Here is a 56,861-nt window from a genome sequence, read left to right on the forward strand (position 1 = left end):
AGGCGCATGGAGGCGATTTCGTACAGGGCATCTTCCATGGCACCGTCGCTCAGGTTGTACCAATGCTGCATGCAGTGAATACGCAGCATGGTCTCCAGCGGATAGGGCCGTCGGCCATTGCCCGCCTTGGGATAAAACGGCTCGATGACAGCGGTCATATTCTGCCATGGCAGAATCTGCTCCATGCGGGAGAGGAAAATCTCTTTTCGGGTCTGACGGCGCTTAGTGCTGAATTCACTATCGGCGAAGGTGAGTTGATGGCTCATGATGTCCCTCTGGGATGCGCTCCGGATGAATATGATGATCTCATATCAGGAACTTGTTCGCACCTTCCCTAGCTCATTCAGGCTCTGGCTGATATTTACCTGAAAGCGGCTACGACGGTTATTGGTATTGCGATAAGCATAAAAACTGTCGTCATCAATATCGTTAGTTCGGTTATTTAACGTTTCCGTAAACGTATAAAAATTACGGGTAGAGTAACGATAACTCGCAAGCGTAAGATTGGTGTTGGTCGTATCGATATTCTTCGCATACTGGGCACGATAAGACATCCCCTGCCAGACGTTATCAGCCACTTCGCTTCTGGCCGTTGTGGCATCAAACGAAAACGCGCCAAAATCATGAAGATCAATACCAAAACCTAATGCCGCGGAACGATAAAAATCACTGCCCAACACGCCGCTATACACGGTAAAACCATAAGGCAACCCATAGATAAGTTGCGCTTCGACCAGATTAGGATCCTCTGATGTATCATTATTTTGGTAATGCCCGGCGGCAACGCTATATTGCAATGCCCCCTGTCGCTGCATGATAGGTAAAGAAGACGACGTCTGAACGAAGCTACGCTCACTCCCATCAGCCTCCGTGATTGTTATATCGAAATCACTGCCGGAAGATACCTGCGGTATATCCGTAATTTCAAACGCCCCTGCGCTGACATAGGTTTGATAGAGAGTGTAGCCATTTTGCTTAATGGTCACCTTAGCATCGCTTTTCGCAATCCCCCGGATCACCGGCGCAAACCCTTGTTGGCTATAGGGCAGCATAGCGGTATCTGTTTGCAGACGAATACCACGAATCGGAAGGCTGTCAAAAATATCTCCCGCAGTAGAGCTATCGCCGAGCGTAAGTTGGCTACGCAGGCGCTTTATATCCCGCTGAATATACGTCGAAATGTTTTCCCAACCATCTCCGCTTTGGTAATTTCCATTGTTTCGTATGCGCCACGGCCCTACATTCAGTCCACTGTTTAAACTCAGGTAATTTTGTGTCGACGAGCCCTGAGAGCTGTAGTGTGTTTTAGAGCCGCTATAGTAATAACCCAACAGGGCAGCAGGTATCCCATCATCCCAATTATCAGGGTCGATATACCCCTGCACTTCCTGATTAACAGCAACTTGCGGAACACGAATATCCAGCCGTTGTTGCTGAGTGGAGAAAGTCCAGGAAGCCTCTTCAATGTAACGTCCGATATCATCAACCGTGGCGTCATCAGACATCGTTTTCATCAATGGCATTTTGCTGACATTGACGCCATAGGCGGCCAGTTCTGATTTTTTTAACACGGGAATGAGTGCGGTATGGGCTTCATTAAGCACATACGTCACATTCTTTTTTTCAACAAAATGATTATTAAAATAAACAGAACTGAGGTAGACGCCTGGTGCAAGCGCATTATCGTCTAAAAAAGTACGGATCGCCTCTGCGCTGTCTATTGGGGAATCAAAACGTAGCGCATCAATATTAAACTCATCATCAGCAACTTGTGATTCAGCGATACAAAACGGACTACACAACATCAATGCGGCGGCAATAGCTGATAATTTCAATGAGAGAATTTCATGATAATTATTGATAGGCCGCATATTGTGGATATCCTTATCCGCCGAATTTAAAGTGACTTTTCCTGTTCGGAAGTGGCATTACCGTAGTCGTCAATTGCGCTCCACCGAACAGACTTAGCGTTCCCACCCGGTAGGGAATAGATCATTTTTGAATAGGGTGAAATCATCATAGACACAGCAGAAAGCGTATCTTTCGGCGGCTTTACCTCTTTGCCGTCAACGGTCATATTATGCAAAGAAATATAGTATGCCGTCGGGTTATCCACAGCCAAACGTCCACCTGAAACCGAAAATATCAGGCTTTTGTATGCTTCTTGCGCGTCGTTTTTATTTAATCCCTTTGGTCGCCATATCAGCTTAATACGACTGCGGGTAGCCAATTGTAGCTTACTTTGTTGTACTAACACTTTAGGCGTCGCTTCGATAGACTTGATATTAGCCCAAAAAATTTGTTCACGATCTTTTGTCAGGATGCCATTTTTATCGACTGAGATAAAATGCAGGATATTTGTCTGTCCGCCAATAAGTTTAAATAACGGAGGAGTAATAATAAGAGGAGGCTTACTTTTATCATTCTTATCGAAGTTATCAACCCATGCCTGAACAAGCTGATTTCCATTACCCGTATTTTTTACCGTTGCCTGAACTTCATCTACATCTCCAGGATAAATAATACGCGTATTGCTAATTTGCACCCCCGCCGAAGCAGCGTTTTGAAAAAGAATGAATATTGCTGAAAACAGCAAACCAGAAATGTTGAGATTCATCATTCATCCCTTATGGCTAAATCTCGAAAAGAATTACAGGACATACCCTGATTATCCTATGGCATATCCTGTCTGGACTTACATCACTCCCACTCTACATCCCTTATGGATAGTAAATGGTATAGGTTGTGGTTGCGGCAAACTCGCCGCCTTTGATACTCGCCGGATCAACGGTTGCCACAACTTTTGATGTGAAGTTAAACGTCAGGTCATTTTCTTCGCTTGCCCCGGTCGTTTGAGCAAAAGCAGAGTTCGCTTCGTCGTTAAAAACGACTTTATCATTGCTGGCATCAGCGCCATAAACCACAATACCAACACCGGTATCAACGCCGCCAGTAAGCGCTTTCAGCTGCGTATTTTCCGTTGCGGTATCACCTGCAAAGGTCAGGTTTACCACAGTATTTGCCGGGCACTTAGTCAATTTAATTGCAAATGGCTGAACCTGAGACGCTTCTTCGCCAATACCAGCAAAGGCGTTCGTCCCCAGCGGGGTAAAGGGTACCTGAACATCTTCGCTGTCTGTATCAACCTGGCAAGGTGGGTTAATAATAGTACCGGTAAAAGTGACGGTGCCCTGGTCATCAGTTAAGTCTGCCGCATGCGCAACATTGATAGCCGCAACAAGCAACAAAGAGGCAGAAAGGAGTACTTTCTTTTTCATGTGAAATTTCCCTATAATAAATTTTATTATCTTTCGAATGCTGCCTCTGAAATTTCCGCCAAAGACTTTTGCATATAAAAATCCCAAACAGTCCTCAGAAGAGGTCCGAAAGATAGAATTTTATGCGTTCTAACCCAATGGATATTGTGGTCGGCATATATAATATAATATGATTTTTATTTCATCAATAGCACAAAGACAAAAAACAATACCATTATAAAACAGTAAGTTAAAATAAATTAATCGCACAAAGAAAAACAATATTTAAATAATATATAGCTATGCGCTTTATATATAAAAAATAAATCACTATTGATTCATATACGCTATGAATACAATAATCCATTCCCAACCAGAAATCGCCCATCAATAAATTATTATTTTAGTGTATTTTATATATTGAAAAGACTACAATTCCGAGTCCGTATGTTATCGGCATCTAACATGCAAATAATTGCTTTCAAGAATAATTGCAATCGTTCGTTCAGACTTCACAAATATGATAGCATTAGCCCTACTTAGCTGTTGTTGCTGTGTATGACAGGTGGTATGAAAAAAGTCATTTTCTCTTTAGCCCTGGGGACGTTTGGGCTGGGCATGGCCGAGTTTGGCATCATGGGTGTACTCACCGAATTGGCGCGGGACGTGGGAATTTCCATTCCTGCCGCTGGCCATATGATTTCGTTTTACGCCTTTGGCGTGGTGCTTGGCGCGCCCATTATTGCACTCTTTTCCAGCCGCTTTTCGCTCAAGCATATTCTGCTGTTTCTGGTCACGCTGTGTGTGATTGGCAACGCCATTTTCACCCTCTCCTCTTCGTATTTTATGCTGGCGGTGGGCAGGCTGGTTTCAGGCTTCCCGCACGGCGCATTTTTTGGCGTTGGCGCAATTATCCTGTCGAAGCTCGCCCGCCCGGGAAAAGTCACCGCCGCTGTCGCGGGCATGATTTCGGGTATGACCGTTGCCAATCTGGTTGGCATTCCCGTCGGCACCTGGCTGAGTCAGGAATTTAGCTGGCGCTATACGTTCCTGCTGATTGCCGTCTTTAATATCGCCGTGATGGTCTCGGTCGCTTTTTGGGTGCCCAACATCAGCGATGAAGCAAAAGGAAACCTGCGCGAACAATTTCACTTTTTGAAAAGCCCCGCCCCGTGGCTCATTTTCTCCGCCACCATGTTTGGTAACGCCGGGGTTTTCGCCTGGTTCAGCTATGTCAAACCATACATGATGTTCATCTCCGGTTTTTCCGAAGCGCTGATGACCTTCATCATGATGCTGGTAGGATTAGGAATGGTGTTGGGAAATCTGCTGAGCGGTCGGCTGTCTGGTCGCTATACGCCGCTGCGCATTGCGGTGATAACCGACTTCGTGATTGTGCTGGCTCTGCTGTTGCTCTTTGCCTTTGGCGGGATCAAAGCCGCGTCGCTGACCTTCGCCTTTATTTGCTGCGCGGGCCTGTTTGCCCTGTCGGCACCGCTGCAAATTTTATTGCTGCAAAATGCTAAAGGAGGAGAGCTGCTGGGTGCGGCTGGCGGGCAAATTGCCTTTAACCTCGGCAGCGCGATTGGCGCCTACAGCGGTGGCATGATGCTGACGCTGGGCTTTGCCTACAACTACGTGACGCTGCCGGCGGCACTGCTGTCGTTTTCTGCGATGTCGTCACTGTTGCTGTACGGTCGCCTGAAGCGCGCAGTACCCCAGATGACACACGCTGCCGGATAGCATCTGCGCTACCCGGCTACGCGAACCTTACTCCTGCGGCCACAGCCAGGCCGCACCGCGTACACCGCTGGAATCCCCGTGTAGCGCCTTGCGTAGAGGCGTTTCGCATTCGCCGCCAAAGACAAACTGCTTAATCAACGTCGGAACGTTTTGATACAGTCGGTCGACATTGCTCATTCCGCCCCCCAGCACAATGACGTCCGGATCGAGAATATTCACCACATGTGCCAGTGATTTCGCCAGACGACGCTCATAGCGGCTCAACGCCTGCTCCGCAAGAGCATCCTGCGCAGTAACAAGACTGATAATTTCATTGCCTTTGAGCTGCTTACCGCTCAGACGCTGGTAGTCGGTGGCAAAGCCGGTCCCGGAAATGAAGGTTTCAATGCAGCCTTGTTTACCGCAATAACAGGGGACTTCCTGTCGGAAACACAGCTCATCTTCGTCCATCCATGGCAGCGGATTATGCCCCCACTCGCCCGCGGTACCGTTACCGCCCGTGTGCGCCCGACCATTCAGTGCCACGCCTGCGCCACATCCAGTGCCGATAATCACCGCAAACACGGTTTGCGCCCCGGCCGCCGCACCATCCACTGCTTCTGAAACCGCCAGACAGTTGGCATCATTTGCCAACCGCACTTCACGATTCAGACGCGAACTCAGGTCTTTGTCAAAAGGTTGTCCGTTAAGCCAGGTTGAGTTGGCATTCTTTACTACCCCGGTGTAGGGCGAGATTGAACCTGGAATGCCCATTCCCACGGTTCCCGTCTGCCCGGTGGCGTTTTCCGCCATCTCCACCAGCGTGGCGATGGTTTCTATCGTTTGCCGATAATCATCACGCGGCGTGGGCAGGCGATGGCGAAAAAGCTGTTCGCCCGCATCGCCAAGCGCAATAACTTCCGTTTTCGTACCGCCCAAATCGATACCTATACGCACTGTTTGCTCCTCTTCCCGATTAACAATGCAAGCATAGCGACAATTCGCTATCATGCCCGCTGGATTTAACGACAAGGCCGTGGAAATTATCATGCTGTGGTTCAAAAATTTAATGGTTTACCGTCTTAGCCGCGATGTTTCTTTGCGAGCCGAAGAGATGGAAAAACAGCTGGCATCAATGACGTTCACCCCTTGCGGTAGCCAGGATATGGCAAAAATGGGCTGGGTTCCGCCGATGGGATCGCACAGCGATGCATTAACGCATACCGCCAATGGCCAAATTATTATCTGCGCCCGCAAAGAAGAAAAAATTCTGCCGTCGCCGGTTATCAAACAGGCGCTGGAAGCCAAAATATTCAAACTGGAAGCTGAGCAAGGTCGTAAACTTAAGAAGACCGAAAAAGACTCGCTGAAAGATGAAGTTCTGCACTCATTGCTGCCGCGCGCCTTTAGCCGCTTCAGCCAGACAATGATGTGGATCGATACCGTCAACGATCTGATCATGGTTGATTGTGCGAGCGCGAAAAAAGCCGAAGATACGCTGGCGCTGCTGCGTAAGAGTCTCGGTTCGCTGCCGGTCGTTCCGCTGACGATGGAAAACCCTATTGAGCTGACGCTGACCGAATGGGTTCGCTCCGGCACCACGGCGCAGGGCTTCCAACTGCTGGATGAAGCTGAACTGAAAGCGATCCTTGAAGACGGCGGTGTGATCCGCGCGAAAAAACAGGATCTGGTCTGCGACGAAATCGCCGTGCATATCGAAGCGGGCAAACTGGTCACTAAGCTGGCCCTCGACTGGCAGCAGCGCATTCAGTTCGTTATGTGTGACGACGGCTCCATTAAGCGCCTGAAGTTCAGCGACGAGCTGCGCGATCAGAATGAAGATATCGACCGCGAAGATTATGCTCAGCGTTTTGATGCCGATTTCATCCTGATGACAGGCGAACTGGCGGCGCTGATTAAAAGTCTGGTGGAAGGATTAGGCGGCGAAGCGCAACGTTAAGCCGTGTTTAGCGAATGGCGACTCAATATCGCCATTCGTCATTTTTACGCTTACAGGTAACGGCAAAGATAGGATGTTGGCTCTGCTACCTGCAGATGAAACTCGCTGTTGCCCGGTACGTTAAACACGTCTCCTGCGGCATACACTTTCCACTCGGTTTCCCCTGGCAGCAGCACGTTCAGTGCGCCACTAACTACCGTCATCTCTTCAGGTGCCGCAGTACCAAAGGTATATTCACCTTCAGCCATCACGCCTACACTGGCGCGGCCAGTACTGCTGCTGGTAAAACCGATCGATTTTACTTTGCCGGAAAAGTATTCATTACTTTGAAGCATACAACTGGCCCTATCTCGTGATTAAGTTAGGAACCAATATAGGGGGCTGACGTTCCACCTGTCACGCAAAATTACGCCAGCAATTCCGAAGCCAGTCGGGCAATCAACACATTGGACAGCAGAACCGGGACATCCAGCGACTTTTGCAGTAAATCACGATGACGTTGATGAAACCCCAGGCAGTCCAGCATAAGAACATCAGCACCTTGCTCAAGGAGATATTTCCCGGCATCAATCAGCTGTTGTTCTGAACCTTCTACTGGATTCGCCACGGCGTACACTGGCGGAGTTTGTAACACCTGCCACTTTTGTGTCTGGGCTTTGAGCAATTCAGCAACAGGTACAATGACCCCAACCTGATGCCCTTCGACAATCGAAGCCACTAACGGGGGAATAATGCGTATAGGTTCCAACAAGATACTATTGCGGGCGGTCAGACGGGTAATTGAGGCGGTACTCATCAGCAGGATCACATCAAATCCCTGATTATCGAGAACCTCCACAATGCTTTGCAGCGAGCGTTCCACTTTCTGACGTGAGACATGAGCAAGTTGGTGGTCGCTAAGCAGCGTTAATAACAGCTCGTCACCGGGTGAAGCCCCGTACTCGGCCATCACATCTTCTCGCTGCATCTGCCCCAGCAGACTGTGGTGAGTAATGTGCTGTTCATCAATATATTCCGTCAGGAGCGGTAACATCTCACACATCGGCACAACGCCAATCGTGAGGATAGCCAACGACGTACTCATTTGTTGCTCCACCGTCTTCTTACTTTGCTGTGAAATCCCGGATAAGTGCCGGGCGCTGACCTGTGCTACAAATGCTCAAAAGCGTAGCAGTAGATCGGCGGTGTATTGTGTAAAGATTCCAGATCATTCCAGTACTGGATTGTTATTGTTTAATTTTCAATTTTTACTGTATACGGCGAAATTTAAAATAATGTGATGCACGCCCGGACTGGCACTTTTAAGACTCGTGCCAGAGCGGTCTTCATATCAGGTTTTATCGGGGTCTTCGTAGCGTTTTTTAGCATCCATCGCTTCCTGAGCTGAAGGATGCTCACTGATCAACGAATTCGGTTTAGGGTGGTCGGCACGAAGTTGATACCAGGTTACCGTCTGGCCTGGCGTCCCTTTTTCAACCGTAACAATGGTCGCTTGACGTGGGTAAGGTGGTTGCGTCGGCATAGTTCTTCCTTTTCACTGGATGAACATTAAGTATAGACACCGCCCTGCAACCGTGGCGCTGCCTGCGCCAGTATCCCAAGAATGTCTTCCACTACCTGCGAAGGCGGATTGGTGGCATCAACGATATAGTGCGCAGCCTCACGATACAGAACATCACGCTGGGCGAGCACTTCCTGAACCTCTTCGGTCAACGGTTTGCCGGTTAGAGTCGGTCGTAATCCTTCTTCAGGCGTGGCCTCCAGACGATCAACCAGTACCGATACCGGTGCGCTTAGATAGATAACCACGCCGTGGCTACGCATGTAATGACGATTAAATTCGGTAAGAATGATACCGCCGCCGGTCGCAACAACTGTGGCAGGAGCGGTGACAGCCTGCAGAGCGGTCGTTTCCTGGGCACGAAACCCTTCCCATCCTTCTCTTTCGACGATTTCCGCCACGGTCATTTGCACGTGCGATTGCAACCAGCGATCGGTATCAACGAACTGGAAATCAATAGCCTTTGCCAGCGCCATACCGGTTGTCGTCTTACCACACCCCCGGGGGCCAACAAGAAAAAGAGGTTGCGTCATCACAGAATTTCCCCAGAGAGCCGCCAACAAGCGGGATCTGATGCGGTTAAAAATATAATCATATCATCAAACTAGTACATCGCCAAAACTGTAAAGAAAAAATTACAGAAAGAATGGCGAGATGAGTTAACCCCTACTATAACAAGAATTCACAATGAATAAAGTGTAAATAATAAATTACACACCCTATTTTCTACGCTGAACTTCCAGCCACCACTTATCCAGTTCAGCCGCAAAATGCTGTCTGTCGCGGGGCGAAAGGCTGTCCGGCCCCCCGGTCTGGATACCGCTGGCTCGCAGTGTATCCATAAAATCACGCATCATCAGACGCTCGCGGATCGTGGCTTCGGTATAGCGTTCGCCGCGCGGGTTAAGCGCCGCCGCACCTTTTTCAATCACTTCAGCCGCCAGCGGAATATCTGCCGTTATCACTAAATCACCGGCGCTGCACTGACGCACAATCTCGTTATCAGCCACGTCAAAGCCCGCAGGCACACGTAATGTGCTGATGAAACGCGAAGGCGGGACGCGCAGGCTTTGGTTGGCCACCAAAACAAGCGGCATTTGCATGCGCTCAGAGGCGCGGTACAAAATGTCTTTAATCACATTCGGACACGCATCGGCATCCACCCATATTGTCATAACTTCTCCCCACTGGTGTGCTGTCGCACATTGTCGCGTGCTTTTACTTTCAGGCAAAGTGCTGTTTCTCCTTCTGAACATATTCATTCCGCGCTAAGCTTAGCTTTCCCAGATTTACCCTAAATAATTCGGGTTGCAGGCAGGCGGCAAGAGAGTGAGTCCGGATGAGCTTACTCTGGTAAGTGATTCGGGTGAGCGAACGCAGCCAACGCACATGCAACTTGAAGTATGACGGGTATAAAACAATGAATATCATCCATAGGGAGTGACAAGATGGACAAGAAAATTGGTTTTATCGGCTGCGGTAATATGGGCAAAGCCATTCTTGGCGGCATGATCGCCAGCGGTCAGGTTCTCCCCGGACAAATCTGGGTCTACACCCCTTCCCCCGATAAGGTCGCCGCGCTACACGACCAGTACGGCATTAATGCGGCGCAGTCTGCACAAGAAGTCGCGCAGATCGCTGATATTGTTTTTGGGGCCGTAAAACCAGGCATCATGATTAAGGTGCTGAGCGAAATTACCTCCAGCCTGAACAAAGATTCCCTTGTCGTCTCGATTGCCGCCGGTGTTACCCTCGATCAGCTTGCCCGCGCGCTGGGTCATGACCGTAAAATCATTCGCGCGATGCCAAACACGCCATCGCTGGTGAACGCCGGAATGACCTCCGTCACGCCGAACGCCTTAGTCACGCCAGAAGAAACAGCCGACGTGCTGAATATCTTCCGCTGCTTTGGTGAAGCAGAAGTCATTGCGGAGGCAATGATTCATCCGGTCGTTGGCGTCAGCGGTTCAGCACCGGCCTATGTATTTATGTTTATCGAAGCGATGGCAGATGCCGCCGTTCAGGGGGGGATGCCCCGCGCACAGGCTTATAAATTTGCAGCACAAGCGGTAATGGGTTCGGCGAAGATGGTTCTGGAAACGGGTAAACATCCTGGCGAATTGAAGGATATGGTGTGCTCGCCAGGTGGAACCACCATTGAGGCGGTACGCGTCCTGGAAGAACGCGGTTTCCGTTCATCGGTGATTGAAGCGATGATTAAGTGCATGGAGCAGTCGGAAAAACTCAGCCGCTCCTGAGTTAACACCGCCGGACGTCAGGCCGCCGCTTCAGTGCGGTTACGTCCGGAATTCTTTGCTTTGTAGAGAGCCATATCTGCTGATTTTAACCATTCTCGATAGTGTTCAGTTTCAGACGTCAGCGGCGCAACGCCCACGCTAATGCGCAGGTCAACCTGCGGCGCGCAAGATAAACGCAGTTGGGTAAGCCGTTCGTGAACACGAGACATCGCTGCAATCGCGCTGCTCGCTGACGTGCCACACATGATTACCGCAAACTCATCACCGCCAAAGCGACCAATCACATCGCTACCGCGTAAGGTCATCTGTAACTGGCGGGTCAGTGCAACAATGGCCTGATCCCCGACGTCATGGCCCCAGGTATCATTGATACTCTTAAAATGGTCGATATCGATGATAAGGAGCGTGGCATCACGCTGATGGCGGCGGCAATTATCAAATTCATTCCGCAGCAACAGTTCCCAATGACGTCGGTTATAAACCCCGGTCATCCCATCTCGCGTACTCATAACCTGTAAGCGACGTTTATGTTCTGCCAGCCTGATGAGCGTCTGGTAACTCACCCAGGCAAATAGCAACGGGTAAACCACTAACACCGGCAGCGACAGCAGCACACTCAGTTGCGTACTGCTAAAAGCCACGGGAATATCCGTTAACTGTAACGTCACCAGGCAGGAAACCACCATCAACACGGCGCCTGCGATGAAGACACGCATACCCCCTGCGCCCATCAGGTTGATACAGATAATCATCAACAGCGCCGTGGATGGCAGCAAGTTTATCCCCATAATCCCCATCCACATCCCGGCGAGGATGGCATCGGCTTTTAAGTTGGTATATTCGCTATGCAGTGGATCGATAGCTTTACTTGCCAATTGCCATGCCAGATGCGGCCAGACAAACGCCCATCCCACCAGCAAAAGCCACCAGCCTCCGGTTATTGGCTGAGAAACTAATACCGACGCGATAGGGAAAAACATTCCCCCCAGTCCCACCGCTCGCGGCAGCCTGATTCGTCGGGCAAATCGCAGACCGGAACGTTGGTGGTCATTTTGATGAAGCAATATAAATGCTTCATTCGGGACGACCTTCTTTTGATAAAAGTTTTCATCATTCATCGTATTTGGGAATATTCTGAAACAAATTTCCCAAATTATAGGAAGGGGTCTGGTGGCGGAAGTATGATATTTCGGGTGAGCGATTTTACCTGCTCACCCGGAAGTGCTAAGCAGATTTTTTCAGGCAAGCGCTCATAAACTTATTACGATCATCGCCTTTCAGAGACTGCTCCGTCGCCTTGACGTTGCATTCACGCATTTTCTGCTGCTGCGGCGTCAGGCTCTTTTCCTCAGGCGCAGATTTACTGTTTTTCAGGCAATCACTCATATAGGTCTTACGCGCATCCCCTTTTAAGGTCTGCGCCGTGGCCTGCTGATTGCAGGTGGTCATACGCTGTTGTTGCGGGGTTAACGTCTTCTCGGCAGCACCGACGGTAGTTAAAAAAATCAGACCAAAAAGTAACGTCATTAATAATGTAATTTTCATAGCACCATCCTTTTCTGAACGACGACACACAGGTAAGTTTGGCTGCTAACGATAAAAAAACCACCCGACGGCATAAGTATTGCTGCCGGGTATCAGCTTATTTCAGTCCTAACGCCGCTTTCATGGTGTAAAACAGATCGGTTTGATCGGTCAGGCCAACCACATTCGCCGCATGAGGGCCATAGGCTGCAATACGCAGTTGACTGCCGGTGTGCTCCTGGGACTCTTCTTCAGAGTTGCCATAGCTGATGACCATCACCGCGCCATCTTTGGTGTTCAGCGCTTGCGTTAAACCGGGTGCTTTAGTATCCGGTGCGACGATCTGACTGGCATGCGCGTGGTCAGCGGTTACCACAACCAGGGTGTTGCCATCTTTCTTCGCAAAGGCAAGTGCACGCTGCACCGCTTCATCCAGATCGACCGTTTCACCAATTTGTCCACACGGGTTAGCGGCGTGATCTTGTTTATCGATCGACGCGCCTTCTACTTGCAGGAAGAAACCTTTCTCATTTTTGCTTAACAGCTCAATCGCTTTATCTGTCATCTGCGCCAGCGTTGGCACGCTGTCGTTACGTTTTGGATTTGGCGTACAGGTCACTACCGGCTTATCCAGGTTGCCGTGATAAGACGCTTTCGGCCCTTCCCAACGCACTGGCATATTACCGTCTGAGAACAGACCCAACAGCGGTTTATCCTGATTCGCTTCGCTAACAGCCGCCAGCGTCGCGGCATCACTCACCATCTGGTAACCACGGGCCTGGGCTTGTTCTCGCAGCGTTTTACCCTGCCACTCACCTGCCGTAGCGGTTTCAGTAAAAGTCTTTGCCCCGCCGCCTAACGTAACATCCGCACGAGCATTCAATAATTGTTCGGTAATTGACCCTTTACCGCCTTTTTCCAGCGCGTTCGTCGGGCATTTTTCAGCCGTCACGCTCGGACCATAGCATTTACGCGAAGTGACATGGGCAACCAGTGCGGCCGGCGTGGCATCCTGCAATTCAGCCGTGGAAACGTTGCCTGTCGCCAGACCTGCCGCTTTGGCCATTTCCAGAATCGTGGTGTGATCTTTTTCATGAATATCCACACCCAGCGCCCCGTTATAGGTCTTCACGCCGGTTGTCCATGCTGTCGCAGATGCTGCTGAATCTGTCACATAATCGGGCTTGCCCGTTTTCTTATCCAACGCATAATGTGTGTATTGTCCGGTCAACGGTAAAGCATCAATACCTTTAAAAAAGCCGCCCGCGCCTTCAGCATAATTTCGCGCTGCCGTTATTTCGGAGTCGCCCATCCCATCGCCAATCAGTAAAATTATATTTTTGGCCGGTTTATCGTTCAGGGATTCGCGCAGAGCTGCCGTTTGATCGGCAGACAATCGGCGAGCGCCACCCGGCGTGGTGATATCTCCCTGAGCAGCACGATTATCCATAATCACTACAGTAGATGTTTCTGCATTAATAACCGGGGTAAACAGCAAAGGTAACAGGGCAATAGCCAGAGCGCTTTGTTTCACTTTATATTCTCCATGTATAAATACGGTAAAATTAAAACAAAGCGACTATAAGTATTTGATGTGACACTTTTATGATAATTTGTGGTTACCCCACCACAGATGGATCACAACGCTTTGGGTACGCCCTCGCCAGCATTATGTATGTTCGTCAGAAACGCGGGCATGCAGTTTCCGCCAGCCAGCGCCCCCTCAATTTGACGAATAAATATTTGCCGATCGTTCCACGTCATATTGCGCAGCATTTCGATGATTACCCGCTCTAACGTTTCGACCTGTGCCGCCAGTTCTTGCGACTCTTCTTCTTTTTGCGCGAGCTTAAGTAACAACTCAGTGACGAGGTTTTTCATTTGCCTATTCCCTTAACAAAATATGGGCCACGTTATCATTAAGGCTCACGACTGCCTAGAGGATGAAAGTTGTATTTTTATAAGGAATAAAACGATTTGAGAAAACAATCACAACACAAAATAAGGGCAAATGCGTCTGGATGCAGAATGATTCAATATAAAAAGGTAAGAAAAGTAATAATCACACAAATATATAATACACAGTTATGGATTAACAACGCTGACAGGCAGCGTTGTTAATCAGGAACTCAACGAACCCCGCGCCGACGTCGCAACGCAATAGCCAGTTGCCAGATATTGATAAGCACAATGCTTGCTGTAGCAATGAACACCCAACGGAACCCCGCCATTGCCGAAACCGTTGCCCCCATCAATGGCCCTGCGACGTTGCCAAGGTACATAAATGACTGGTTATAGCCAAATATGCGTCCGGTTATCTGGTCGCTGGAGTATTTCACCAACAGCGTCTGCACCGCCGGCAACATCGCACCATCAGCAAAGCCGAGCAGAAAACGTAGAATACCCAACTGCAACGGCGTGGTGACCCACGACATGGCAAAAAACAGCACCACCGCGAAGATTAACGTCGCCATTAAAATCCGCTCAGTACCAATACGGTCGCCTAATTTACCAAGTCGGGGCGCGGAAATCAGAGCAGAAATGCCCGGTACTGAGGCTATCAACCCACTGAGAAAAGCAATATTCGAACTGTCCGGGACCATTGATTTAATAAACAGCGCCAGAATAGGCCCAATTGAGCCGTTACACAGTTGAATCACCATGGTGGTAAAAAACAGGCTGATCACCAACGCCGGATGCGAAAGCGAGGCAAACACGGCCTTCCCACTCAGACGTTCGCTTTTTTTAATCGTCGGGCGAACGCCCTCTTTGATCAAGAACAGTGTGACCAGAAAACTCACCACCAGCAAGGCGGCGGTAATACAGAATACCGCCCGTAAGCCAACATGATCGGCGATAAAGCCTCCCATCAGCGGTCCGCCAATGACGCCGCTAATTTGCGCCGTAGAGAGCGTACTCAGCGCCCAGCCGCTGCGCTCGCGTGGAACCTGGGACGCAACCAGCGCCATCGCATTAGGAATATAGCCGGAGGTTAACCCCATCACCCCGCGCAGCAGAAAAAGCTGCCAGACGTTAGTGGCAAATGCCTGTAGCAAAATCGCAATGGCCATCCCCAGTGAGGCCCGCAGCAGCATCAGCTTGCGTCCTTTACGGTCGGCCAGACTGCCCCACATCGGAGAAACAATGGCTGAAATCAGGAAGGTGACGCTGAACGTTAATCCGGACCACATTGATAGCGCTTCATGCGAGGTCACGCCCAGTTGGGAGATATAGAGTGGTAAAAAAGGCAAGATTTGGCTAATCGCCAGTCCGGTAAAAAAACACCCGAACCAAACGGAAATAAGGTTAACTCTCCAGGATTCCATAAGGACTCATAACGATAATTAGCTGAAAACTGCGAGCAGCTTAACAAATTACTTAGCCGAATAAGGGTCTACAGGTGCGATAAATCACAGTTTAGGATTTTATCTTCCCGCTCATCATATTTGTGATATAGCTCACATCAAACCCATAATATAAACAGGGGATTGTGCTTCCCGCGCGATCTGCGTGTATGTCCCCTTCTAATCCCCTGTCATTCGCCAAAACAATCTGCCAGAAGCCGAGGAAACCTGCGTTTTGTCGTGGTAATGTATGTGCTTTGCATTCATGGAATGGGTTTTTAAGATGGCAAAGTTGCGGGTAGGAATCGTATTTGGTGGTAAATCAGCGGAACATGAAGTGTCATTGCAATCGGCAAAAAATATTGTCGATGCCATCGACAAGACTCGCTTTGACGTTGTGCTGTTAGGTATTGATAAACAAGGGCAATGGCACGTCAGCGATGCCAGTAACTATCTGCTCAATTCAAACGATCCGGCGCATATTGCGTTGCGACCTTCTGAGACCAGCCTGGCGCAGGTACCGGGTAAACAAGAGCACCAGTTGATCGATGCACAAAACGGTCAACCGCTGCCGACGGTCGATGTTATTTTCCCAATCGTACACGGTACTTTGGGTGAAGATGGCTCTCTGCAGGGCATGCTGCGCGTGGCGAACCTGCCGTTTGTCGGTTCTGATGTGCTGGGTTCTGCTGCCTGTATGGATAAAGACGTGACCAAACGTCTGCTGCGTGATGCCGGGTTAAACATCGCGCCATTTATTACGCTCACTCGCGCGAATCGCAACAGCATCAGCTTTAGTGAAGTGGAATCCCGCCTGGGTCTGCCGCTGTTTGTAAAACCGGCCAACCAGGGATCGTCCGTTGGCGTCAGTAAAGTAACCAGCGAAGCCCAATACGATCAGGCCGTCGCGCTGGCATTTGAATTCGATCATAAAGTCGTTGTGGAGCAAGGGATCAAAGGCCGCGAGATCGAATGTGCGGTACTGGGCAACGATCATCCGCAGGCCAGTACCTGTGGTGAGATCGTGCTGAACAGCGATTTTTACGCTTACGACACTAAATACATTGACGATAACGGTGCCAAAGTTGTCGTTCCGGCAGCAATTGCGCCAGAGATTAACGATAAGATCCGCGAAATCGCCATTCAGGCCTACCAGACTCTGGGCTGTGCCGGCATGGCGCGCGTGGACGTCTTCTTAACTGCTGAAAACGACGTTGTGATCAATGAGATCAACACGCTGCCTGGCTTTACCAACATCAGTATGTATCCGAAGCTGTGGCAGGCGAGCGGTTTAGGCTATACCGATTTGATCACTCGCCTGATCGAACTGGCGCTGGAACGCCATGCTGCGGATAGCGCGCTGAAAACCAGTATGTAAACCCGTCAGGATGCCTGATAGAGCTATTGGGCATCCTTTGCTTCATCATCTTCAACGCGGCGACGGATGATTAATCCGGCCAGCCAAAAGCTAATCACCCAGGTCACCAGCCCCACCGCATAAGTTTGCCATCCCTGCGCTTCAAAACCTAATAACCCCACCACGCCATTCAGAATAAAGATAAGCCCAATAGCGAAGGCATAGTAGTGCCAGTCTCGGCGGATTTTTACAGGCAGGTTCATAACAGCTCCGGTGAAAATACAACACAGGGAGGCATCCTCGCACATTTCCCCGAGGGCGTCTGTGGCCTGTGCGTAATTTCTTAAATGTAACTCAGTTTAACTTAAGGTTACATAATTGTGACCGCCAACAAAAAACCGAAATCCAGGAATAATCTCTACCTGAAATTACCATCATTCTGATATTGACATTGCCGATCACCTGTCAGACTCACTCTCAGTTCCAGGCATTACGTCAAAAAAAGCAGGTTATTTCCGGAGGTCTTTATGGCTGATTTTACGCTCTCAAAATCCCTGTTTAAGGGCAAGCATCGGGATCCCTCCTCCCTGCCCGGCAACATTGCGTATGCCGTATTTGTGCTGTTTTGCTTCTGGGCGGGTGCACAGATTTTAAATCTGTTGGCCCACGCGCCCGGCATCTATGAAGAACTGATGCAGCTGCAAATGCAGGAGACAGGACGCCCGCGGGTTGAAATCGGTTTAGGCGTCGGTACCCTCTTTGGACTGATCCCCTTCCTGGCCGGAAGCCTGATTCTTGGCGTCATAGCGGCGGTCATGCGCTGGCGTCACCGTCATCATAAAGATGACTGATTCATACACTTCGCCCGACGATCGTCCACCCGTTTAGCAAACCACGCAGTAGTCAGATTACGCGTGATCTTCGGGCTTTCCAGTTGAATGCCCGGCAGCATTTCACGGGGTAACGTTTTCCCGGTCTTCGCTTCCGCCAGCTTATAAACCTTTTCGTACAATGCGGTTTTTTCAAAGGCCAGGCTGTCACCTTTTTGCAGCTGCTGGCGGATCTCACTCTCGCTCATCCCTAGCTTCCCGGCTAGTTTACGTACCGCCAGCTCCGTTTTGCCCGGCTCACTGCTGCCATAGAGAATCAAATCCCCGTCCATCGCCAGCTTCACTCCGCTGGCTTTACTGACCGCATTCTGGAAAGCTGCATTACGGCTGGCATACCACCCGGCATTAAAATCGGCGAAGCGGAAGATTGGCGCACTGTAATTCGCCGGGTAGTTGAGCAGATGATACGTACCGAACCATAACCCACCACGGCGGCTAAACACTTCCTGACGTACCGTCCCCGCCATTTTCCACGGATACCCGCTGGTGTGCTGCTCAGCAAACGCGATACTGACCTGCATTGGACCACCGGTATGTACCGGATTAAGCGATCCGAACAATGTCTGCCCCATCGGCACCATGTTGATGAAATCATCAAAGATGGCGCTAAGCTGTTTTTCCGTCTTCACCGTATCCAGACGCTCGCTGTAGCTTTTCCCCGTTGGCGAGTTAATCTTTAGCGCGGTATGCACGACAATCAGCGGGATATGCATGCGTTCTGCGCGGCGATCAATCTCTTTCCAGGCGATTTTGCTTAAACCAGGAACAGCCGGATCGGCCTGGAAGTTTGACTCCTGCTGCGCAACCGCCAGCACCGAACAGATATTTTCAACCGTTGGTGCCAGCTTCTGGCTTTCAAAGGTCTTTGCCAAATCCTGCGCCCATGCGTCCCGGTCTTTCACGCTGGCGGGCATTTTCTGGCGCACCACGCTCGCCACATCGACGGCTTTCTCCCCTTTTTTTAGCGGCTGCGCGGGTTGACTACTGCATCCCACCAGCACTAATGCTGCCAGACCGGACAAGGGGTAAAGACGGGAAACCGTCGACATAACATCTCCTTTTGTTAACTAAGAGTATGGGTAACTTCCTGAATTTCCTGACCATCAAGCTCGCGCTCAAAGCTTCGCAGACGCTTATAAATAGACATCAGTTCCACTAACGTTGTCCAGGAGTTAATCAAATACTGGAACGAGCCGCGCACCTGGCCAAATACGTTGGTGATTTGCGTCATCAGGCCGAGCGTAATCGTACCGGCAACAATTGACGGAAACAGCAGGAACAAACCGAAAACGTTATCAACCTGCAGGTAAAGAATACGGGCGATATTGAAGTACATATAGTGAAAATAGAGACGGAAGTAGTTTTGCCGTACCGCATGGAACAGTTCACGCACCGTCGGTGGCGTCGCACGGTTGCCATCATCTTCGCCATAGACCAGCTCTTTACGATAGGCCGCTTCCACGCGCTGGTTTTTAAACTCCAGCCCGGGAAGCTTTATCCCGACCACGGCCAGTAAACCGGTTCCCATCAGCGACCAGACAATCGCGGCAATCACCAGGCCATAAGGCACATGTCCAACAATCGGCAGGTCAGGAACATGGGCAGAGAGCGTTACCAGTACAGGCAGGAAGGCAATCAGCGTCATAATCGCGTTGATAAAGCTGACGCCCATATCTTCCAGCGTAGAAGCAAAACGCATGGTGTCTTCCTGTACACGCTGTGCTGCGCCTTCGATGTGACGCAAATGCTGCCAGTGCGCCATATAGTGTTCGTTCATCGCGGTACGCCAGCGGAACACATAGTGGCTGACGAAGAAGTTGTTCATCACGCCAATGACTACGGCTATCAGCGCAATACCGAGAAAAATGCCCACTTCATGATAGAACTGCTCAATCTTCACCTTGTGTGGTGCGCTGAGCGCAGTTTGAATCAGGTCATAAAATGGCGCATACCAGGCGTTGACGGCGACGCCGACTTCAACCAGAAACCAGGTCACAAAAATAATCAGCGATGTACCCAGAATAGACCAGTACTGCCAGCGGTGTGGACTGTAGAGAAACCAGAACAGCGCGAACACCCCGACACAAAGAATGTAGTACGCATAAAAAATCAGGTAATCCAACGACCAAAAACGCGCTGCGCTAATAGGTACGTCTCCCGACGCGCCGGTAATATGTGCAACCCAGGCTCCCCCACCAGCTTGCCAGAATACAACGGCGACCAGTGCCCAAATAAATGCCGAAATAAAGAACGGCCCCGGCTTTGGGAAAAAAGACTTAAACATAGTGCTCTCCTGCTAACTTCTTATCGTTATGACGACTGCTGTGCATTTGCCACCGTAGAGTGCGGAGGCCAGACGGCTTACGCCCAAAAACACAAGCTGAAACCGACAATTGTGACCAAAACCGAGGCACTTAGTTCGCACCTCGGTTATGAAGAATTGTTTCTGTGGTTTTCACACTCGACAACGTTCCAGTATGTGCAGATTATCACAGCGTGAGATCACAAAAGCGAACATCCGCAATCCAGGAAACTCCTGTGTTTACTCATCGTTACGTTTTTCCCACTATCATTGGTTGATAAGCGCTTTGCAATACGCCGATGAGTAGTATAAATACGCATACGCACGACATCCTTTTTCACTTTCTCTAACTCATGGACACCACCGTTGAAACGTAGTCTGCTTTTTTCTGCCGCGCTGTGTGCGGCGTCATTGACATCTGTCCAGGCGGCACAGCCTATAACCGATCCGGTCTTCGCCTCTGATATCGTTGATCGTTATGCCGACCATATATTTTACGGCAGTGGTGCTACGGGGATGGCGCTCGTGGTGATTGATGGTAATCAGCGTGTATTTCGCAGTTTTGGTGAAACACGCCCCGGCAATAATGTTCACCCGCAACTGGATTCCGTAATCCGCATTGCCTCAATTACCAAATTAATGACCAGCGAAATGCTGGTGAAATTACTCGATCAGGGCACGGTCAAACTCAACGATCCATTGAGTAAATATGCACCTCCTGGCGCACGCGTACCCACTTATCAAGGAACACCAATTACGCTGGTGAATCTGGCGACGCATACCAGCGCACTGCCGCGCGAACAGCCAGGCGGCGCGGCCAAGCGCCCGGTGTTTGTCTGGCCAACCCGCGAGCAGCGCTGGAGCTATCTCTCAACGGCTACGCTTAAAGCCGCACCAGGATCGCAGGCTTCTTATTCCAACCTGGCGTTTGATCTGCTGGCCGATGCGCTGGGTACCGCGTCAGGTAAGCCTTATCCGCAGCTGTTTGAAGAAAAAATCACCCGTCCGCTGGGGATGAAAGACACCACCTTTACGCCATCTCCCGATCAGTGCCGACGCCTGATGGTCGCGGAAAAAGGTGCCAGTCCTTGTAACAATACGCTGGCAGCGATGGGCAGCGGCGGCGTCTATTCAACGCCTGGCGATATGATGCGCTGGATGCAGCAGTATCTTTCTTCTGACTTTTATCATCGTAGCCAGCAGGCCGACCGGATGCAGACGCTGATTTACCAGCGTACGCAGTTAACTAAAGTGGTGGGAATGGACGTTCCAGGCAGAGCCGATGCGCTTGGTTTGGGCTGGGTCTACATGGCGCCGAAGAATGGCAGACCGGGAATTATTCAAAAAACCGGTGGCGGCGGTGGCTTCATTACCTATATGGCGATGATCCCACAGCAAAACGTTGGGGCATTTGTCGTAGTGACGCGCTCTCCGCTGACCCGTTTTACCAATATGAGCGACGGTATCAACGAACTGGTTGCAGAGTTGAGCGGGTACAAGCCACAGGTCATTCCTGCATCCTGATTCAATACTCAAAAGGCAAACGGTTAATGCACACCAGTTTGCCTTTATTCATTTCAATGTAACCGCCTTTACGCAATGCTGCGAGAACCTCAGCGACAACCGAGCGTGAAATTCGTGTGCGTTGGTGAATATAGTTCATAACGCCAATGCGTGAACGAAGGGCTTCATCCCATTTCGTCATAGAGATCAATGTCGCGCGAATCTGATCGTAGGAGTTGTTGCCGATCAACTGCAGATCGCGTAATTCAAGCATGGAGTTTTGCCATGCCAACCAACAAAAAGCTTCACGCCAAAGCTGGCACTCTTCAATTATATTAATTGTTTGCGAGGCAGGTAGATGGTATCCCGTACAATCGCTTTCCGTGATTAATCTGTATTGTATATCTGTTTTTATCACACCATCTGAAAGCCCCATAATAAACGGTGCCTGCGCAATACCGACCAGCACATTCTCCACTCGCCTCAGAGAAATTACACCATTTAAAATGATAAAGGTATCGTCACTGTTTATATCACTGGAATAAATTATTTCTTTATCGTTATCACACTCAAAGTGTTTGCCATATTTTGACAAACATTTATCAAGCTTACCAAATTCCACAAGCGGTTTATTTGCAGACAACATTTGGGCATTCCTTGCAATAAATGCCCGTCAAATCCGTGACGGGCATTTTTCTGAGTTAGATTATCTTTTCTTTAACAACAAGAGATGTCTTACCAGGTATATTTAACACCAACATTTGCAGACCAGTCTTGATCAACATCGCCACCACCGAGGTAGTTAGCATCGGTGTATGCGCTGAAGTTTTTGGTAAAGCTGAACTGAGTACCCAGTCCAACACGTACCGCAGAACCTTCTACACCGTTGTCGATAGAGTCGCCGTTTACGTCAGAATCGTTGTTAGAGTCGTCGTAAACGTAGGCCAGTTTGAAGTACGGGGTCAGCGCCTGGTCGTCGCTATAAGCGAAGGTATAACCTGCATCGACACCGAGTTCATAACGCATGCTGTCATAAGACTGACCGTCAACTTTCATGTCGTTGCTCAGCTTATAGTCATCACCAGACTGGAACAGACCGGATACGCTGCCGTATGGCGTTACGTAACCTGCGTCACCCAGTTTCAGGTCATAACCCAGTTTCAAGCCAAAGCCCCAGGCGTCAGATGAGGTGCTGCCATCAACATACTCACCGTTGCTCATGTTGGCAGACAGATCGTTGTTGAAGTGAGAGTAGCTTAAGTTACCGTCAACAAAGATGTTGTTGGCAAAGTGAGCAGAAGAGTATATGTAGGCAGTCTGGCTATCCGGATCCACCTGACCGGTACGGTCGCTCATATCACCTTTCGCGAAGCCTGCTGCAGCACCGACAATCCACTTAGCGTTGTTACCATCAATTTTGGAATCAACACCGACCATGATGCCGTTAACATCCTGATCGTAGTTAATGGTGCCATTATCTGCATCGAAGCTACCACCGAAGTAGCTAACCCATGCACCACCGTTATCAACCAGACCATGACGCGCGTTAGTCAGACGAGTACCAACGGTATCTTGTTCCAGGTTCCAGATATTGGTGTTAGCAGACGGAATGCTCAGCGCCATGTTCGCGTAGTCTGTCAGTTCCATCTGCTGCAGAACAATGGTGTTACCCTGCTGCTGTGCCTGATAGGTGTAAGCACCCAGGTCAGCTTTGTTAGCTGCAGAGAAGGTCGCAGTGCTGTTCGCGTCGTTAACGTAGACCAGCTCGTTACCCTTGTAATCCGCAACAGAACCTGCGCCAGTCGCGTTGTCGATACGGACTTTATAGTTACCGGTTGCCGCCGCTACATGGTCACCATAGTTATCAACTTCAGACTGATCGCCTGAGGTGTCGGAATCGCCGTTACCGTTGATAGTCAGATGACCATCAGAGTTCATCGCGATCACGCCATAACCGTAGTTAGACTGAGATTTATCGTTAGTGCGATCGTTGGTCAGATCAGCATTCAGCACATAGTCAGTGCTGTTGATGTCGAAAACACCCGCGTTAACATGGTTATAAGCGTCGGTGTAGCTAGTCAGGTTCAGGGTATCAACCTGCAGTGCATTACCGGTACTGTTACCCACATCCAGAACGCCGTTGTTAGTGACGTTAATGGTGTTTGCATACAGCGCAGCTTCAAGCACATTCCAGCCAGCCGAAACATCATCGGCGATTGTGACAGTACTGTTGTCGATAGACAGAGTATCCGTCGCAACGTGACCATCTTCGTTGATGTTCAGTGCAGAAGCACCGGTCAGAGAGATGGAGTCAGCAACCAGCTCAGAATCACCCACGTTGACGACAGAACCGCTGTTGATGCTCAGGGTATCAATCAGGGAAGTTTTGGTGGTATCCCACTGTGAAGCACCGTTCAGCGTGACGTTGAACAGGCCGCTCTGGTAAACAGCGTTGCCCACTACATGACCATTTTCGTCATAAGAAGTTGTGTCGCTATCAATACCGTAGGTTGAATCCGGCCACAGGCTGTTAGCGGTGATGTCGATCAGCGTAGCGGTGGCTTCAGTGCCTGCAGCGTAGCTGTCATAAACGCCGTCACCATCGGTGTCAACCTGGTGCACGGACATTGCCGCGCCGACCCACTTACTACCGTTGTTCAGTGTCAGATCCAGACGGTCAGTACCGTCCCAACCATTGGTATCCAGGTCAGCATCGGTATCACGATAAGTGTCAGCACCGTTCGGGAAGAAGTTCTCATCGAAGTTGCTGGAGAACAGCACGTCACCCATCAGTGTGGAATTGTTAAACGTTGCGGTGGTCTGCATCGCGTTATCCGCATTTGGATTAGCAATAACCGCTAATGCAATATCGTCTGCAGTATAAGAGCCGCTGTAGTCGCTTGCATTGCTGGTGTTACCAAACCAACCGGTGGTGCCTTCGTCAGTCCATGAACCAGAGGTCAGGGTAGAATCGCTGACAGCGATAGTGTTGTTAAATACTTCACTGCTGTTTACGCCAGTGCTGACGGTATTATCGTCGATATCTGCCCACTCGTAACCCTGAGTCAGGGTAATGCCAGCGACGTGAGAGTTGGCGGAGATAGACAGATCAACTTCTTGATCCAGCGTGATAGCCGTACCCAGGTTATAAACGTCGACAACGTGTGTGTCAGCTGCGTCATTATACGTACCGTTGTAGGTATAATGTTCGTAGTTGTCATCGATAGTTGAGTTGATGACGTTCATCGCCAGGCGATCGTAGTAATAGTCAGTACCCGTACGGTTAGTACAATCCGTGGTCATACATTCGGATGTCACCATACCGTGAATGGTGCTGTTTTTAATCGTCAGGCTATTGTTATTGGTGTTAGTAGACAACCCATCATCCAGATAATAAGTAGAAATAACGCCGTTGACAGTGGCGTTATTGATTACCGGATAAATATCACCGTTATAAATACTATCGGTATCGTAATTGTTCCAACCGACATATCCATCATAATAGACGCCATCCGCATAGGATGCGTCATTATAATGAGCAAACGTTGTGTAGGTGGTCCCAGAGATATCAGTTGAAGCATTCGCCTGAGAAGTGATTGCCAAAGTGCAGGCTAATGCTAATTGTGAGACTACAAGTTTCTTTTTCCAAGTGTGCATTTGTCATCCCTCCTCAGGGACGTAATATAGTTGATCCATCAATTATCAATGCAAAGAAAACATTTTATGTTTCGCGGGGAAGATTATGCGGTTTCACAAAGGAAAGGTTCAATTATTCTTTGGTTTAAGTCCGATTACGGACAATAGACATGCAAATTATTCGAAACAGCCAGTAAACGTAAAAATCATTCTTATTTTAGACGGTTACATGTAAAACCATTGGCGAAACAATATATTGAAATTATGATTAGCTTAAAAATCAAACGTCAGCAAATAAATACCGTTAAATCTCGCCACTTAATTAAAAATTAAATTAAACTAAATTCACCATAAAACTAATCACTATTTAAAATAGTCATAATTGCAAAAATAGAGATAACACATAATACCAAGCATTGGTAACATCAACATAACCTCGGCATAACGCCAACTTTCGTAAACCCCTCGCCCTCAGGTTCGGGTATACTACGGCCTTCGATTCCACAAACATCAGGCATACCATGACAGACCTAATCCAACGCCCTCGTCGCCTGCGCAAATCCCCTGCGCTGCGCGCTATGTTTGAAGAGACAACACTCAGCTTAAATGACCTGGTGTTGCCGATCTTTGTTGAAGAAGAACTCGATGATTACAAAGCTATCGACGCCATGCCCGGCGTGATGCGCATTCCAGAGAAACACCTGGCGCGCGAAATCGAACGTATTGCTAATGCAGGCATCCGCTCGGTCATGACCTTCGGGATTTCTCATCACACCGATGAGACCGGCAGCGATGCCTGGAAAGAAGACGGTCTGGTGGCGCGCATGTCGCGTATCTGTAAGCAGACCGTACCGGAAATGATCGTCATGTCCGACACCTGTTTCTGTGAATACACCTCGCACGGTCACTGCGGCGTATTATGCGAACACGGCGTTGATAACGACTTAACCCTTGCTAACCTCGGCAAGCAGGCAGTCGTTGCCGCCGCAGCGGGCGCAGATTTCATCGCCCCTTCCGCCGCAATGGACGGCCAGGTACAGGCGATTCGCCAGGCGCTGGACGCCGCGGGATTCACCGATACTGCGATCATGTCCTACTCCACCAAGTTTGCCTCTTCTTTCTACGGCCCGTTCCGTGAAGCCGCAGGCACGGCGCTGAAAGGCGACCGTAAAACGTATCAAATGAACCCGATGAATCGCCGTGAAGCGATTCGCGAATCGCTGCTGGATGAAGCCCAGGGCGCAGACTGCCTGATGGTGAAACCGGCTGGCGCGTATCTCGATATTCTGCGTGATATCCGCGAGCGCACCGAGCTGCCGATTGGCGCTTATCAGGTCAGCGGTGAATACGCGATGATCAAATTCGCGGCGATGGCAGGTGCAATAGATGAAGAGAAAGTGGTTCTGGAAAGCTTAGGCTCGATCAAACGCGCTGGCGCGGATCTGATCTTCAGCTACTTCGCACTGGATCTGGCTGAGAAAAAAATCCTGCGCTAACCACTTTGTTGCCGAATGGCGACTTCACCTTATCGGGCCGACAGTTCCAGGCCCGATAAGTAAAACCCCACCAACAATCACCCCGCCCGATAAAAAGGCTGATCCCCAAGGATCGTCGCCCGGTGCATAATACGCCGCTGCGGCAGATAATCCGCATTGGCATAATGTTGCGTGACGCGATTATCCCAAATCGCCACATCGTTGGGCTGCCAGCGCCAGCGCACCTGAAACTCCGGTTTGGTGATATGCGCGAATAAAAAGCTTAGTAACGCCTCGCTCTCTTTTTCCGTCACATCGACAATTCGCGTAGTAAATCCCTCATTCACAAACAGTGCCTGTTTACCGCTTACCGGATGGGTCCGCACCACCGGATGTAGCAACGGTGGATGTTTAGCGACGGCCTCCAGCCAGCGCTGATGCTCTTCTGGTGTCTTGCGGTATTTATATTCCTGGAATGACTTACGGAAATCATGCTCTGCCCGCAGGCCACTCAACAGCTGACGAAACGGCTCAGACAATGCCTCATAAGCGGCAATTCCGCTGGTCCATAGAGTGTCTCCCCCGGCCGATGGTAGCTCTTTTGCTGCCAGAATCGCCCCGGCAGGCGGCGTGTCGATAAAGGTGACATCGGTGTGCCAGTTGTCGTTATCCGGCGGATTATCGTTATGGGTATCCAGCACGATAATTTCCTCTACCCCTTCGGCATGTGGATAGACAGGGTGAATATGCAGATCGCCGAAACGCAGCGCCAGTGCCCGCTGCTGTTGTGGCGTAATCACCTGCTGCCGCAGAAACACCACCTGGTGGCGCAGTACCGCATGATAAAGCTGTTCAAACTGATTATCGCTCAGCGGACGCGTCAAATCCGCACCAGTGATTTGTGCGCCAATGTACGGCCCCAGCGGGGTAATGCTCAGACGTTCACTCATTGTACTTCTCCATGCCAGGGCGTCAGGCGACGCTGAAGCGCGCGCAGACCCAGTTCTAAAATAAATGCGATAACGGCAATGACCGCGATCCCTGCCAGCACCACATCCGTTGCCAGAAACTCACCGGCTGACTGCACCATAAATCCTAACCCTCGCGTGGCAGCGATCAGTTCAGCTGCCACCAGCGTCGACCAACCCGCGCCAAGCCCGATGCGTAACCCGGTGAGGATCTCCGGTAATGCCCCCGGCAAAATAACAAACCACAGCACCTGCGCACGGCTGGCCCCCAGCGACTGCGCGGCGCGCACTCTCACCTGCTGCGCACTTTTCACCCCCGCCAACGCCGACATCGCCACAGGGGCGAAAATCGCCAGATAGATCAGCAGGATCTTGGAGGTTTCACCGATGCCAAACCAAATGACCATCAGCGGTAAATAGGCCAGGGGAGGAACCGGACGATACAGTTCAATGATCGGATCGAGAATGCCGCGCATCGTCGGACTCAGCCCCATCGCGATCCCAACCGGAACGCCCAGCAGCACTGCCGCCAGCAGCGCGATAACAATACGCGTCAGACTCGCCGCCAGATGCTGCCACAGCGTGGCATCCATAAACCCTTGCGGCCCGGCAATGACGATCAGCTTTTGTAAAACCTGTCCCGGCGGCGGTAAAAACAGCGGACTGATTAACTGCAGCGCCGCCACCGTCCACCACACCGCCAGAATGACGGCCAACGTACCAAGGCTTAAGGTAATCTGCCGCGAGAACGGCCAGCGCCAGTTCAGCACCCGCTGGCGACGGGGTTTATCATTAATCACCACGCTCATGAGAATGCCTCCCGTTGTTCAAAGACACGACCTAACACGTATTCGCGCATGGCGATAAACTGCGGATCGGACTTAATGCTACGGCTCGACTCTCCGGCCACAAAACGACGGGCAAAATTAAGCGGCAGTCGTTCCAGCACCCGACCAGGACCTGGCGACAGCAATACCAGCTCTGTCGCCATAAACACCGCTTCTTCAATATCGTGGGTAATCAGCAGCACCTGTTTGCCAGTCTCATGCCACAACTTCAGCAGCAGGGTTTGCATCTGCTCGCGGGTAAAGGCGTCGAGCGCGCCAAACGGCTCATCCAGTAGCAACAGCTGCGGGTTGGCCGCCAGCGCCCGGGCAATGCCGACGCGCTGACGTTGTCCACCGGAAAGTTGCCAGATAAAGCGTTTTCCCGCGCCCTCCAGCCCGACTTTCTGCAACATCTCCAGAGCAATACGCTGACGCTGCGGCTTGTCCACGCCCGCCAGCTGCAGCCCAAAAGCCACGTTTTCCTGCACGTTGCGCCAGGGCAGCAGTCCTTCGTTCTGGAACACGACCCCGCGATCTGCCCCCGGACCATCAACCCTGTTACCCGCCAGCGTGATGCTGCCATGCTGATACGGCACAAACCCGGCAATCAGATTTAACAACGTGGTTTTCCCGCAACCGGAAGGTCCAAGGACCACCAGCAGTTCACCGCTATCGAGCGTCAGGTTGATATCCTCCAGCGCCGGTTTCCCACCGTAGCTGGCGGCAAGATGAGAGATTTGCAGCATCATCGCCTCCTTATTTATTGCACGAAGCGATCGGTCACGTACTGGCTGTAATCCGTCGCGACAGCGGGGACTTTGCCCTGCTCTTTAAGGAACTGCGCGGTGTCGATAATCGCTTTGTTCACCGGGCCGGTTAGCTCAGCGGTTTGCTGTTGCGGTGTCAGGTAAGTGTTACCTTTCACCAGCCCCGGAACATCCGCCTCCGGTACGCCGCTCAAACGCGACAGTTTGCTGATATTCTCCGGCTGCTTCAGCCATTCATCAGGATTAGCGATATAAGGCTGCTGGGCATCGATAGCGCTTTTGGCAAAGGCTTTCACCACCTCAGGATGCTTCTCGGCAAAATCTTTGCGCACCACCCACACGTCCAGCGTCGGTGCCCCCCACTCGCCAACCTGCGAGGAGTCGGTTAACACCTTACCGTCTTTTTCCAACGCGTTGACCGCAGGTGCCCAGACATACGCACCATCAATATCTCCGCGCTGCCATGCGGCAATGATCGCTGGTGGTTGCAGGTTCACAATCTCCACCTGGCCGGGTTTAATCCCCCAATGTTTCAACGCCGCCAGCAGGCTGTAATGGGTGGTGGAAATAAACGGCACGGCAATGCGTTTGCCAATCAAATCTTCCGGTTTACTGATGTTTTTCTTCACCACCAGCGCCTCAGAATTGCCGAGCTTTGATGCCAGCAGGAAAACCTCAATAGGCACCTGCTGACTGGCAGCGACCGCCAGCGGGCTGGAGCCAAGATTACCGATCTGCACATCACCGGATGCCAGCGCACGAACGATGCTCGCCCCGCTGTCAAATTTGCGCCAGTCAACGGTCGCCCCGCTCTCTTTGGCAAACGTGTTGTCCGCCTGCGCCACTTTGGCAGGTTCGGCGGAGGTCTGATAAGCAACGGTGACGTTCACCGCCTGCGCCTGAAATGCGATGAATGCCAGTACGGCAAGAAGTGCGTTACGCGATGAAATAGCCATGATTGTCTGCTCCCCTGTCTTGTTATGGAGGCAGTATTTCGTTGCGGCACATTTTGATAAAGGAATTAAAAATTCTGGCTAAGAACAAAGCGTTTTTAGAAAAAAAGCGGCAATAGTTAGCTATTTCGCTCATTACGGAACGTAGGCCGGATAAGGCGCTTGCGCCGCCATCCGGCAATCAATGCCTGATGCGCTGCGCTTATCAGGCCTACACTCGCTACAACACCCGGCAAATTATTGCGATTTTGTTACATTCGTTACATATCCGCGCCACGATGATTGCCAGCGCAGCGCTGGCAGGCATCATAGAGGCCATTGTCAGCAAGAGAGCAATATCATGATTCATGTTGTGCTGGTGGATGACCATGTGGTGGTGCGTTCCGGCTTTGCGCAATTACTCAGTCTCGAAGACGATCTGAACGTTACCGGTCAGTACAGCAGCGCGGCGGAGGCCTGGCCTGCACTTCTGCATGATGATGTCAGCGTCGCGGTAATGGATATCGCCATGCCGGATGAAAATGGTCTGAGCCTGTTAAAACGACTGCGGGCGCAGAAGCCCGGTTTTCGCGCCATTATTCTCAGCATTTATGACTCGCCCGCGTTTGTGCAAAGCGCGCTGGACGCTGGCGCCAGCGGTTACCTGACCAAACGCTGCGGCCCGGAAGAACTGGTGCAGGCTGTACGCTCAGTAGGCATGGGCGGCCATTACCTGTGCGCCGATGCGCTGCGTGCACTACGCGGCGGCGAGCAGCCCGCGCAGGTTCTGGAAGTTCTGACCCCGCGCGAGCGTGAAGTGTTTGATCTGTTGGTTAAAGGTGACAGCGTAAAAGAGATCGCCTTCAAGCTCGACCTCAGCCACAAGACGGTGCACGTTCATCGGGCGAACGTGCTGGGCAAACTGCAATGCCACAGCACCATCGATCTGGTGCATTTTGCCCTCGACCACCAACTATTGACGGGGCATTAATGTCGCGTAGCCTTCGGCATTGGGTTATTTCTCTGTTTATTCTGCTGGCCTGGGGATCGGGCTGGCTGATGCTGTGGACGCTGGGGTTTTACCTGACCCACAACGGCCAGCAGGCGGCGCTATTTCTGCCGCACGGCGTCTATCTCGCGCTGTTAATTCTGCTTTCTCGCCGTTACTGGCCCGCGCTGATACTGCCGCCGGTGTTGATGTTGTTCTGGCTGCACAGCGAGCAATTACTGAATGGCTATATCCTGCTGGCTGCGCCGTTAATTAGCCTGATTCCGGCGAGCATCGGCCAGTCATACTGGCACCGCTTTCCCCTTTACTGGCAACGCTTAACGCTGCTGCTGGCCGCCGTAACGCTCACCTCATTGCTCAATACCGCCCTGCTTTCACCGTTTATCCAGAGCCCGGCAACGCTGATTGGCCTGGCGTCGTTTACCGGCGGCGTGTTGCTGACGCCGTTTGTTTATCTGATCTATGAATTTTTGCGCCAGCAGCACCGCTATCATCTGCTCGGGCTGGATACCACCAATCCCCCGCTGCGCACCTCGCTTATCATCTGGTGTAGCCTGTTTTTTATTATTGGCATCGGTACTCAGATGGTGCTGTCGCCGGAGATCGAGCGCCTGTTGCTGATCGTGGTGTTTTTACCAAACGTGGTGATGGCGTGGAAATTTGGCTGGCAGGGCGGCGTGTTGTCAGGATTGCTCGGCAGTATGATGATCACTATCGCCCGGCAAATCGGCGTCGGGTTCAGTAACTTACTGGAGCTGGAGATTTTCCTCGCCACCCAGGCTCTGCTGGGTATAGGGCTGGGGATCGCCATCAGCCGCCAGCAGCATCTGGCGCAAAACCTGCACCATTATCGCCAGCGTCTGGAAACCGAACTGGCGGCGCGTCGCGCGCTGACCGAACAGCTGATCCGCACCGAAGAAAACACGCGCAAAAGCCTGGCGCGGGAACTGCACGACGAAATTGGTCAGAACATCACCGCCATTCAAATTCAGTCGCAACTGGTCAAACGCGCACCGGGTCGTGAGCAAACGCTTGAGGCTGCGAATCAAATCAACGACCTGGCCCGGCGTATTCATCACTCCACCCGTCAGCTGCTGCGCCAGCTGCGTCCCCCCGCGCTCGATGAACTGTCTTTTAAAGATGCACTACATCATCTGGTGAATGAATTTGCTTTTGCTGAACGGGGTATTCGCTGCCGCTTTGATTATCAGCTAGAAAATACGCCAGAAAACGAAACGGTGCGCTTCACGCTGTATCGCCTGTTGCAGGAGTTACTCAATAACGTCTGCAAACATGCCGATGCCAGCGATGTGTCGATTACGCTGCGCCAGCGGGAACATTGCTTGTTTCTGGAGGTCGCTGACAACGGCGTTGGTATTCTGCCAGAAAAAATTCCCGGTTTCGGTATCCAGGGGATGCGTGAGCGGGTGAGCGCCCTTGGCGGTGAACTGACGCTCGAATCAAACAACGGCACGCGAGTAATTGTTAACCTGCCCACAAATTTGCAACAAACCAGCAGCTAACCAGGAAAAAGTCTTAGTCACTGCGGACTTTCTCTCATCCCCTTTTGCTTTCACTTTCCTATAGTCAGCACAAACGGAGACTGCCATGCATACACGCTCAGCCAGCGAAACAGACCAACAATACCGGGCGCTACGCCCCCGGCTGCTGATGTGTATGGTAATTGGTTACGCCGCGTTTTATCTGACGCGCAAAAGCGTTAACTACGTCCTCCCGGCGCTGCAAACGGATCTGGGTCTGGATAAAGGCGATATCGGCCTGCTTGGGTCACTGTTTTATCTGACCTATGGTCTGTCGAAATTCACCGCCGGGCTGTGGCACGACAGCCACGGACAGCGCGCATTTATGGGTATTGGTCTGTTTGCCACTGGCGTTTTAAACGTGCTGTTCGCCTTTGGTGAATCGCTGACGCTGCTGCTAGTGGTCTGGACGCTGAACGGATTTTTTCAGGGCTGGGGCTGGCCGCCCTGTGCCCGACTACTGACCCACTGGTACTCGCGCAACGAACGTGGCTTCTGGTGGGGCTGCTGGAATATGTCGATCAACATCGGTGGCGCCATTATCCCGCTGATTAGCGCTTTTGCCGCCCACTGGTGGGGCTGGCAGGCGGCCATGCTGGCACCGGGGATAATCAGTATGGCACTGGGAATCTGGCTCACCCTGCAATTGAAAGGCACGCCCCTGGAAGAAGGATTACCCACGGTTGGGGAATGGCGGCATGACCCGCTGGAGCTACGTCAGGAACAGCAAAGCCCGCCGATGGGGCTGTGGCAAATGTTGCGCACCACCATGCTGAAAAATCCGATGATCTGGTTGCTCGGCGTGTCGTATGTATTGGTCTACTTGATCCGCATTGCGCTCAACGACTGGGGCAACATCTGGCTGACGGAAAGCCACGGCGTGAATCTGCTCAGCGCCAATGCCACGGTGATGCTGTTTGAAGTTGGCGGCTTGCTGGGGGCGCTGTTTGCCGGATGGGGATCGGATCTGCTGTTCAGCGGTCAGCGTGCGCCGATGATTTTGCTGTTCACGCTGGGGCTGATGGTTTCCGTCGCCGCACTGTGGCTGGCACCAGTGCACCACTACGCGCTACTGGCAGTGTGCTTCTTTACCGTGGGCTTTTTTGTGTTTGGCCCACAAATGCTAATTGGCCTCGCAGCCGTTGAATGCGGACACAAAGCGGCGGCAGGTTCAATTACCGGTTTTCTCGGGCTGTTCGCCTATCTGGGGGCCGCGCTGGCGGGTTGGCCGCTGTCGTTGGTCATAGAACATTACGGCTGGTCGGGAATGTTCAGTTTGCTCTCGGTTGCCGCTGTCTTTATGGGTTTATTGCTGATGCCGTTGCTCATTGCGGGCATTACCCCTTCTCTCAGTCAAAGGATAAAACAATGAAACTGACGCTTACCTCTACCCTGATTGCTTCCGCTCTGATGCTGGCAGCCTTCAGCAACGCAGCCCAGGCGCAGGGCCGTCTGGTGGTGTATTGCAGCGCCACCAACGAGATGTGCGAAACCGAAACCAAAGCCTTCGGTGAAAAATATGATGTGAAAACCTCATTCATTCGCAACGGCTCGGGCAGTACGCTGGCGAAAGTCGATGCAGAGAAGAAAAACCCGCAGGCGGATGTATGGTACGGCGGTACGCTGGATCCACAATCCCAGGCCGGTGAAATGGGTCTGCTGCAGCCGTATAAATCACCAAACCTCGAACAGATCATGGAGAAATTCCGCGATCCCGCGAAGGTCAAAGGTAACCTCTCTTCGGCGGTTTACGTCGGTATTCTGGGCTTTGGCGTCAACACCCAGCGCCTGAAAGAGAAAAACCTGCCGGTGCCAAAATGCTGGAAGGATCTGACCAAACCGGAATACAAAGGCGAAATCCAGATTGCTGACCCGCAAAGCTCCGGTACCGCCTACACCGCGCTGGCGACCTTTGCTCAACTGTGGGGTGAAGATCAGGCCTTTGATTACCTGAAACAGCTCAATGCCAACGTCTCTCAATACACCAAATCCGGCATTGCCCCGGCGCGTAACGCCGCTCGCGGCGAAACGGCTATCGGCATTGGCTTCCTGCACGACTACTCGCTGGAAAAAGAACAGGGCGCACCGCTGGAGCTGATTTCCCCCTGCGAAGGCACCGGGTATGAAATCGGCGGCGTCAGCATCCTGAAAGGTGCGCGCAACGTCGACAACGCCAAACTGTTCGTTGACTGGGTGCTGTCGAAAGACGCACAGGAGCTGGCGTGGAAGAAAGGGAAATCCTATCAGATCCTGACCAACACCACCGCCGAGACCTCTCCTAACTCGCTGAAGCTCGACGACCTGAAGCTTATCAATTACGACATGGATAAGTACGGCTCGACTGACGTACGTAAGGCGTTGATCAATAAGTGGGTTAGCGAAGTTAAGATGGGTAAATAAGCCCACGTTGCGTTCATTTGCCGGGTAAGGCGTAAACGCCTTACCCGGCCTACATTACCGGAAACGCTATGTCACACACACTTGCACTCCATCCCGTGAAAAAACGGGATGCGATATTTCTTTGGGTTTTGCTCGGCTGGCTGGCGTTTGCCCTGCTGCCTAGCTGGAGCCTGGACTACGGTTTGCTGGAGTCAACGCGGGAAGAAATACTCGCCGCCTACGGCTGGTCGCAGTTCAATATCAGTTGGCTGTGGTATCTGCTGCCAAGCCTGCTGCTGGTGCGCCCATTCCATGAAGCCAGGCGCGAACAGCGCAGCCGCCATTATCTTGACGCGGGTTGGGCATTTTTCTGTATGGCCTTTATTGTCGCCAGCGCCACCCTTGAGGGGCGCGGCTTAGGCTATGCCACCATCGTGCTGTTTGTGGCGCTTGGCGCAATCATGACCCTGGCACTCACCCGCCTCGAATGGCTGGGCGGTGACCGTTTCGTCATCGGCTCACTTACCGCGATTGTCGCGCTGATCGGTATTTTTATCGTCTGGCCGAGCATCGCCATTTTCATTCCGATGTTCACCAACGACGCTGGGGAATTTGCCCCGCTGGCGTTTATGAATGTGCTGTCGCAGGCGCATATCATTCAGGTGATCCTCAACTCGATTATGCTGTCGATTGCCGTCGGCGTCGGCTGTACCTTCTTTGGTCTGGTACTGGCTATCTACACCACCCGTATCGCCAGGCGCAGCGCCATAATCGGACGTATCTTCTCGATTTTGCCGATCGTCACTCCGCCGTTTGTCGTCGGTTTAGGCGTCACGCTGATGATGGGACGCTCCGGTTACATCACCGAGTTTATGGTCGACTGGTTTGGTTTAACCAACACCAACTGGCTGTATGGCTTTACCGGCATCTGGCTGGCGCAGGTTCTGGCCTTTACGCCGATGGCGTTTATGATCCTCGACGGAGCAATCAAAACCATTCATCCGTCGCTGGAAGAAGCGTCATACACCCTGCGTGCCAGCCGCTGGCAGACCTTTAACGGCGTGTTTGTCCCGCTGCTGAAACCCGCACTGGCGAACGCCTTTTTGATTGTGGTCGTGCAGTCACTGGCCGACTTTAGTAACCCGCTGGTGCTCGGCGGAAACTTCGACGTGCTGGCAACGCAAATCTACTTCTACATCACCGGTTCGCAGCTTGACTACCAGGCCGCCAGTACGCTGGGTGCCTTCCTGCTGCTGTTCTCGCTGCTGGTGTTTTGCGTGCAGTATATGTGGATTGGTAAACGCTCATACGTCACCGTTTCCGGCAAATCCTACCGGGGCGACGTACAGCCGCTGCCGGTAACGCTGGTATGGAGTGTGGTCGCGCTGCTGGCAGTGTGGATTGCCTTTAACGCCCTGCTCTACGGCAGCATTTTCTACGGTAGCTTCACCGTCAACTGGGGCGTGGACTACACCCTGACGCTGGCGAACTTTACCAAACTGTTCGGTCAGGGGATGAGCGATGGCGCGTGGCCTTCACTGCTCGACACCCTGCTCTACGCCGGGATTGCCGCGCCGATCACCGCGATCTTCGGCCTGCTGATCGCGTGGATCGTGGTGCGCCAGCAGTTTAAAGGCAAGAAGACCATCGAGTTCACCACCATGCTGTGCTTTGCCGTTCCGGGCACCGTCGCGGGCGTGTCGTACATTCTGGCCTTTAACAGCGCCCCGGTGTACCTCACTGGTACGGCGGCGATTGTCATTATCTCAATGGTGATGCGTAACGTCCCGGTCGGTATCCGCGCAGGCATCGCGGGCTTAGGCCAAATCGATAAATCGCTCGATGAAGCCTCACTCAGCCTGCGCGCCGGTTCTCTGCGTACTATTACGCACATCCTGCTGCCGCTGCTGCGCCCGGCGATCCTCTCGGCGCTGATTTACAGCTTTGTGCGCGCCATTACCACCGTTAGCGCCATCGTGTTCCTCGTCACGCCGGATACCCGCGTAGCGACGGCCTACATCCTGAACCGCGTGGAAGATGGCGAATACGGTGTAGCGATTGCCTACGGTTCCATTCTGATCGTGGTGATGCTGGCGATTATTTTCATCTTTGACTGGCTGATCGGTGAATCACGTACCTCCCGTTCAAAAGCCAAAAACCAGGCGTAATGGAGCGCACTATGACTCAGAAAAATTTCGTTGAACTGCGCAACGTCACTAAACGATTTGGCAGTAATACGGTAATAGACAATATCAACCTCACCATCCCGCAGGGGCAAATGGTGACGCTGCTCGGACCATCCGGCTGCGGCAAAACCACTATTTTGCGCCTGGTTGCCGGGCTGGAAAAACCGAGCGAAGGGCAAATTTTCATTGATGGCGAAGACGTCACCCATCGCTCTATTCAGCAGCGCGATATCTGCATGGTGTTTCAGTCCTATGCCCTGTTCCCGCATATGTCGCTGGGAGAGAATGTCGGTTATGGCCTGAAAATGCTCGGCGTACCGCGCGCAGAGCTGAAAGCCCGCGTCAAAGAGGCGTTGGCGATGGTGGATCTGGAAGGATTCGAAGACCGCTTTGTCGATCAGATCTCCGGCGGGCAGCAGCAGCGCGTGGCGCTGGCCCGCGCGCTGATCCTCAAGCCGAAAGTGCTGCTGTTTGATGAGCCTTTGAGTAACCTCGACGCCAACCTGCGTCGCAGCATGCGCGACAAGATCCGCGAGTTGCAAAAGCAGTTTGATATCACCTCGCTGTACGTCACCCACGATCAGAGCGAAGCCTTTGCGGTTTCTGATACTGTGCTGGTGATGAACAAGGGACACATCATGCAGATCGGCTCACCGCAGGATCTTTACCGCCAGCCCGCCTCCCGCTTTATGGCGAGCTTTATGGGCGATGCCAACCTGTTCCCGGCAACCTTCAGCGACGGATACGTTGATATCTACGGCTATCATCTGCCGCGCCCGCTGCACTTTGGTACACAGGGTGAAGGGATGGTCGGTGTGCGCCCGGAAGCGATCACGCTCAGCGATCGCGGCCAAGAGAGCCAGCGCTGCGTGATCCGCCATGTCGCCTATATGGGGCCGCAGTATGAAGTGACGGTGGAATGGCACGGGCAGGAGATTTTATTGCAGGTCAACGCTACGCGCCTGCAACCGGACGTCGGCGAGCAGTATTATCTCGAAATCCATCCGTACGGCATGTTTGTTCTGGCGGATGCGGCATAACGTTTTGTGGCTTTGTAGGCCGGATAAGGCGCTTGCGCCGCCATCCGGCAATGCCTGATGCGCTGCGCTTATCAGGCCTACAATGAACGATGTAGACCCGATAAAACCCTCAGCTTCGCGCTTTTAACGCGGCAATATCCGCAGGCGTGGTGCGACAGCACCCGCCAATTAACCGTGCGCCAGCGGCCTGCCACTGCGGCAGATAATCCGCCAGTTGCGCGCAATGCTCACCGTGATGATGCCAGGTTTTGCTCACCGCATCGTACTGCTCGCCCGAGTTCGGATACACCACCAGCGGCAGCGCCGTTAAACCGTGTAAATGCTGCAACGCAGCGGTGGTGTTTTCCAGCGCAATGCAGTTAATGCCTAGCGCCACCACCTGCGGATAACCCGCCAGCAACGCAACCACGTCACGCAGCGGCGTACCGTCGCTCAGGTGCTCTCTGTCGCGCAGGGTAAATGAGAACCACGCCCGCGCACGCGGATATGCGGTCAACAGCTCAGCCAACGCCTCAATCTCGGCAAAATTCGGCAGGGTTTCGCAGGCCAGCAGATCGGCCCCGGCATCCAGCAAGGCTTCCACGCGCGGGCGATGAAACGCCTGAAATGCCTCAACGCTACAATGATAATCGCCACGGTATTCAGAGCCATCCGCCAGATACGCGCCGTAAGGCCCGACGGATCCCGCCACCAGAAGCGTTCCCGCCTGCGGGTTCTCTGCCAGATACGCTTCACGGGCTTTACGCGCCAGCTCCACGCTTTTGCCAATCAGCGCTTTCGACTGCGCTTCATCCAGACCTCGCGCGGCGAAGCCCGCCGGCGTCGCCTGATAGCTGGCAGTGATCGCGCATTGCGCCCCCGCCCGGTAGTAATCAAGATGCACTTCGCGGATAAGCTCCGGGTTTTCTACCAGCACTTTGGCTGACCACAGGCTGTCGGCTAAGTTACACCCTCGCGCTTCCAGCTCCGTCGCCATCGCGCCATCCAGCAGCAGGATATCCTGTTTATCAAGGAGAGCGCGTAACGGATTATTCTGCGACATGTTCTGGCTCCTGTTTTGCGTTTCGGGGTTGAGTAAGGAAATAAGCACCATAGCACAACGCAACAAACGGTAACCCGCACCACAACGCAATTCTCTGCGCTGGATCGAATGCCAGCCCCACACAGGCCACCAGGCACAGCACAAAACCTAATACCGGCACCAGCGGATACCACGGCGCGCGATAATGTAATTCACTCAATGCCTTACCTTGTTGCAGATGACGGCGGCGAAAAACAAAATGCGAGGCGCAGATACTCAGCCACACCGCTACCACCGCAAACCCGGAGATTGCCGACAGCGCAACAAATACCGTGTCCGGGGCCACCACGCTGGAAAACAGCGCCAGCACACCACCGAGCATACTGACCGACAGCGCCGTCAGTGGCACGCCGTTTTTCGTTACTCGCGCAAAACAGGCCGGTAGCGTACGTTCATTCGACAACGACCACAGCATGCGCCCGGAGGCATATAACCCGGAGTTCGCTGCAGAAAGAATAGCCGTCAGGATCACGAAGTTAAAAATATCAGCGGCGTACGGGATCCCTACTTTCTCAAACACCAGCACAAACGGGCTTTTCTCCACGCCCGCCTGCTGCATCGGGATCAGCGCTGCCAGCACAAACACGGTGCCGATAAAGAAAATAATCAGTCGCGCGATGGTAGTACGAATCGCTACCGGGATAACTTTGCGCGGGTTTTCCGTTTCACCGGCGGCAATGCCGATAAGCTCGGTACCCGAAAAAGCAAAGTTCACTGCCACCATAGTCATCAAAATCGGTAAGCCACCGTGCGGGAACCAGCCTTCCGCCGTGATATTACTCAGCCCCGGCGCGGGCGAGCCATCCTGCATCGGAATAAAGCCGAAAATCGCCGCCCCACCGAGGATGATAAAGGCGATGATAGTGACCACCTTGACCAGGGAGAACCAGAACTCCCCTTCGGCAAAAAAGCGCGTGGAGATAACATTCAGACCAAAAATAATCGCGCAGAACACCACGCACCAGACCCATACCGGCACCTGTGGAAACCAGTACTGCATACAGAATCCGGCGGCGGTAAAGCTCGAACCCAGCGCCACGGTCCAGGTCAGCCAGTAGAGCCAGGCCACGGTATACCCGGTAGCCGGACCAAGATAGCGCGCGGCATAAACGTGAAACGCCCCGGTCTCCGGCATCGCGACCGACAGCTCGCCCAGACACTGCATAACCAGCCAGACCACCAGCGCACCAATCAGATAGGCCAGCAGCGTTCCCGCCGCTCCAGTGGTGGAAATGATGTACCCGGTATTAAAGAATAATCCTGTGCCAATCACGCCGCCCAAGGAAAGCATAATCAGGTGACGCGTTTTCATTGTGCGCTTCAGTGGCGCATTTTGTTGTGTTGTTTGCATATAACCTTCTAAACGTATGGACATCTAAACATCCAAAGAAGGTTTGTTATACCGCGTTTGTTAACAGAATGCAAAGTCAACCCTGCACCAGACGCAGATGACCGCGTCGGGCGCTTAATAGCGGGTGGGGATTAATAATCAGATACAAAAAGGGCCGCCAGCTCATAACGCCTCCGTTGCCATGTTTTATCTAAACTTTGGCAACACAGTTGACTGACGGCGTTAACCCGGAAGTGGGAATCAAATCTCCCCACTCCCACAACCGGATGAGTGCTTAAGCACCGCTGGCCGGGATCGGCATCTGCGATTTGCGTCTCATCAGAATAAATACCGCCAGGCCTGCCAGCAAAATGCCCGGCGCAGAAGCCGCCATCACCCCTACCGTTCCGGTACCGAGCGCTAACATTTTCCCTGCCAGCAGCGGACCGCTCATCGCCCCCAGACGCCCGACTGCGACGGCGGTTCCCACGCCTGTGGCGCGGATCTGCGTGCTGTAAAACAGCGGCGCCATCGCATACAACACACTTTGCCCGCCGGTGGCGAACATCCCCGCCACAAATCCCGCCATTAGCATGCCGCTCAATGACGACACCGTACCCAGCGCCAGCAGTGAAGCCAACATCCCGGTGTAGATCAGCAGCGACATCACCACCGGGCGCAGTTTATCCATTAACGCCCCGAGAATTAACGTGCCGCTGGCCGCGCCAATTTGCAGAGCAAACATTACGCCTGCCGCCTGCGATGGTCGAAAGCCCTGCTCCACCAGCAGCATCGGCAGCCAGTTGATCAGCATATACACCACCAGCAGGGTGAAGAAATAGCACAACCACAGCAGCAGCGTGGCACTCGCCGTCGCTGGCGCAAACAGGGCACGCAGCGGTGCGGCGGCCACTTGCGTTTGTTGGGTATAAACCTGTGATTCCGGCAGCCAGCGCATCAACAGCGGCACCAGCAGCAGCGGGATCACCCCGCCTACCCAGAACACCGTTTGCCAGGCGGAGGCCAGGCCGCTAAACCCGAGCGCTGCCGCCAGCGCCGCGCCAATCGGCACACCGCAGTACATCAGGCTCACCGCCGTACCGCGAAAACGCGGGCCCGCCGCCTCGGAAGTCAGCGCGATCAGATTCGGCAACGCCGCGCCCAGCCCGACACCGGTCATCAGACGGGCAAACACCAGTGATGAGAAATCCCAGGAAATCGCCGTCGCCAGCGAGAACAGGCCGAACAGCGCCACAGAGGCAATGAGAATGCGCTTGCGGCCATAGCGGTCAGCCAGCATACCGCCCACCAGCGCGCCGGGCAGCAACCCGAGAATGCCCGCACTGAAGATCCAGCCCATCTGCATTTTATCCAGCGCAAACGCGTGGGCGATACCGACGGCAGCGATACCGGCGGCCTGTAAATCCAGCCCTTCCATCAGGGCAACTAAAAAGCAAAGCCCAACGGTCAACGTCAGGCGGTAAGATGCGGGGGTACGGGTCGTCATAAGATGTCCCTCTGAGGTCACGATGCAGGTGAATCGCGGCTGATACGTTGCCAGCCGCGTAATCATTTTTTATTTGCGGTTGCGCAGGTCCAGCGCTACGTCGACGATCATATCTTCCTGGCCGCCCACCATCCGACGTTTGCCCAGTTCCACCAGAATATCTACTGCGCTCAGGTCATAACGTGCTGCCGCCACTTCGCAATGACGCAGGAAGCTGGAGTACACCCCGGCATAGCCCAGCGCCAGCGTTTCACGATCCACCCGCACCGGGCGGTCTTGTAGTGGACGCACTAAATCGTCGGCGGCGTCCATCAGTGCATAGAGATCGGTGCCGTGCTGCCAACCAAGCTTATCCGCAGCGGCGATAAATACCTCCAATGGCGCGTTGCCCGCGCCTGCGCCCATCCCGGCCAGGCTGGCGTCGATACGGTCACACCCCTCTTCTACCGCGGCAATGGAGTTCGCCACCCCAAGACTCAGGTTGTGATGCGCATGCATTCCGGTTTCTGTTTCCGGCTTCAGCACCGCTTTCAGTGCGCGGAAGCGGGCGCGAATATCGCTCATGTTCATTGCGCCGCCGGAATCGACCACATAAATACAGGTCGCTCCGTAGTTTTCCATCAGCTTCGCCTGCTGCGCCAGGTTCTCCGGTGTGGTCATATGGCTCATCATCAGAAAGCCGACGGTATCCATGCCAAGCTCACGCGCATACTGAATATGCTGGGCCGACACGTCTGCTTCAGTGCAGTGGGTCGCCACGCGCACTACCCGTGCGCCGGCCTGATATGCATTTTTCAGGTCATGAATAGTGCCGATACCCGGCAGCAACAGCGTGGCAATTTTGGCATGCTTCACCACGTCCGCCGCCGCTTCAATCCACTCCAGGTCGCTGTGCGCACCAAAGCCGTAGTTAAAGCTGGAACCTTGTAAACCGTCGCCGTGGGCCACTTCAATAGAATCAACCCGTGCGTCGTCCAGCGCTTTGGCTATCTGGCGCACATTCCCCAGCGAATATTGATGACGAATGGCGTGCATACCGTCGCGCAGGGTCACGTCAGAGATATAGATTTTTTTACCGTTCATGCTGCTTCTCCTGCCTGACGAGCGAGGGACTGCGCCATCTTCTCAGCGGTCGCCAGCGCGCTGGAGGTCATAATGTCGAGGTTGCCCGCGTAGGCTGGTAAATAGTGCGCCGCGCCTTCCACTTCCAGATACACCGCAGTTTTTAGCCCAGAGAACTGGCCGATACCCGGCAGATTCACCGGTTTATCTTCCGGGATGACTTCAAACTGGACACGCTGTTTCAGGCGATAGCCCGGCACGTAGGCCTGCACCGCCGCCGCCATCTCATTAATCGACGCTTCAACTTCAACCTCAGAGGCCGCTTCGCTCAGCACATACACCGTGTCACGCATCATCAGCGGCGGCTCGGCCGGGTTAAGGACAATAATGGCTTTGCCTTTTGCCGCGCCGCCGACCACTTCAATCGCCTTCGAGGTAGTTTCGGTAAACTCGTCGATATTGGCACGGGTACCCGGCCCCGCCGATTTACTGGCGATCGAGGCGATAATCTCGGCGTAATGGACTTTTGCCACGCGAGAAACTGCCGCCACCATTGGGATGGTTGCCTGTCCGCCGCAGGTCACCATATTGACGTTCTGCTGATCAACGTTGGCTGCCAGATTCACCACCGGCACGCAGTAAGGACCGATTGCCGCGGGCGTCAGGTCGATCAGGCGGATGCCAGGTTTAACGGCACGTAGCGCGGCGTCGTTCTTCACATGCGCGCCTGCGCTGGTGGCGTCAAACACGATGTCGATATCGGCGAATTCCGGCATGGCGATAAGCCCTGTCACCCCTTCATGGGTGGTGGCAACGCCCATGCGTCGGGCACGCGCCAGGCCATCAGATTCTGGATCGATACCGACCATCACCGCCATTTCCAGATGCACGCCGTGACGCAGAATTTTTATCATCAAATCGGTACCGATGTTGCCGGAGCCGATAATGGCGACTTTACGCTTACTCATGACTGACTTCCTTTTGTAACCGCCGCTGAAAAGGTGGCGGCGACTGAACCAATACCGTCGATATAGGCTTCGAAACGATCGCCCGCATTCACCGCCACCATCGGGCCTAACGCTCCGGTGAGAATAATGTCTCCCGCACGCAGCGGCTCGCCGAGGCTGGCCATTTTGCGCGCCAGCCAGACGGCGGCGTTGATCGGATGTCCCAGGCATTCGCTGCCGCGCCCGCTGGAGACCTCTTCGTTGTTGCGCGTCATTTTCATCGCGCAGTTTTTCAGATCTAATCCTGCCGGACGCTGTGCCGGACCGCCGACCACATACACGCCACAGGAGGCGTTATCCGCCACGGTATCAACAAATTTGATCGACCAGTCGCGGATACGGCTGCCGACCACTTCCAGCGCGGGAAGTACCCACTCTATGGCGTTGTAAAGCTCGTCAAAAGTGGTGTCGGTATTGGGCAGATCGCGGTTCAGCACCAGCGCAATTTCGGCTTCAATACGCGGTTGCAGCACACGGGAAAACGGGATGGTTTCGTTATCGCCATAACACATATCAGCAAACAGCGTACCGAAGTCCGGTTGATCGACACCCAGCTGCTGCTGCACTTTCGGGTGCGTCAGCCCCACTTTGCGCCCGACCACGCGACGCCCGCGCGCCACGTCGTACTGCACGTTGATGCGCTGAATGGCGTAGGCCGCTTCGGCGTTATCTACACCAATCAATTCACGCAGCGGGGCGATGGCTTCCCCTTTTTCTTCAGCCTGACGTAAATCGGCGGCTAGCTGCTCAAAATTACGATTCGTCATGTCCGTTCCTTAAGGGCGTGTGAGGAAATTCAGCACCAGTTGGTTAAAGGCATCCGCATGTTCCCACTGCGCCCAGTGCCCGCAGTCGCGGTAGATATGCAGCTCAGAACCGGCAATTCCGGAGAGCAGGCGCAGACCGGCATCCATCGGTACAAAGCGGTCATTGCGACCCCAGACAATCAGAGTCTGAGCTTTGATTTCACCCAGACGCGGGCTGAAATCCGGGAATTGTTTCGGGTTGGCCTCCAGGCTCTGGACAAAGTTTTCCAGGTGATCGCGACGCGACAGCATGTTATTCAGGCGCGCCTCAAACAACGCCTCGGTCAGATCGCTGGTGTCGAAGACAAAGATCTCCATCATCAGCTTCAGGTTCTCGATGGTCGGCTCGCGATACAGCTGATTCAGGCGCTTGATACCTTCGGTCGGCATCGGGGTAAACAGGCTCATGCCGCCCGTTCCGCCGCCCATTAGCACCAGTTTGCCCACGCGCTCCGGCCAGCTCAGGGTAAACGCCACAGCACTGTGACCGCCCATCGAGTTACCCAGCAGGTGGACTTTTTGAATATCCAACTGATCGACCACGCTTTTCAGGATGCGGGCGTTGAGATCGGATCGCGAACCGCGGTTAACGATCCCATCACTTTTGCCCCAGCCAGGACAATCCAACAGGATCACCCGGTATCCGGCCTGTACCAGCGGATCGATATTGCGGCTGAAGTTTGCCCAGCCCGTCGCGCCAGGACCGGATCCGTGCAGCAGCACGACGGTCTCTTCGCCCTGCCCACAGTCATTGAAATGCACGCGTAAGGTTTCGCCTGCTTCCTGCACCTCCAGAAAACGACTGGTAGCGGCTTCGGTTTGCGGTTGGTAAGTCATGATGTTCTCCTGCATATTCAGTTCTGTTTTAGTTCTGCGTAGTGGCGCTCAGGGAGCCGAATCCGGCGATCCACTCCGGGATCGGGCGGTAATAACGGCCTTCGCTGCGCCAGTTGCCAAAAGCAGAAATAGCGGCGAAGGCGGCAACCCAGGTTTTCACTTCGTGCGTTGATTTGCCCGCCATCGCGGACAGCTCTTCGTTACTGACCGCGTCCAGCTCCTGCAAACGCCCCTGCTCAAGCAGGGACATAAAACGGTTATCCCAGACAGGGTTAAGCGGGTGTAGCGTGTTTTGATCGACCACAAACTTCTCGGCGGCGCTGATCACCCGCTGCTGGCGCAGCTCGCGCTCGTTTTCAGGTAACTGTTTGCCGCTGCCGAGCAGGCGGTCACGCATATGGGCATCAGCCTTCGCCAGCTCCGGTACCGGCGGCTGATGCGACAGACCACCGGAGCCTAAAAACAGCACGCGCTTATTCAGCGAGCTGGCGAAACGGCCAATCGCTTCACCGAGCATGCGGGTACGCTGAAAGCCCGGCAGCGGCGTGGCGACACCGTTAATAAACACTGGCAGCACCGGCACCTTATCCAGGCCGCCGAGCAAAAACTCCAGCGGCTGCGCGAAGCCATGATCGACCTGCATGTTGTAGGACACGGCGAGATCGATACCGCTTTTCATTACCGCGTGGGCGCAGGCTTCAGCGAGATCTGTCGGCACCGGTAATTCCCCCGCCGCACTACCAAAATCGCCGATCGCTGTAGCTCCAACGCCTAAACAGAACGGCGGCATCACGTCGTAGAAAAATCCGTTGTAGTGATCGGGGGCAAACAGCACGACCAGTTCAGGTTCGAACGCCGCAATACGTGCCCGAGCACTGGCGATCACGCCGTTAACCTCGTCGAGCACAGCCTGTGCCGGGTCGACATAGCCCACCAGCGGCGAGTGGGAAAGACAGTGAAGATAAGCGTGCATATCAGGCAACCTTTTCAACAGGAATGTCGGCAGTAGCGCGAGTGAGCGTCATCACCGACGCCAGTTTATTCAGGGTGCTGCCCAGGGTTTGCGGAATGGCGATGGCGGCCACGAAGCGGTCCGGGCGCATTACCACCAGCGCGGCGTTGTGCTGGGCAAACCACGTGCGCAGGCGGTTTTGCGTATCGCCAATGCGGGTAACGCCGTCGTGGTTATCCTGATCGGTATGTATCTGCGTATCCGGCACGACCTGGATAAAACGCGTCCCCAGCGCCTGCCACTGTTGGATCTGCGCCTCGCTCATGCCCCATAGTGGGTTACAGCCCCAGCCAATCACCGCGAAATTCGGTCCGATGACGTTGTCGAGCAACGTCACTTCGCCCGATTCCAGCGTCACCTTCGGCTGGATAAACATCTTGCCGACCGGTGAAGTTTTCGCGTCGCCTTCACGCACCAGCGCCCCGGCGTGGTACTGCGGCATCGGCTTAAACCGCATTTCAAGGAAGTAGCGTTTGACCGGCGGAATATAGTTCAACAGCCAGGAAACCCCATCGCGTACCGCGCCGTGCCAGCGTTTGGGCGGCGCAAGTACGTTGCCAGCGGTCACGGAGAGGTCGATCATCGCTTTGGCGTGGTCGCGGCGTTCCTGCTGGTAGGTATCCAACAGCGCATCGTCGGCTTTACCGTTAATCACCAGCGCCAGTTTCCACGCCAGGTTGAAAGCATCGCGCATGCCGCTGTTGTATCCCTGCCCCTGCCAGACCGGCATAATGTGCGCCGCATCGCCCGCCAGCAGCACGCGGTCAATACGAAAACGTTCGGCCAGACGAGCATTATGGGTATACACGCGCTGGCGGATCAGCTCGACGTTGTCCGGGTTCGGCAGCACTTTGCTCAGCAACTGACGCATATTCTGCGGTTCACTGAGCTGAGCTTCGGTTTCCCCCGGCATCACCATAAACTCAAAACGGCGCACCGCGTGCGGCAGCGCGGCGGAGACATACGGGCGCACCGGATCGCAGCACAAATACACATGCGGCGTGCTGAGCGGATCGTTGGCGATATCCACCACAATCCACTGATTCGGCGCGGTTTTACCTTCAAACGGCACGTTCAGAGAACGTCTGACGTTGCTGCCGCCGCCGTCGCAGGCCACCAGCCACTGAGCCTTCACCGTTTCACGTTGACCGTCTGGCGCTTTCAGATTTAGCGTCACTTCGCCGTTTTGTTGGCTGAAGGCCTCCAGCTCGCGGGAGAACAGGCAGCGCACGTTGGGAAAACGCGACAACCCTTCCAACATCACCGCGTCCACCTGCGGCTGAATAAACGCATTACGACGCGACCAGCCAAATTCGTCGGTCATCGGCTGGATATCAGCAAAGCAACGGCCTTTTGGGGTGAGAAAGCGCATTGCGTGCCACGGTGTGGTGTGCGGCAAAACGTTCTCGACCAGCCCCACAGACTGCATAGTGCGCAGCGCTTCATCGTCAATGCCGATGGCGCGAGGATAGTCGATCAGCGTGTCGAGCTTCTCCACTACCAACACCTCAATGCCCATCTGGCCAAGATAGTTGGCCATCATCAGCCCTACCGGACCAGCACCGGCAATCGCCACCTGCGCGGTATGCTGCACAGCGGGTTGGATATCCGGGTTTTTTGTTGTCATTTCAGAACCTCACGACTCGGACAAAACGCAATTGCGGACCCTGGTGAGGCGCAATTTGTTTTGTTAAAAATATGTGAATAATTTTTTGTTGTGCGGTCAGTATAGAAGCGAGTTTTTGCGCTACAATCAAAACATGCCAGGATGTGCACTAAGTGCACAACGTTGTTTTACCTGTAGATTTGTCAATGAATATGAAAAATGACGAGAGCACTGAGTACAAAACCGTACGCGGATTAACGCGCGGATTAATGTTATTAAATATGTTAAACCGGCTCGATGGTGGGGCCAGTGTTGGCTTGCTTGCTGAGTTAAGCGGCCTGCATCGCACCACGGTCAGACGGCTGCTGGAAACCCTGCAGGATGAGGGTTACGTCCGGCGCAGCCTGTCCGATGACAGCTTTCGCTTAACCATTAAAGTCCGCCAGCTCAGCGAGGGGTTTCGTGACGAGCAGTGGATTTCTGCACTCGCCGCCCCGCTGCTGGGAGATTTGCTGCGCGAGGTCATCTGGCCGACCGACGTTTCCACGCTGGATGTGGACGCGATGGTGGTACGTGAAACCACCCACCGTTTCAGCCGTCTGTCGTTTCACCGGGCGATGGTAGGGCGTCGTTTGCCACTGCTGAAAACCGCATCCGGCCTGACCTGGCTGGCATTTTGCCCGGAGAATGAACGGCAGGAACTGATTGAAATGCTTGCCTCCCGATCGGGAGAAGAGTTCCAGCTTGCGCGCGAGCCGCTGAAGCTCAATGCCATTTTGACCCGCGCGCGAAAAGACGGTTTTGGCCAGAACTTTCGCGGTTGGGATCAGGAAGAGAAAATCGCTTCTATCGCCGTCCCCATCCGCAGCGAACAGCGGGTGATCGGCTGCCTGAATTTGGTGTATATGGCCAGCGCCATGACCATCGAACAAGCCGCGGAAAAGCATCTTCCGGCCTTACAAAAGGTGGCGAAACAAATAGAGGACGGCGTCGAATCGCAGGAGATTTTGGTTGCCGGGAGGTGAGATGGATCACAGTTATGCGGATCATCTGATTGATAGCTGGCATAACTCACTATCCGGCCGATAAAACTCTGTGACCTCTTGTCCAAAAAATATCTTCATTACATAGTGTGCATTCGTTTTCTGCCAGGAGGCTGCATGTTAAAGGTCATTGCTGAGGATTTCATCAAACCTGAGTATATTGAAACTGTTCTCCCGTTGTATCGTGAGCTAATAGCGGCAACGAAGAAAGAACCGCACTGCATTGCTTACGACCTCTATATTGATGAAAAAGATCCGGGGCATTTTATTTTTATCGAAGAATGGCCAAACCACGCGGCTCTCGATGAACATTGTGCCAGCGAGCATTTCCAGCGACTTGTACCATTAATCGATCAATACACGCGCCAGGAAGCACGTTACATACTGATGGATGACGTGGTAAATCCGGCAGTCTCGTGATAATGAAGAAAGTAGTTGGAATACTGTTAATTATGTTTTTGGCAGAATGCTCAACACCAGGAAAGACAGTCTTTTACTTCCCTGGTCGCTGAGGGCTTAAAGCCTCTTCAAAAGAGGCTTTAAGCTTTGCAACAATGCATCCCACGGATTACAAAACGGAATCATCACTGTTCCAGATATTAAGCGCATTTTTACGAGGCCATTTTCATCGCGGCACCAATAACTGCCATACACATACTGCTCGCAAGTAAAACAATAAACCAATATATATAATTATTAAACTTTGTAAATAACCAGATAAATCTAAGCAATGACAATGCAGCAATAGAAATAGAAGACACAAACATTGTAAATATATAAATACCAGAAATTATCCATCCTGCTTCTTCGTAAATACTCTTCATTGTAAAAATAAGGATAGATAAGTAAAATGCTGATAAAGCAAGCCCGCTCAGAAAATCATAATAATCGATGTATGTGATGTTTTTATCTTTCTGCGGAAGAGCTATAAACTTTTCAAGTTTCTCATTGTCTACTCGTGACAAAAACCGATTAATTAGCGGAGTAAACATCACTAAAATCATCACCAAATGAATGAATAGTAAAGAAAGTTTAATTCTGTCATCAACCGATTCATTCTGTGGCCAGATAGATATTATTTCATAATCCATTTTTGCAAGGAGAAAAAAGCAAATGGCCGATGGTATATATTCAGAAGATATAGCTTTCCATATTTTTTTAGAAATCACTTATATTACCCCATTAGTTATACCGGTGAATCACTATTAGTTAACCGTGCTACTAATCTGCAAATAGTTGGCGATCATATTTATTTAATACGGATAATATATACCTATTCAGAAACGGATTGCTACCTACTAATTTTATCACTACATACCTGAATCACGTAAATTACACATATCAAAAAAAAACCGAAACCCGCTCCTGAAAAGAGCAGCGTTCCGGTTTTTATTCAGTCCGAAGGGTTTCAGACTTTAAGCAGTTTCACCGTCGCGTCGATGTCAATTTCATCTTCCGAGAAGATCAGCGTCGTTCCCTGGAAGGTAGTGATGGCCAGCTTTTTCAGCGTGCGCATTTCACCAGGCTTGACGTCAGATTTCGGTCGGATGCTGTTCATCAGCACGCCGACAGACAGCACAGCATTTTCTTTGTCGATACGGGTCTCTACAGGGACTTCTTCGCTGTAGACCAGGAATGACTTGATCGAGGTGAGCTTCAGACGCTCGCCTGCAATATAGATGTACTTGCTGTCTGGTATGACTTTTACCGCGTAGGCAGACAAGCCTTTGTTGTTGGTGGTGGGCTCAAAAGTCACCGCCGCGTCTTTCTTGATCAGCTCAGGATTAGCAACCTTAATCACATGAAAATAGCGGTTGTCGCCGTTTTCATCTTTGATAAATCCAAAGCCTTTATCTTTAAACCACGTTGTGATTGTTCCGTTCATTGCTGTTTCCGCCTGATTAAACCTATTACTTGTAGAGTATACCTACTCAATTTGCGCGCAGTGTAAAACACAGGCCATGTCTTTGGCTACTCGTTACCCCAACGATTGAGGAACTCCGCAATATCATCGATACGCTGAGCGTCGACACCTGCCACGGTAGCCATCTCCTGCTGCGCTTCTTCGCTGATCTCTTCGTTGTTCATCAAACGAGTGATCAGCTGCTGGAAGTAGTGCGCCAGCGCGTCACGTTCTGTGTCGCTCACCGGCTTTGCGGCCTCGGTCGCGTACTCGTCGGCGATATCATAATATTTTAGCGGAATGTCGTTGTTCATCAGTTGCTCCGGGGTAAATGCGTGTGCCAGCAGTTGCCTGCCGCGTCTGGTGTGAATGATAGCATTCTTATTTCATGGTTCGCGATATGTTTTATTGGTCACTATGCATTACATATATCAATAATGTTTTCCGGCACAACTTCGCATTTAATAAACCTTTCCGTATTTAAATAACAGCATTCTTATTCAGTTCGATATAATAGCTACTTATTAAATAACGAGCCACCAAGGAAATATTAAATTACTTTAATTCTAATTACATTATCGACATCTGTAATCCGCAGTTGGCCCAATCCCATCGCTAGTCGCCCATTTGCCCACATTCATCTTCTGGACAACACTCTACGATGACACCACTGACCCAACACGTGGAGCAAACACCATGAACATCACGCAAATCCGTAACGCTACGCAGCACATCACTTTTGGTGGCAAAACCTTTCTGATCGACCCTATGCTGGCGGCAAAAGGTACTTATCCGGGCTTTGCCGGTACGGCACGCGCCGAGATCCGCAACCCGACCGTTGATCTGCCTGTCGATATCGACACCCTGCTCAACGTTGATGCGCTGATCGTGACCCATCTGCATGAAGACCACTGGGATGAATCCGCGGCTCGTGTCGTACCGAAAGACAAACCGATTTATGTGCAAAACGATCGCGATGCGCAGGTACTGCGGGAACAAGGTTTCACGCAACTGACCGTACTGACGCAAAACACTGCGCTTGGTGATATCACCCTGCGTAAAACCGGCGGCCAGCACGGTTCGGATCGCGCTTACGCCATCCCGCAAATGGCTGAGCGTCTGGGTGATGCCTGCGGAGTTATCTTCCAGCATCCGGCGGAAAAAACGCTGTATCTGGTCGGGGACACCATCTGGCGCGACGAGGTGGAAACCAACATGCGGACTTTCCAGCCAGGCGTGGTCATTCTGAACGCAGGCTTTGCTCACGTTATCGGGTTTGGCCCAATTATCATGGGCGCGGAAGATGTGCTAAAAACCCACTTCACGCTGCCCGAAGCACAAATTGTGGCGACCCACATGGAGGCGATTAACCACTGTCTGCTGACCCGCGCGGCCTTGAAAGAGTACGCCTGCGACAACCAGATTGCGCAATTCGTTAACGTGCCGGAAGATGGCGAAACCCTGACGTTTTAAACTCCACAGAGGACTCGTATGCAACCGCTTAACGTCGCCATTGTTGCCGTGGAAGATTTCAGCCCGTTTCACTTCTCGGTGCCGTGCATTATTTTTAGTGACAAAGTGGCGACGAAAAAGCGTTTTGAGGTGCAACTGTGTGCAGAACAGCCGGGCATCGTTTCCTCGCAGGATGGCTTCTCCATTAACGCAGCCTACGGCTATGAAGCGGTGGAGGCCGCCGACATTGTGGTGATCCCCTGGTGGGGTACCACGGCACATCGGCCACCACAAAGCCTGCTTGATGCGCTCAATCGTGCGCGACAAAACGGCGCGCAGATTGTTGGGTTATGCCTGGGTGCGTTTGTCCTCGGCTACGCCGGTCTGCTGGATGGCAAACGGGCGGCTACGCACTGGGAGTTCGAGCAGGATTTTCAGGCCCGCTTTCCGGCAGCTCATCTGGATATCAACGCGCTGTACGTGGATGACGACGGTATTATTACCTCGGCAGGCACCGCCGCTGCGCTGGATTGCTGCCTGTACGTCATCCGCCAGCGTTTTGGCAGCACGGTGGCGAATCAGATTGCCAGACGGATGATTGTGCCGCCACATCGCGAGGGCGGCCAGGCACAGTTTATCGAGCAACCGGTGGCGAAAAATACCAAAGATCAGCGCATCAACGTCTTGCTCGACTATTTGCGCCAGCATCTCCATGAATCACATAATCTTGACGAGCTGGCGCAACGGGTGATGATGAGCCGTCGCACCCTCACCCGTCATTTTATGAAGGCCACAGGGTCAAGCGTGGCCGAATGGTTGATTGCCGAGCGCCTGCGCCGTAGCCAGACGTTGCTGGAGTCCAGCCAGTTACCCGTTGAACGCATCGCAGAACAGGTTGGTTTTCAGTCGCCCGTCACCTGGCGCCAGCATTTTAAATCCCACTTTGGCGTTAGCCCGGCTGAATGGCGTAAAACCTTTCGCGGCGATTAGCCTCTTTTTTGCGCCAGCCAGATGGTGTGCCCGGTGCAGTGCGGATCTTCCATCACCATCTCGACCACCGCAAAACCGTGTGCTGACAGCAGTGCGCGGTATTCATCCGGCGCGAGGCTGGCGTGAAACAGCGGCTCACCTTCAAATTGCCCCATCGCGATGCCGTTGTCCGTACCGCTGGTAAACATCAGCGCGCTACCGGGATGGCTGAGGCGGTCAAAAATCGGGAACATCTTTTGCTGGTCCTGCTGAGTTAAATGGAAAAAGCTGTCCCAAGCGATCAGTCCATCGAAAGTCTCATTGAGTGCCAACTCGCGCATATCCTGTTCCAGCCAGCGCTGTGCAGGATAAGTGTTTCGGGCCCGCGCCAGCATCGCCGAGGAACCATCAACGCCGGTAAGCTGAAAACCTTGCTGGATAAAATAACCGGCGATCGGCTGACCGTTGCCGCAGCCAATATCCACAATGCTGCCCTGCCCGCCCATCACGGAAATAAATTTATCGAGCCAGCTTTTCTCGAACAAGGTGCGCGAGCGCTGGCTGGCAAAAGCATCCGCATGGCGTCGGTAGATGGACAGAATATTTTTTGCCGCAGAATTGCTCAAAATATCCTCACTTTTTTCTTCTGTTAGGTATAACGGCGATAAATCCTTCATCACGCTATCCTCAAACCCTGGAATGCGCCTCGCAGAACCCATGCGCAAATACCCCAAAACCGTCCCGCTGTGGCATCATAGCGCACAGATAACGTCATTACAGGGGTGATAAACGTGAAACCGGTAACGCTATACGATGTGGCAGACCATGCAGGTGTCTCTTACCAGACCGTCTCTCGCGTCGTGAACCAGGCCAGCCACGTTTCCGCAAAAACCCGACAGAAAGTTGAGGCCGCGATGGCGGAACTCAATTACATTCCTAACCGCGTTGCACAGCAGCTGGCTGGCAAACAGACGCCACTGATTGGCGTTGTGACGGCAAACCTTGCCCTGCATGCCCCCTCACAAATCGTTGCTGCCATAAAATCCCGCGCCGACCAGTCAGGTGCCAGCGTGGTGATCGCCATGGTCGAGCGCAGCGGCGTTGAGTCCTGTAAAGCCGCGGTCCACAATCTGCTTTCTCAACGCGTAACCGGGCTTATCATCAACTATCCGCTGGATGAAGAAGATGCCATTGCCGTGGCAGCTGCCTGCGGTACAGTGCCGGTGCTGTTTCTCGATGTCTCTGACTTGACGCCAATTAACAGCGTGATTTTCTCTCATGACGACGGCGCGCGCCTTGGCGTTGAACATCTGGTGCAGCACGGACATCAACGGATCGCCCTGCTGAGCGGGCCGCACACTTCCGTTTCGGCAAGGCTTCGGCATGCGGGCTGGCACAAGTATCTGGCACATTACCAGCTACAACCCGTTGTGGAGCTGGAAGGCGACTGGAGCGCGATGTCTGGTTTTCAGCAAACGATGCACATGCTGAATAACGGTAACCTCCCTACCGCCATGCTGGTCGCTAACGATCAAATGGCGCTGGGCGCGATGCGGGCAATTAGCGAGTTCGGTCTGCGGGTTGCAGTGGATATATCGGTAATTGGCTACGATGACACCGAAGACAGCGCCTGTTACATCCCACCGCTGACCACCATCAGGCAGGATTTTCCGTTGCTGGGTGAAACCAGCGTCGACAGGCTATTGCAACTCCCCCGTGGCGGCTCCAGCGTGGGTAACCAACTGCTTCCCGTCACCCTGGTCAAGCGCAAAACGGTTCTGCCTCCCGATACGCAAACCACCACTCCCCAGGCGCTGGCTGATTCACTGATCCAGCTGGCACGGCAAGTTTCTCAGCTCACACCCAAATTGTGAACGCATAACAATTGTGTGAGTCAGTTCACTTATTGAACGCCCCATCCTTTACAGCAAGGAGCGCTTGTTCGTATTTTGATTGAAATTGTGAGCGAGTAACAAATTCAAACAGGATACCGTTATGAACCTGAACACAGATTCACTCTCCGCTGTTCTGGCCCGCCGCGACTGGGAGAATCCCGGCGTCACGCAGCTCAACCGGCTGGAAGCACATCCGCCGTTCTGTAGCTGGCGCTCAGCGGATGATGCACGTACCAATCAGCGTTCGAGTCAGTTATGCTCGCTGAATGGCCAGTGGCAATTTGCCTGGTTTACCGCGCCGGAGGCTGTCCCAGAAAGCTGGCTGACAAGCGATCTGCCACAGGCAGACATCATCAACGTCCCCTCTAACTGGCAGATGGCCGGTTATGATGCGCCAATTTATACCAACGTCACCTACCCAATCCCGGTGAATCCTCCGTACGTTCCGGCACAGAACCCGACAGGATGTTACTCGCTCACATTTAATGTTGAAGATGCGTGGTTAGAGGAAGGCCAGACGCGCATTATTTTTGACGGCGTGAACTCCGCGTTTCATCTGTGGTGCAACGGTCGCTGGGTCGGCTACGGTCAGGATAGCCGTCTGCCGTCTGAGTTTGATCTTAGCGATTATCTGCTGCGCGGCGAAAACCGTCTGGCTGTGATGGTGCTGCGCTGGAGCGACGGCAGCTATCTGGAAGACCAGGACATGTGGCGCATGAGCGGCATTTTTCGCGATGTCTCCCTGCTGCATAAGCCCACTACGCAAATCCGCGACCTGCGCATTAATACCCGTTTTAATGACGACTTCAGCCGCGCCACGCTGGAAGCGGAAGTCAGAGTGGGTGGCAACGAGAGCGAAGATTTACGCGTCACCCTGCAATTGTGGGAAGGTGAAACGCTCACCCACGAAACG

The 56,861-nt window shown here is 52.7% G+C and carries 56 protein-coding genes (1 of these 56 running past the window's edge); 19 read left to right on the forward strand and 37 right to left on the reverse strand.

From position 1 onward, the window contains the following. The 4 genes from OGY13_RS01835 to OGY13_RS01850 form a co-directional block, all read right to left on the reverse strand. The coding region (locus OGY13_RS01835) for an IS5/IS1182 family transposase (RefSeq protein WP_032255513.1) at positions 1 to 266 on the reverse strand (266 nt) is incomplete at its 3' end. A gap of 45 nt (positions 267 to 311) precedes the next feature. Next, positions 312 to 1,871 (reverse strand): fimbria/pilus outer membrane usher protein, encoded by a 1,560-nt coding sequence (locus OGY13_RS01840; protein WP_286637521.1) that lies wholly within the window; start codon positions 1,869 to 1,871, stop codon positions 312 to 314. 26 nt (positions 1,872 to 1,897) lie between these two features. Further along, positions 1,898 to 2,617 (reverse strand): fimbrial biogenesis chaperone, encoded by a 720-nt coding sequence (locus OGY13_RS01845; protein ID WP_213752461.1) that lies wholly within the window; start codon positions 2,615 to 2,617, stop codon positions 1,898 to 1,900. A 103-nt stretch (positions 2,618 to 2,720) separates the two neighbouring features. Further along, positions 2,721 to 3,278, reverse strand: coding sequence for a fimbrial protein (locus OGY13_RS01850; RefSeq protein ID WP_079934862.1), 558 nt, complete (start codon positions 3,276 to 3,278; stop codon positions 2,721 to 2,723). A 549-nt stretch (positions 3,279 to 3,827) separates the two neighbouring features. On the opposite strand from OGY13_RS01850, the gene araJ reads away from it, so the two are divergent. Next, positions 3,828 to 5,000 carry an MFS transporter AraJ gene (gene araJ, locus OGY13_RS01855; protein ID WP_032942515.1) on the forward strand — a complete coding sequence of 391 codons (1,173 nt, stop codon included), beginning with the start codon at positions 3,828 to 3,830 and terminating at the stop codon, positions 4,998 to 5,000. 27 nt (positions 5,001 to 5,027) lie between these two features. Here araJ and mak read toward each other — a convergent pair whose 3' ends face one another. Continuing rightward, positions 5,028 to 5,936, reverse strand: a complete 909-nt coding sequence (gene mak, locus OGY13_RS01860) for a fructokinase (RefSeq protein ID WP_057068902.1) — start codon at positions 5,934 to 5,936, stop codon at positions 5,028 to 5,030. Positions 5,937 to 6,027: 91 nt separating this feature from the next. Between mak and rdgC the strand changes: the two genes are divergently transcribed. Further along, positions 6,028 to 6,939 carry a recombination-associated protein RdgC gene (rdgC, locus tag OGY13_RS01865; RefSeq protein ID WP_003021479.1) on the forward strand — a complete coding sequence of 304 codons (912 nt, stop codon included), beginning with the start codon at positions 6,028 to 6,030 and terminating at the stop codon, positions 6,937 to 6,939. Positions 6,940 to 6,989: 50 nt separating this feature from the next. On the opposite strand, the gene ppnP is transcribed toward rdgC, so the two are convergent. From ppnP to OGY13_RS01890, 5 genes are all read right to left on the reverse strand, one after another. Beyond that, positions 6,990 to 7,274, reverse strand: coding sequence for a pyrimidine/purine nucleoside phosphorylase (gene ppnP / locus OGY13_RS01870; protein WP_003021477.1), 285 nt, complete (start codon positions 7,272 to 7,274; stop codon positions 6,990 to 6,992). Between the two features lie 71 nt (positions 7,275 to 7,345). Then, a complete protein-coding gene (locus OGY13_RS01875) occupies positions 7,346 to 8,023 on the reverse strand; it encodes an AroM family protein (protein ID WP_003830963.1) in 678 nt (225 codons plus the stop codon). Between the two features lie 246 nt (positions 8,024 to 8,269). After that, positions 8,270 to 8,461 carry a protein YaiA gene (gene yaiA / locus OGY13_RS01880; RefSeq protein WP_003021472.1) on the reverse strand — a complete coding sequence of 64 codons (192 nt, stop codon included), beginning with the start codon at positions 8,459 to 8,461 and terminating at the stop codon, positions 8,270 to 8,272. Between the two features lie 26 nt (positions 8,462 to 8,487). Next, positions 8,488 to 9,033 (reverse strand): shikimate kinase AroL, encoded by a 546-nt coding sequence (gene aroL / locus OGY13_RS01885; protein ID WP_008783910.1) that lies wholly within the window; start codon positions 9,031 to 9,033, stop codon positions 8,488 to 8,490. Between the two features lie 186 nt (positions 9,034 to 9,219). Then, positions 9,220 to 9,675, reverse strand: coding sequence for a YaiI/YqxD family protein (locus OGY13_RS01890; RefSeq protein WP_008783909.1), 456 nt, complete (start codon positions 9,673 to 9,675; stop codon positions 9,220 to 9,222). A 273-nt stretch (positions 9,676 to 9,948) separates the two neighbouring features. On the opposite strand from OGY13_RS01890, the gene proC reads away from it, so the two are divergent. Beyond that, the gene (proC, locus tag OGY13_RS01895) at positions 9,949 to 10,758 is read left to right on the forward strand and encodes a pyrroline-5-carboxylate reductase (RefSeq protein ID WP_008783907.1); all 810 of its coding nucleotides are present in this window, start codon (positions 9,949 to 9,951) and stop codon (positions 10,756 to 10,758) included. Positions 10,759 to 10,775: 17 nt separating this feature from the next. On the opposite strand, the gene adrA is transcribed toward proC, so the two are convergent. The 5 genes from adrA to OGY13_RS01920 all read right to left on the reverse strand — a co-directional run bounded on the left by adrA (position 10,776) and on the right by OGY13_RS01920 (position 15,608). Next, on the reverse strand, positions 10,776 to 11,891 hold the full coding sequence (gene adrA, locus OGY13_RS01900) for a diguanylate cyclase AdrA (protein WP_095533161.1): 1,116 nt from the start codon (positions 11,889 to 11,891) through the stop codon (positions 10,776 to 10,778). A 91-nt stretch (positions 11,892 to 11,982) separates the two neighbouring features. Next, on the reverse strand, positions 11,983 to 12,303 hold the full coding sequence (gene psiF, locus OGY13_RS01905; protein ID WP_003830956.1) for a phosphate starvation-inducible protein PsiF: 321 nt from the start codon (positions 12,301 to 12,303) through the stop codon (positions 11,983 to 11,985). 97 nt (positions 12,304 to 12,400) lie between these two features. Beyond that, positions 12,401 to 13,816 carry an alkaline phosphatase gene (phoA, locus tag OGY13_RS01910; RefSeq protein ID WP_213752746.1) on the reverse strand — a complete coding sequence of 472 codons (1,416 nt, stop codon included), beginning with the start codon at positions 13,814 to 13,816 and terminating at the stop codon, positions 12,401 to 12,403. A gap of 104 nt (positions 13,817 to 13,920) precedes the next feature. Further along, entirely contained in the window at positions 13,921 to 14,163 is a 243-nt protein-coding gene (locus OGY13_RS01915) for a sigma-S stabilization anti-adapter protein IraP (RefSeq protein WP_213752745.1), read from the reverse strand. Between the two features lie 248 nt (positions 14,164 to 14,411). After that, on the reverse strand, positions 14,412 to 15,608 hold the full coding sequence (locus tag OGY13_RS01920) for a multidrug efflux MFS transporter (protein ID WP_032942508.1): 1,197 nt from the start codon (positions 15,606 to 15,608) through the stop codon (positions 14,412 to 14,414). Positions 15,609 to 15,909: 301 nt separating this feature from the next. Between OGY13_RS01920 and ddlA the strand changes: the two genes are divergently transcribed. Next, positions 15,910 to 17,004: a D-alanine--D-alanine ligase gene (gene ddlA / locus OGY13_RS01925; RefSeq protein ID WP_032944316.1), complete on the forward strand. Its 1,095-nt coding sequence runs from the start codon at positions 15,910 to 15,912 to the stop codon at positions 17,002 to 17,004. A gap of 23 nt (positions 17,005 to 17,027) precedes the next feature. On the opposite strand, the gene OGY13_RS01930 is transcribed toward ddlA, so the two are convergent. Continuing rightward, the gene (locus OGY13_RS01930) at positions 17,028 to 17,246 is read right to left on the reverse strand and encodes a DUF2754 domain-containing protein (RefSeq protein WP_003830949.1); all 219 of its coding nucleotides are present in this window, start codon (positions 17,244 to 17,246) and stop codon (positions 17,028 to 17,030) included. 264 nt (positions 17,247 to 17,510) lie between these two features. Between OGY13_RS01930 and OGY13_RS01935 the strand changes: the two genes are divergently transcribed. Next, a complete protein-coding gene (locus tag OGY13_RS01935; protein ID WP_032942507.1) occupies positions 17,511 to 17,834 on the forward strand; it encodes a DUF2755 family protein in 324 nt (107 codons plus the stop codon). Here OGY13_RS01935 and OGY13_RS01940 read toward each other — a convergent pair. Both OGY13_RS01940 and sbmA read right to left on the reverse strand, forming a co-directional pair. Further along, on the reverse strand, positions 17,819 to 18,922 hold the full coding sequence (locus tag OGY13_RS01940; protein ID WP_213752744.1) for a DUF1615 domain-containing protein: 1,104 nt from the start codon (positions 18,920 to 18,922) through the stop codon (positions 17,819 to 17,821). The genes OGY13_RS01935 and OGY13_RS01940 overlap by 16 nt on opposite strands. 14 nt (positions 18,923 to 18,936) lie before the next feature. Beyond that, positions 18,937 to 20,157, reverse strand: a complete 1,221-nt coding sequence (gene sbmA / locus OGY13_RS01945; RefSeq protein ID WP_008783897.1) for a peptide antibiotic transporter SbmA — start codon at positions 20,155 to 20,157, stop codon at positions 18,937 to 18,939. Between the two features lie 384 nt (positions 20,158 to 20,541). Between sbmA and ampH the strand changes: the two genes are divergently transcribed. Next, positions 20,542 to 21,699: a D-alanyl-D-alanine-carboxypeptidase/endopeptidase AmpH gene (ampH, locus tag OGY13_RS01950; protein ID WP_003830945.1), complete on the forward strand. Its 1,158-nt coding sequence runs from the start codon at positions 20,542 to 20,544 to the stop codon at positions 21,697 to 21,699. A gap of 1 nt (position 21,700) precedes the next feature. Here ampH and iprA read toward each other — a convergent pair whose 3' ends face one another. After that, positions 21,701 to 22,324 (reverse strand): hydrogen peroxide resistance inhibitor IprA, encoded by a 624-nt coding sequence (iprA, locus tag OGY13_RS01955; protein WP_213752743.1) that lies wholly within the window; start codon positions 22,322 to 22,324, stop codon positions 21,701 to 21,703. An 89-nt stretch (positions 22,325 to 22,413) separates the two neighbouring features. After that, positions 22,414 to 25,335 carry an autotransporter adhesin EhaB gene (gene ehaB, locus OGY13_RS01960; protein ID WP_213752742.1) on the reverse strand — a complete coding sequence of 974 codons (2,922 nt, stop codon included), beginning with the start codon at positions 25,333 to 25,335 and terminating at the stop codon, positions 22,414 to 22,416. 500 nt (positions 25,336 to 25,835) lie between these two features. On the opposite strand from ehaB, the gene hemB reads away from it, so the two are divergent. After that, a complete protein-coding gene (gene hemB / locus OGY13_RS01965) occupies positions 25,836 to 26,810 on the forward strand; it encodes a porphobilinogen synthase (protein ID WP_003830941.1) in 975 nt (324 codons plus the stop codon). A gap of 77 nt (positions 26,811 to 26,887) precedes the next feature. Here the strand turns inward: hemB and tauD are convergent, their stop codons facing one another. From tauD to tauA, 4 genes are read right to left on the reverse strand one after another with little or no spacing between them, the layout of a single operon-like run. After that, the gene (tauD, locus tag OGY13_RS01970) at positions 26,888 to 27,739 is read right to left on the reverse strand and encodes a taurine dioxygenase (protein WP_048214812.1); all 852 of its coding nucleotides are present in this window, start codon (positions 27,737 to 27,739) and stop codon (positions 26,888 to 26,890) included. After that, entirely contained in the window at positions 27,736 to 28,566 is an 831-nt protein-coding gene (gene tauC, locus OGY13_RS01975; RefSeq protein WP_213752741.1) for a taurine ABC transporter permease TauC, read from the reverse strand. The genes tauD and tauC overlap by 4 nt, the downstream gene beginning before the upstream one ends. Then, entirely contained in the window at positions 28,563 to 29,330 is a 768-nt protein-coding gene (gene tauB / locus OGY13_RS01980) for a taurine ABC transporter ATP-binding subunit (protein ID WP_213752748.1), read from the reverse strand. The genes tauC and tauB overlap by 4 nt, the downstream gene beginning before the upstream one ends. A gap of 14 nt (positions 29,331 to 29,344) precedes the next feature. After that, a complete protein-coding gene (gene tauA, locus OGY13_RS01985; RefSeq protein WP_111466005.1) occupies positions 29,345 to 30,307 on the reverse strand; it encodes a taurine ABC transporter substrate-binding protein in 963 nt (320 codons plus the stop codon). A gap of 337 nt (positions 30,308 to 30,644) precedes the next feature. On the opposite strand from tauA, the gene OGY13_RS01990 reads away from it, so the two are divergent. The 6 genes from OGY13_RS01990 to fbpC all read left to right on the forward strand — a co-directional run bounded on the left by OGY13_RS01990 (position 30,645) and on the right by fbpC (position 38,438). Next, positions 30,645 to 31,274 (forward strand): response regulator transcription factor, encoded by a 630-nt coding sequence (locus tag OGY13_RS01990; protein WP_153686875.1) that lies wholly within the window; start codon positions 30,645 to 30,647, stop codon positions 31,272 to 31,274. Continuing rightward, positions 31,274 to 32,815, forward strand: a complete 1,542-nt coding sequence (locus OGY13_RS01995) for an MASE1 domain-containing sensor histidine kinase (RefSeq protein WP_213752740.1) — start codon at positions 31,274 to 31,276, stop codon at positions 32,813 to 32,815. Before OGY13_RS01990 ends, OGY13_RS01995 begins: the two co-directional genes overlap by 1 nt. 85 nt (positions 32,816 to 32,900) lie before the next feature. After that, the gene (uhpC, locus tag OGY13_RS02000; RefSeq protein ID WP_213752739.1) at positions 32,901 to 34,205 is read left to right on the forward strand and encodes an MFS transporter family glucose-6-phosphate receptor UhpC; all 1,305 of its coding nucleotides are present in this window, start codon (positions 32,901 to 32,903) and stop codon (positions 34,203 to 34,205) included. Next, the gene (locus OGY13_RS02005) at positions 34,202 to 35,233 is read left to right on the forward strand and encodes an ABC transporter substrate-binding protein (RefSeq protein WP_213752738.1); all 1,032 of its coding nucleotides are present in this window, start codon (positions 34,202 to 34,204) and stop codon (positions 35,231 to 35,233) included. The genes uhpC and OGY13_RS02005 overlap by 4 nt, the downstream gene beginning before the upstream one ends. Positions 35,234 to 35,301: 68 nt before the next feature. Next, complete coding sequence (locus OGY13_RS02010; RefSeq protein WP_213752737.1) at positions 35,302 to 37,380, forward strand: ABC transporter permease; 2,079 nt, start codon at positions 35,302 to 35,304, stop codon at positions 37,378 to 37,380. Positions 37,381 to 37,391: 11 nt separating this feature from the next. Then, positions 37,392 to 38,438: a ferric ABC transporter ATP-binding protein gene (gene fbpC / locus OGY13_RS02015; protein ID WP_048214817.1), complete on the forward strand. Its 1,047-nt coding sequence runs from the start codon at positions 37,392 to 37,394 to the stop codon at positions 38,436 to 38,438. 109 nt (positions 38,439 to 38,547) lie between these two features. Here the strand turns inward: fbpC and mmuM are convergent, their stop codons facing one another. The 9 genes from mmuM to OGY13_RS02060 all read right to left on the reverse strand — a co-directional run bounded on the left by mmuM (position 38,548) and on the right by OGY13_RS02060 (position 48,707). Then, positions 38,548 to 39,480, reverse strand: coding sequence for a homocysteine S-methyltransferase (gene mmuM, locus OGY13_RS02020; RefSeq protein WP_174770642.1), 933 nt, complete (start codon positions 39,478 to 39,480; stop codon positions 38,548 to 38,550). Beyond that, positions 39,467 to 40,870: an S-methylmethionine permease gene (gene mmuP, locus OGY13_RS02025; RefSeq protein WP_001373486.1), complete on the reverse strand. Its 1,404-nt coding sequence runs from the start codon at positions 40,868 to 40,870 to the stop codon at positions 39,467 to 39,469. The genes mmuM and mmuP overlap by 14 nt, the downstream gene beginning before the upstream one ends. Before the next feature lie 274 nt (positions 40,871 to 41,144). Next, positions 41,145 to 42,356: a 3-(3-hydroxy-phenyl)propionate transporter MhpT gene (gene mhpT / locus OGY13_RS02030; RefSeq protein ID WP_213752736.1), complete on the reverse strand. Its 1,212-nt coding sequence runs from the start codon at positions 42,354 to 42,356 to the stop codon at positions 41,145 to 41,147. Positions 42,357 to 42,425: 69 nt separating this feature from the next. After that, entirely contained in the window at positions 42,426 to 43,439 is a 1,014-nt protein-coding gene (gene mhpE / locus OGY13_RS02035) for a 4-hydroxy-2-oxovalerate aldolase (RefSeq protein WP_137377069.1), read from the reverse strand. Beyond that, a complete protein-coding gene (gene mhpF, locus OGY13_RS02040) occupies positions 43,436 to 44,386 on the reverse strand; it encodes an acetaldehyde dehydrogenase (RefSeq protein ID WP_003830924.1) in 951 nt (316 codons plus the stop codon). Before mhpF ends, mhpE begins: the two co-directional genes overlap by 4 nt. Then, the gene (gene mhpD, locus OGY13_RS02045; RefSeq protein WP_213752735.1) at positions 44,383 to 45,192 is read right to left on the reverse strand and encodes a 2-keto-4-pentenoate hydratase; all 810 of its coding nucleotides are present in this window, start codon (positions 45,190 to 45,192) and stop codon (positions 44,383 to 44,385) included. Before mhpD ends, mhpF begins: the two co-directional genes overlap by 4 nt. A 9-nt stretch (positions 45,193 to 45,201) precedes the next feature. Further along, complete coding sequence (gene mhpC / locus OGY13_RS02050) at positions 45,202 to 46,068, reverse strand: 2-hydroxy-6-oxonona-2,4-dienedioate hydrolase (RefSeq protein ID WP_111466010.1); 867 nt, start codon at positions 46,066 to 46,068, stop codon at positions 45,202 to 45,204. 28 nt (positions 46,069 to 46,096) lie between these two features. Then, a complete protein-coding gene (mhpB, locus tag OGY13_RS02055) occupies positions 46,097 to 47,041 on the reverse strand; it encodes a 2,3-dihydroxyphenylpropionate/2,3-dihydroxicinnamic acid 1,2-dioxygenase (RefSeq protein WP_032942486.1) in 945 nt (314 codons plus the stop codon). Position 47,042: 1 nt separating this feature from the next. Further along, complete coding sequence (locus OGY13_RS02060) at positions 47,043 to 48,707, reverse strand: bifunctional 3-(3-hydroxy-phenyl)propionate/3-hydroxycinnamic acid hydroxylase (RefSeq protein WP_213752734.1); 1,665 nt, start codon at positions 48,705 to 48,707, stop codon at positions 47,043 to 47,045. Between the two features lie 191 nt (positions 48,708 to 48,898). Between OGY13_RS02060 and OGY13_RS02065 the strand changes: the two genes are divergently transcribed. After that, positions 48,899 to 49,711 carry a DNA-binding transcriptional regulator gene (locus OGY13_RS02065; protein ID WP_048226474.1) on the forward strand — a complete coding sequence of 271 codons (813 nt, stop codon included), beginning with the start codon at positions 48,899 to 48,901 and terminating at the stop codon, positions 49,709 to 49,711. Positions 49,712 to 49,846: 135 nt separating this feature from the next. After that, positions 49,847 to 50,149 (forward strand): putative quinol monooxygenase, encoded by a 303-nt coding sequence (locus tag OGY13_RS02070; protein ID WP_008783873.1) that lies wholly within the window; start codon positions 49,847 to 49,849, stop codon positions 50,147 to 50,149. A 191-nt stretch (positions 50,150 to 50,340) separates the two neighbouring features. Here the strand turns inward: OGY13_RS02070 and OGY13_RS02075 are convergent, their stop codons facing one another. From OGY13_RS02075 to OGY13_RS02085, 3 genes are all read right to left on the reverse strand, one after another. Continuing rightward, positions 50,341 to 50,898 carry a hypothetical protein gene (locus tag OGY13_RS02075; protein WP_250153150.1) on the reverse strand — a complete coding sequence of 186 codons (558 nt, stop codon included), beginning with the start codon at positions 50,896 to 50,898 and terminating at the stop codon, positions 50,341 to 50,343. A gap of 239 nt (positions 50,899 to 51,137) precedes the next feature. Beyond that, positions 51,138 to 51,614: a cold-shock protein gene (locus OGY13_RS02080; RefSeq protein ID WP_003830914.1), complete on the reverse strand. Its 477-nt coding sequence runs from the start codon at positions 51,612 to 51,614 to the stop codon at positions 51,138 to 51,140. An 86-nt stretch (positions 51,615 to 51,700) separates the two neighbouring features. Next, complete coding sequence (locus OGY13_RS02085; RefSeq protein WP_003021350.1) at positions 51,701 to 51,946, reverse strand: YmjA family protein; 246 nt, start codon at positions 51,944 to 51,946, stop codon at positions 51,701 to 51,703. A 382-nt stretch (positions 51,947 to 52,328) separates the two neighbouring features. On the opposite strand from OGY13_RS02085, the gene OGY13_RS02090 reads away from it, so the two are divergent. Together OGY13_RS02090 and OGY13_RS02095 are read left to right on the forward strand one after the other, a co-directional pair. Continuing rightward, positions 52,329 to 53,105 carry an MBL fold metallo-hydrolase gene (locus tag OGY13_RS02090; RefSeq protein WP_032942484.1) on the forward strand — a complete coding sequence of 259 codons (777 nt, stop codon included), beginning with the start codon at positions 52,329 to 52,331 and terminating at the stop codon, positions 53,103 to 53,105. Positions 53,106 to 53,123: 18 nt separating this feature from the next. Further along, the gene (locus OGY13_RS02095; RefSeq protein ID WP_118262414.1) at positions 53,124 to 54,074 is read left to right on the forward strand and encodes a GlxA family transcriptional regulator; all 951 of its coding nucleotides are present in this window, start codon (positions 53,124 to 53,126) and stop codon (positions 54,072 to 54,074) included. Here the strand turns inward: OGY13_RS02095 and OGY13_RS02100 are convergent. Next, positions 54,071 to 54,730, reverse strand: a complete 660-nt coding sequence (locus OGY13_RS02100; protein WP_502873533.1) for a class I SAM-dependent DNA methyltransferase — start codon at positions 54,728 to 54,730, stop codon at positions 54,071 to 54,073. The two genes, OGY13_RS02095 and OGY13_RS02100, sit on opposite strands and share 4 nt — an antisense overlap. Before the next feature lie 114 nt (positions 54,731 to 54,844). Between OGY13_RS02100 and OGY13_RS02105 the strand changes: the two genes are divergently transcribed. Beyond that, positions 54,845 to 55,927 carry a LacI family DNA-binding transcriptional regulator gene (locus OGY13_RS02105; protein WP_020996590.1) on the forward strand — a complete coding sequence of 361 codons (1,083 nt, stop codon included), beginning with the start codon at positions 54,845 to 54,847 and terminating at the stop codon, positions 55,925 to 55,927. A 121-nt stretch (positions 55,928 to 56,048) separates the two neighbouring features. Next, on the forward strand, positions 56,049 to 56,861 hold the 5' portion of the coding sequence (locus OGY13_RS02110; protein ID WP_213752732.1) for a beta-galactosidase. 2,274 nt of this gene lie beyond the right edge of the window; the window shows 813 of its 3,087 coding nt (coding positions 1–813); it begins with the start codon at positions 56,049 to 56,051; the stop codon falls past the right edge of the window.

Source organism: Citrobacter sp. Cpo045 (genome assembly GCF_030332875.1).
Lineage (GTDB): Bacteria > Pseudomonadota > Gammaproteobacteria > Enterobacterales > Enterobacteriaceae > Citrobacter > Citrobacter portucalensis.

What these genes read in the sequence shown, in the direction of transcription:
- mhpB (WP_032942486.1), bottom strand. Translation starts at nt 47,041, where the DNA reads ATGCACGCTTATCTTCACTGTCTTTCCCACTCGCCGCTGGTGGGCTAT.
- hemB (WP_003830941.1), top strand. Translation starts at nt 25,836, where the DNA reads ATGACAGACCTAATCCAACGCCCTCGTCGCCTGCGCAAATCCCCTGCG.
- psiF (WP_003830956.1), bottom strand. Translation starts at nt 12,303, where the DNA reads ATGAAAATTACATTATTAATGACGTTACTTTTTGGTCTGATTTTTTTA.
- OGY13_RS01915 (WP_213752745.1), bottom strand. Translation starts at nt 14,163, where the DNA reads ATGAAAAACCTCGTCACTGAGTTGTTACTTAAGCTCGCGCAAAAAGAA.
- OGY13_RS01850 (WP_079934862.1), bottom strand. Translation starts at nt 3,278, where the DNA reads ATGAAAAAGAAAGTACTCCTTTCTGCCTCTTTGTTGCTTGTTGCGGCT.
- tauC (WP_213752741.1), bottom strand. Translation starts at nt 28,566, where the DNA reads ATGAGCGTGGTGATTAATGATAAACCCCGTCGCCAGCGGGTGCTGAAC.
- mhpF (WP_003830924.1), bottom strand. Translation starts at nt 44,386, where the DNA reads ATGAGTAAGCGTAAAGTCGCCATTATCGGCTCCGGCAACATCGGTACC.
- OGY13_RS02100 (WP_502873533.1), bottom strand. Translation starts at nt 54,730, where the DNA reads ATGAAGGATTTATCGCCGTTATACCTAACAGAAGAAAAAAGTGAGGAT.
- sbmA (WP_008783897.1), bottom strand. Translation starts at nt 20,157, where the DNA reads ATGTTTAAGTCTTTTTTCCCAAAGCCGGGGCCGTTCTTTATTTCGGCA.
- OGY13_RS01930 (WP_003830949.1), bottom strand. Translation starts at nt 17,246, where the DNA reads ATGAACCTGCCTGTAAAAATCCGCCGAGACTGGCACTACTATGCCTTC.
- OGY13_RS01940 (WP_213752744.1), bottom strand. Translation starts at nt 18,922, where the DNA reads ATGTCGACGGTTTCCCGTCTTTACCCCTTGTCCGGTCTGGCAGCATTA.
- mmuM (WP_174770642.1), bottom strand. Translation starts at nt 39,480, where the DNA reads ATGTCGCAGAATAATCCGTTACGCGCTCTCCTTGATAAACAGGATATC.
- mhpC (WP_111466010.1), bottom strand. Translation starts at nt 46,068, where the DNA reads ATGACTTACCAACCGCAAACCGAAGCCGCTACCAGTCGTTTTCTGGAG.
- iprA (WP_213752743.1), bottom strand. Translation starts at nt 22,324, where the DNA reads ATGTTGTCTGCAAATAAACCGCTTGTGGAATTTGGTAAGCTTGATAAA.
- OGY13_RS02065 (WP_048226474.1), top strand. Translation starts at nt 48,899, where the DNA reads ATGAAAAATGACGAGAGCACTGAGTACAAAACCGTACGCGGATTAACG.
- yaiA (WP_003021472.1), bottom strand. Translation starts at nt 8,461, where the DNA reads ATGCCGACGCAACCACCTTACCCACGTCAAGCGACCATTGTTACGGTT.
- mhpE (WP_137377069.1), bottom strand. Translation starts at nt 43,439, where the DNA reads ATGAACGGTAAAAAAATCTATATCTCTGACGTGACCCTGCGCGACGGT.
- OGY13_RS02090 (WP_032942484.1), top strand. Translation starts at nt 52,329, where the DNA reads ATGAACATCACGCAAATCCGTAACGCTACGCAGCACATCACTTTTGGT.
- OGY13_RS02095 (WP_118262414.1), top strand. Translation starts at nt 53,124, where the DNA reads ATGCAACCGCTTAACGTCGCCATTGTTGCCGTGGAAGATTTCAGCCCG.
- uhpC (WP_213752739.1), top strand. Translation starts at nt 32,901, where the DNA reads ATGCATACACGCTCAGCCAGCGAAACAGACCAACAATACCGGGCGCTA.
- fbpC (WP_048214817.1), top strand. Translation starts at nt 37,392, where the DNA reads ATGACTCAGAAAAATTTCGTTGAACTGCGCAACGTCACTAAACGATTT.
- aroL (WP_008783910.1), bottom strand. Translation starts at nt 9,033, where the DNA reads ATGACGCAACCTCTTTTTCTTGTTGGCCCCCGGGGGTGTGGTAAGACG.
- OGY13_RS02010 (WP_213752737.1), top strand. Translation starts at nt 35,302, where the DNA reads ATGTCACACACACTTGCACTCCATCCCGTGAAAAAACGGGATGCGATA.
- OGY13_RS01990 (WP_153686875.1), top strand. Translation starts at nt 30,645, where the DNA reads ATGATTCATGTTGTGCTGGTGGATGACCATGTGGTGGTGCGTTCCGGC.
- OGY13_RS01920 (WP_032942508.1), bottom strand. Translation starts at nt 15,608, where the DNA reads ATGGAATCCTGGAGAGTTAACCTTATTTCCGTTTGGTTCGGGTGTTTT.
- OGY13_RS01845 (WP_213752461.1), bottom strand. Translation starts at nt 2,617, where the DNA reads ATGAATCTCAACATTTCTGGTTTGCTGTTTTCAGCAATATTCATTCTT.
- ddlA (WP_032944316.1), top strand. Translation starts at nt 15,910, where the DNA reads ATGGCAAAGTTGCGGGTAGGAATCGTATTTGGTGGTAAATCAGCGGAA.
- tauB (WP_213752748.1), bottom strand. Translation starts at nt 29,330, where the DNA reads ATGCTGCAAATCTCTCATCTTGCCGCCAGCTACGGTGGGAAACCGGCG.
- araJ (WP_032942515.1), top strand. Translation starts at nt 3,828, where the DNA reads ATGAAAAAAGTCATTTTCTCTTTAGCCCTGGGGACGTTTGGGCTGGGC.
- ehaB (WP_213752742.1), bottom strand. Translation starts at nt 25,335, where the DNA reads ATGCACACTTGGAAAAAGAAACTTGTAGTCTCACAATTAGCATTAGCC.
- OGY13_RS02005 (WP_213752738.1), top strand. Translation starts at nt 34,202, where the DNA reads ATGAAACTGACGCTTACCTCTACCCTGATTGCTTCCGCTCTGATGCTG.
- mmuP (WP_001373486.1), bottom strand. Translation starts at nt 40,870, where the DNA reads ATGCAAACAACACAACAAAATGCGCCACTGAAGCGCACAATGAAAACG.
- ppnP (WP_003021477.1), bottom strand. Translation starts at nt 7,274, where the DNA reads ATGCTTCAAAGTAATGAATACTTTTCCGGCAAAGTAAAATCGATCGGT.
- OGY13_RS01995 (WP_213752740.1), top strand. Translation starts at nt 31,274, where the DNA reads ATGTCGCGTAGCCTTCGGCATTGGGTTATTTCTCTGTTTATTCTGCTG.
- mhpD (WP_213752735.1), bottom strand. Translation starts at nt 45,192, where the DNA reads ATGACGAATCGTAATTTTGAGCAGCTAGCCGCCGATTTACGTCAGGCT.
- OGY13_RS01840 (WP_286637521.1), bottom strand. Translation starts at nt 1,871, where the DNA reads ATGCGGCCTATCAATAATTATCATGAAATTCTCTCATTGAAATTATCA.
- OGY13_RS01890 (WP_008783909.1), bottom strand. Translation starts at nt 9,675, where the DNA reads ATGACAATATGGGTGGATGCCGATGCGTGTCCGAATGTGATTAAAGAC.
- OGY13_RS02080 (WP_003830914.1), bottom strand. Translation starts at nt 51,614, where the DNA reads ATGAACGGAACAATCACAACGTGGTTTAAAGATAAAGGCTTTGGATTT.
- tauA (WP_111466005.1), bottom strand. Translation starts at nt 30,307, where the DNA reads ATGGCTATTTCATCGCGTAACGCACTTCTTGCCGTACTGGCATTCATC.
- rdgC (WP_003021479.1), top strand. Translation starts at nt 6,028, where the DNA reads ATGCTGTGGTTCAAAAATTTAATGGTTTACCGTCTTAGCCGCGATGTT.
- proC (WP_008783907.1), top strand. Translation starts at nt 9,949, where the DNA reads ATGGACAAGAAAATTGGTTTTATCGGCTGCGGTAATATGGGCAAAGCC.
- OGY13_RS02060 (WP_213752734.1), bottom strand. Translation starts at nt 48,707, where the DNA reads ATGACAACAAAAAACCCGGATATCCAACCCGCTGTGCAGCATACCGCG.
- mhpT (WP_213752736.1), bottom strand. Translation starts at nt 42,356, where the DNA reads ATGACGACCCGTACCCCCGCATCTTACCGCCTGACGTTGACCGTTGGG.
- OGY13_RS02070 (WP_008783873.1), top strand. Translation starts at nt 49,847, where the DNA reads ATGTTAAAGGTCATTGCTGAGGATTTCATCAAACCTGAGTATATTGAA.
- OGY13_RS01875 (WP_003830963.1), bottom strand. Translation starts at nt 8,023, where the DNA reads ATGAGTACGTCGTTGGCTATCCTCACGATTGGCGTTGTGCCGATGTGT.
- tauD (WP_048214812.1), bottom strand. Translation starts at nt 27,739, where the DNA reads ATGAGTGAACGTCTGAGCATTACCCCGCTGGGGCCGTACATTGGCGCA.
- OGY13_RS01935 (WP_032942507.1), top strand. Translation starts at nt 17,511, where the DNA reads ATGGCTGATTTTACGCTCTCAAAATCCCTGTTTAAGGGCAAGCATCGG.
- OGY13_RS02085 (WP_003021350.1), bottom strand. Translation starts at nt 51,946, where the DNA reads ATGAACAACGACATTCCGCTAAAATATTATGATATCGCCGACGAGTAC.